The 56771-nt window shown below is 69.7% G+C and carries 52 protein-coding genes, 2 tRNA genes and 1 other RNA gene (2 of these 55 running past the window's edge); 36 read left to right on the plus strand and 19 right to left on the minus strand.

From position 1 onward, the window contains the following. Window positions 1-1993, plus strand: partial view of an ATP-dependent DNA helicase gene (locus J2Y42_RS10990; RefSeq protein ID WP_309858269.1) — the 3' portion only. It extends 1370 nt beyond the left edge of the window; the window shows 1993 of its 3363 coding nt (coding positions 1371-3363); its start codon lies off the left edge, out of view; it ends in the stop codon at window positions 1991-1993. Here the strand turns inward: J2Y42_RS10990 and J2Y42_RS10995 are convergent. Then, the gene (locus J2Y42_RS10995) at window positions 1924-3003 is read right to left on the minus strand and encodes a phosphotransferase (protein WP_309858272.1); all 1080 of its coding nucleotides are present in this window, start codon (window positions 3001-3003) and stop codon (window positions 1924-1926) included. The genes J2Y42_RS10990 and J2Y42_RS10995 overlap by 70 nt on opposite strands. Window positions 3004-3063: 60 nt before the next feature. Here J2Y42_RS10995 and nudC point away from each other — a divergent pair, with 60 nt between their 5' ends. Continuing rightward, window positions 3064-4083 carry an NAD(+) diphosphatase gene (gene nudC / locus J2Y42_RS11000; RefSeq protein ID WP_018190481.1) on the plus strand — a complete coding sequence of 340 codons (1020 nt, stop codon included), beginning with the start codon at window positions 3064-3066 and terminating at the stop codon, window positions 4081-4083. Beyond that, a complete protein-coding gene (locus tag J2Y42_RS11005) occupies window positions 4080-5843 on the plus strand; it encodes an ATP-dependent helicase (RefSeq protein WP_309858275.1) in 1764 nt (587 codons plus the stop codon). The genes nudC and J2Y42_RS11005 overlap by 4 nt, the downstream gene beginning before the upstream one ends. Here the strand turns inward: J2Y42_RS11005 and J2Y42_RS11010 are convergent. Together J2Y42_RS11010 and J2Y42_RS11015 are read right to left on the minus strand one after the other, a co-directional pair. Next, entirely contained in the window at window positions 5788-6663 is an 876-nt protein-coding gene (locus J2Y42_RS11010) for a hypothetical protein (RefSeq protein ID WP_309858278.1), read from the minus strand. The two genes, J2Y42_RS11005 and J2Y42_RS11010, sit on opposite strands and share 56 nt — an antisense overlap. A gap of 78 nt (window positions 6664-6741) precedes the next feature. Next, entirely contained in the window at window positions 6742-8091 is a 1350-nt protein-coding gene (locus J2Y42_RS11015) for a zinc-dependent metalloprotease (RefSeq protein ID WP_309858279.1), read from the minus strand. Window positions 8092-8267: 176 nt separating this feature from the next. Here J2Y42_RS11015 and J2Y42_RS11020 point away from each other — a divergent pair, with 176 nt between their 5' ends. From J2Y42_RS11020 to J2Y42_RS11035, 4 genes are all read left to right on the plus strand, one after another. Beyond that, on the plus strand, window positions 8268-9407 hold the full coding sequence (locus tag J2Y42_RS11020) for a PDZ domain-containing protein (protein ID WP_309858282.1): 1140 nt from the start codon (window positions 8268-8270) through the stop codon (window positions 9405-9407). Window positions 9408-9506: 99 nt separating this feature from the next. Continuing rightward, a complete protein-coding gene (locus J2Y42_RS11025; protein WP_309858285.1) occupies window positions 9507-12443 on the plus strand; it encodes a UPF0182 family protein in 2937 nt (978 codons plus the stop codon). A 515-nt stretch (window positions 12444-12958) separates the two neighbouring features. Then, complete coding sequence (locus J2Y42_RS11030; RefSeq protein ID WP_309858288.1) at window positions 12959-14152, plus strand: ROK family transcriptional regulator; 1194 nt, start codon at window positions 12959-12961, stop codon at window positions 14150-14152. Continuing rightward, window positions 14152-14628: a hypothetical protein gene (locus J2Y42_RS11035; RefSeq protein ID WP_309858291.1), complete on the plus strand. Its 477-nt coding sequence runs from the start codon at window positions 14152-14154 to the stop codon at window positions 14626-14628. Before J2Y42_RS11030 ends, J2Y42_RS11035 begins: the two co-directional genes overlap by 1 nt. 43 nt (window positions 14629-14671) lie before the next feature. Here the strand turns inward: J2Y42_RS11035 and J2Y42_RS11040 are convergent, their stop codons facing one another. Then, window positions 14672-15838, minus strand: coding sequence for an ROK family transcriptional regulator (locus J2Y42_RS11040; protein WP_309858293.1), 1167 nt, complete (start codon window positions 15836-15838; stop codon window positions 14672-14674). A 70-nt stretch (window positions 15839-15908) separates the two neighbouring features. Then, window positions 15909-15982 (minus strand) — tRNA-Met (locus J2Y42_RS11045). Between the two features lie 119 nt (window positions 15983-16101). On the opposite strand from J2Y42_RS11045, the gene J2Y42_RS11050 reads away from it, so the two are divergent. From J2Y42_RS11050 to J2Y42_RS11085, 8 genes are read left to right on the plus strand one after another with little or no spacing between them, the layout of a single operon-like run. Next, entirely contained in the window at window positions 16102-17184 is a 1083-nt protein-coding gene (locus J2Y42_RS11050) for a response regulator (protein WP_309858296.1), read from the plus strand. Next, on the plus strand, window positions 17181-18194 hold the full coding sequence (locus J2Y42_RS11055; RefSeq protein ID WP_309858298.1) for an ATP-grasp domain-containing protein: 1014 nt from the start codon (window positions 17181-17183) through the stop codon (window positions 18192-18194). The genes J2Y42_RS11050 and J2Y42_RS11055 overlap by 4 nt, the downstream gene beginning before the upstream one ends. Further along, window positions 18191-18994 carry a PHP domain-containing protein gene (locus J2Y42_RS11060; protein WP_309858301.1) on the plus strand — a complete coding sequence of 268 codons (804 nt, stop codon included), beginning with the start codon at window positions 18191-18193 and terminating at the stop codon, window positions 18992-18994. Before J2Y42_RS11055 ends, J2Y42_RS11060 begins: the two co-directional genes overlap by 4 nt. Continuing rightward, the gene (locus J2Y42_RS11065; RefSeq protein WP_309858304.1) at window positions 18991-19185 is read left to right on the plus strand and encodes a hypothetical protein; all 195 of its coding nucleotides are present in this window, start codon (window positions 18991-18993) and stop codon (window positions 19183-19185) included. Before J2Y42_RS11060 ends, J2Y42_RS11065 begins: the two co-directional genes overlap by 4 nt. Then, the gene (locus J2Y42_RS11070) at window positions 19178-19567 is read left to right on the plus strand and encodes a response regulator (RefSeq protein ID WP_309858308.1); all 390 of its coding nucleotides are present in this window, start codon (window positions 19178-19180) and stop codon (window positions 19565-19567) included. The genes J2Y42_RS11065 and J2Y42_RS11070 overlap by 8 nt, the downstream gene beginning before the upstream one ends. Continuing rightward, window positions 19564-21342, plus strand: a complete 1779-nt coding sequence (locus tag J2Y42_RS11075; protein ID WP_309858311.1) for an ATP-binding protein — start codon at window positions 19564-19566, stop codon at window positions 21340-21342. The genes J2Y42_RS11070 and J2Y42_RS11075 overlap by 4 nt, the downstream gene beginning before the upstream one ends. Further along, a complete protein-coding gene (locus tag J2Y42_RS11080; protein ID WP_309858313.1) occupies window positions 21339-22175 on the plus strand; it encodes a carbon-nitrogen hydrolase family protein in 837 nt (278 codons plus the stop codon). Before J2Y42_RS11075 ends, J2Y42_RS11080 begins: the two co-directional genes overlap by 4 nt. Beyond that, window positions 22175-22555, plus strand: a complete 381-nt coding sequence (locus J2Y42_RS11085; RefSeq protein WP_309858316.1) for a hypothetical protein — start codon at window positions 22175-22177, stop codon at window positions 22553-22555. Before J2Y42_RS11080 ends, J2Y42_RS11085 begins: the two co-directional genes overlap by 1 nt. A gap of 22 nt (window positions 22556-22577) precedes the next feature. Here J2Y42_RS11085 and J2Y42_RS11090 read toward each other — a convergent pair whose 3' ends face one another. Next, the gene (locus J2Y42_RS11090) at window positions 22578-23774 is read right to left on the minus strand and encodes a pyridoxal phosphate-dependent aminotransferase (RefSeq protein ID WP_309858318.1); all 1197 of its coding nucleotides are present in this window, start codon (window positions 23772-23774) and stop codon (window positions 22578-22580) included. A 145-nt stretch (window positions 23775-23919) separates the two neighbouring features. Here J2Y42_RS11090 and J2Y42_RS11095 point away from each other — a divergent pair, with 145 nt between their 5' ends. The 4 genes from J2Y42_RS11095 to J2Y42_RS11110 all read left to right on the plus strand — a co-directional run bounded on the left by J2Y42_RS11095 (window position 23920) and on the right by J2Y42_RS11110 (window position 28543). Further along, on the plus strand, window positions 23920-25677 hold the full coding sequence (locus J2Y42_RS11095) for a trypsin-like peptidase domain-containing protein (protein WP_309858321.1): 1758 nt from the start codon (window positions 23920-23922) through the stop codon (window positions 25675-25677). A gap of 124 nt (window positions 25678-25801) precedes the next feature. Further along, window positions 25802-26845 (plus strand): glycosyltransferase family 2 protein, encoded by a 1044-nt coding sequence (locus J2Y42_RS11100; RefSeq protein WP_309858322.1) that lies wholly within the window; start codon window positions 25802-25804, stop codon window positions 26843-26845. Between the two features lie 2 nt (window positions 26846-26847). Beyond that, entirely contained in the window at window positions 26848-27666 is an 819-nt protein-coding gene (locus J2Y42_RS11105; protein WP_309858325.1) for a CDP-alcohol phosphatidyltransferase family protein, read from the plus strand. Beyond that, window positions 27659-28543 (plus strand): glycosyltransferase, encoded by an 885-nt coding sequence (locus J2Y42_RS11110; RefSeq protein WP_309858328.1) that lies wholly within the window; start codon window positions 27659-27661, stop codon window positions 28541-28543. The genes J2Y42_RS11105 and J2Y42_RS11110 overlap by 8 nt, the downstream gene beginning before the upstream one ends. Before the next feature lie 26 nt (window positions 28544-28569). Here the strand turns inward: J2Y42_RS11110 and J2Y42_RS11115 are convergent, their stop codons facing one another. From J2Y42_RS11115 to J2Y42_RS11140, 6 genes are all read right to left on the minus strand, one after another. Further along, window positions 28570-29574 (minus strand): hypothetical protein, encoded by a 1005-nt coding sequence (locus J2Y42_RS11115; protein WP_309858331.1) that lies wholly within the window; start codon window positions 29572-29574, stop codon window positions 28570-28572. 27 nt (window positions 29575-29601) lie between these two features. Further along, window positions 29602-29910 carry a helix-turn-helix domain-containing protein gene (locus tag J2Y42_RS11120; protein ID WP_020075110.1) on the minus strand — a complete coding sequence of 103 codons (309 nt, stop codon included), beginning with the start codon at window positions 29908-29910 and terminating at the stop codon, window positions 29602-29604. A gap of 150 nt (window positions 29911-30060) precedes the next feature. Next, window positions 30061-30378: a hypothetical protein gene (locus J2Y42_RS11125; protein WP_309858336.1), complete on the minus strand. Its 318-nt coding sequence runs from the start codon at window positions 30376-30378 to the stop codon at window positions 30061-30063. A gap of 125 nt (window positions 30379-30503) precedes the next feature. Beyond that, a complete protein-coding gene (locus J2Y42_RS11130) occupies window positions 30504-31238 on the minus strand; it encodes an ABC transporter ATP-binding protein (RefSeq protein WP_309858339.1) in 735 nt (244 codons plus the stop codon). Beyond that, window positions 31239-32102, minus strand: coding sequence for an ABC transporter permease (locus J2Y42_RS11135; protein ID WP_309859524.1), 864 nt, complete (start codon window positions 32100-32102; stop codon window positions 31239-31241). A 73-nt stretch (window positions 32103-32175) separates the two neighbouring features. Beyond that, entirely contained in the window at window positions 32176-32868 is a 693-nt protein-coding gene (locus J2Y42_RS11140) for a phosphocholine cytidylyltransferase family protein (protein ID WP_309858344.1), read from the minus strand. A 382-nt stretch (window positions 32869-33250) separates the two neighbouring features. Between J2Y42_RS11140 and J2Y42_RS11145 the strand changes: the two genes are divergently transcribed. The 3 genes from J2Y42_RS11145 to J2Y42_RS11155 are packed head-to-tail and all read left to right on the plus strand — an operon-like array spanning window position 33251 to window position 36137. Continuing rightward, the gene (locus tag J2Y42_RS11145) at window positions 33251-34249 is read left to right on the plus strand and encodes an ABC transporter ATP-binding protein (protein WP_309858347.1); all 999 of its coding nucleotides are present in this window, start codon (window positions 33251-33253) and stop codon (window positions 34247-34249) included. Further along, window positions 34225-35802: a hypothetical protein gene (locus tag J2Y42_RS11150; RefSeq protein ID WP_309858350.1), complete on the plus strand. Its 1578-nt coding sequence runs from the start codon at window positions 34225-34227 to the stop codon at window positions 35800-35802. Before J2Y42_RS11145 ends, J2Y42_RS11150 begins: the two co-directional genes overlap by 25 nt. A 56-nt stretch (window positions 35803-35858) precedes the next feature. Continuing rightward, window positions 35859-36137 carry a DUF3039 domain-containing protein gene (locus J2Y42_RS11155; RefSeq protein ID WP_309858353.1) on the plus strand — a complete coding sequence of 93 codons (279 nt, stop codon included), beginning with the start codon at window positions 35859-35861 and terminating at the stop codon, window positions 36135-36137. A 26-nt stretch (window positions 36138-36163) separates the two neighbouring features. Here the strand turns inward: J2Y42_RS11155 and J2Y42_RS11160 are convergent, their stop codons facing one another. Continuing rightward, the gene (locus J2Y42_RS11160) at window positions 36164-37480 is read right to left on the minus strand and encodes a nicotinate phosphoribosyltransferase (RefSeq protein WP_309858356.1); all 1317 of its coding nucleotides are present in this window, start codon (window positions 37478-37480) and stop codon (window positions 36164-36166) included. Between the two features lie 55 nt (window positions 37481-37535). On the opposite strand from J2Y42_RS11160, the gene murI reads away from it, so the two are divergent. The 4 genes from murI to J2Y42_RS11180 all read left to right on the plus strand — a co-directional run bounded on the left by murI (window position 37536) and on the right by J2Y42_RS11180 (window position 40727). Then, the gene (gene murI / locus J2Y42_RS11165; protein WP_309858359.1) at window positions 37536-38354 is read left to right on the plus strand and encodes a glutamate racemase; all 819 of its coding nucleotides are present in this window, start codon (window positions 37536-37538) and stop codon (window positions 38352-38354) included. A gap of 49 nt (window positions 38355-38403) precedes the next feature. Beyond that, window positions 38404-39156, plus strand: a complete 753-nt coding sequence (rph, locus tag J2Y42_RS11170; protein ID WP_309858362.1) for a ribonuclease PH — start codon at window positions 38404-38406, stop codon at window positions 39154-39156. 2 nt (window positions 39157-39158) lie between these two features. Continuing rightward, complete coding sequence (gene rdgB / locus J2Y42_RS11175; RefSeq protein WP_309858365.1) at window positions 39159-39752, plus strand: RdgB/HAM1 family non-canonical purine NTP pyrophosphatase; 594 nt, start codon at window positions 39159-39161, stop codon at window positions 39750-39752. Window positions 39753-39824: 72 nt separating this feature from the next. Further along, window positions 39825-40727: a cation diffusion facilitator family transporter gene (locus tag J2Y42_RS11180; RefSeq protein WP_309858369.1), complete on the plus strand. Its 903-nt coding sequence runs from the start codon at window positions 39825-39827 to the stop codon at window positions 40725-40727. 613 nt (window positions 40728-41340) lie between these two features. Here the strand turns inward: J2Y42_RS11180 and J2Y42_RS11185 are convergent. The 5 genes from J2Y42_RS11185 to J2Y42_RS11205 all read right to left on the minus strand — a co-directional run bounded on the left by J2Y42_RS11185 (window position 41341) and on the right by J2Y42_RS11205 (window position 46979). Then, on the minus strand, window positions 41341-42063 hold the full coding sequence (locus J2Y42_RS11185) for a VTT domain-containing protein (RefSeq protein WP_309858372.1): 723 nt from the start codon (window positions 42061-42063) through the stop codon (window positions 41341-41343). 123 nt (window positions 42064-42186) lie between these two features. Next, window positions 42187-42266: transfer RNA gene (locus tag J2Y42_RS11190), tRNA-Leu, on the minus strand. A 16-nt stretch (window positions 42267-42282) separates the two neighbouring features. After that, on the minus strand, window positions 42283-43320 hold the full coding sequence (locus J2Y42_RS11195; protein WP_309858375.1) for an LLM class flavin-dependent oxidoreductase: 1038 nt from the start codon (window positions 43318-43320) through the stop codon (window positions 42283-42285). Between the two features lie 71 nt (window positions 43321-43391). After that, on the minus strand, window positions 43392-45524 hold the full coding sequence (locus tag J2Y42_RS11200; RefSeq protein WP_309858378.1) for a hypothetical protein: 2133 nt from the start codon (window positions 45522-45524) through the stop codon (window positions 43392-43394). Between the two features lie 189 nt (window positions 45525-45713). Then, window positions 45714-46979: an MFS transporter gene (locus J2Y42_RS11205; RefSeq protein ID WP_309858381.1), complete on the minus strand. Its 1266-nt coding sequence runs from the start codon at window positions 46977-46979 to the stop codon at window positions 45714-45716. Window positions 46980-47068: 89 nt separating this feature from the next. Here J2Y42_RS11205 and prfB point away from each other — a divergent pair, with 89 nt between their 5' ends. The 6 genes from prfB to J2Y42_RS11235 all read left to right on the plus strand — a co-directional run bounded on the left by prfB (window position 47069) and on the right by J2Y42_RS11235 (window position 52459). Further along, window positions 47069-48181, plus strand: a complete 1113-nt coding sequence (gene prfB / locus J2Y42_RS11210; RefSeq protein ID WP_309858384.1) for a peptide chain release factor 2 — start codon at window positions 47069-47071, stop codon at window positions 48179-48181. Between the two features lie 87 nt (window positions 48182-48268). Beyond that, entirely contained in the window at window positions 48269-49435 is a 1167-nt protein-coding gene (ftsE, locus tag J2Y42_RS11215; RefSeq protein ID WP_309858387.1) for a cell division ATP-binding protein FtsE, read from the plus strand. Beyond that, window positions 49432-50337: a permease-like cell division protein FtsX gene (gene ftsX, locus J2Y42_RS11220; protein WP_309858390.1), complete on the plus strand. Its 906-nt coding sequence runs from the start codon at window positions 49432-49434 to the stop codon at window positions 50335-50337. The genes ftsE and ftsX overlap by 4 nt, the downstream gene beginning before the upstream one ends. A gap of 92 nt (window positions 50338-50429) precedes the next feature. Next, on the plus strand, window positions 50430-50906 hold the full coding sequence (smpB, locus tag J2Y42_RS11225) for an SsrA-binding protein SmpB (protein WP_309858393.1): 477 nt from the start codon (window positions 50430-50432) through the stop codon (window positions 50904-50906). 29 nt (window positions 50907-50935) lie between these two features. After that, complete coding sequence (locus tag J2Y42_RS11230; protein ID WP_309858395.1) at window positions 50936-51676, plus strand: tyrosine-protein phosphatase; 741 nt, start codon at window positions 50936-50938, stop codon at window positions 51674-51676. Window positions 51677-51784: 108 nt separating this feature from the next. Further along, window positions 51785-52459 (plus strand): DUF5666 domain-containing protein, encoded by a 675-nt coding sequence (locus J2Y42_RS11235; RefSeq protein WP_309858398.1) that lies wholly within the window; start codon window positions 51785-51787, stop codon window positions 52457-52459. Window positions 52460-52480: 21 nt separating this feature from the next. Here the strand turns inward: J2Y42_RS11235 and J2Y42_RS11240 are convergent, their stop codons facing one another. Continuing rightward, complete coding sequence (locus tag J2Y42_RS11240) at window positions 52481-53149, minus strand: SIMPL domain-containing protein (RefSeq protein ID WP_309858401.1); 669 nt, start codon at window positions 53147-53149, stop codon at window positions 52481-52483. A 128-nt stretch (window positions 53150-53277) separates the two neighbouring features. On the opposite strand from J2Y42_RS11240, the gene ssrA reads away from it, so the two are divergent. The 4 genes from ssrA to J2Y42_RS11260 all read left to right on the plus strand — a co-directional run. After that, window positions 53278-53672: a transfer-messenger RNA gene (ssrA, locus tag J2Y42_RS11245) on the plus strand. A gap of 149 nt (window positions 53673-53821) precedes the next feature. Next, complete coding sequence (locus tag J2Y42_RS11250) at window positions 53822-54295, plus strand: DUF6325 family protein (RefSeq protein ID WP_309858404.1); 474 nt, start codon at window positions 53822-53824, stop codon at window positions 54293-54295. A gap of 1 nt (window position 54296) precedes the next feature. After that, window positions 54297-54452: a hypothetical protein gene (locus J2Y42_RS11255; protein ID WP_018190529.1), complete on the plus strand. Its 156-nt coding sequence runs from the start codon at window positions 54297-54299 to the stop codon at window positions 54450-54452. A gap of 9 nt (window positions 54453-54461) precedes the next feature. Beyond that, window positions 54462-56771 carry the 5' portion of an arylsulfatase gene (locus tag J2Y42_RS11260; protein WP_309858408.1) on the plus strand. Its footprint extends 57 nt past the window's final position, so 2310 of the gene's 2367 nt are visible here — the first part of the coding sequence; its start codon is at window positions 54462-54464; the stop codon falls past the right edge of the window.

The following is a 56771-nucleotide window of genomic DNA, read 5'->3' on the forward strand; positions in this document are numbered from 1 at the left end:
CGTCCCGCCGAGTGCGGCGATGCTCTGCCGGTCGCTGAAGAAGATCGACGTGTTCACGTCCGCCCTCGCCTGCCACGGCATCCCGTATCACGTGCTCGGACTGGGCGGCCTGCTGGAGCAGCCGGTCATCGCCGACCTCGTCAGCGCCCTGCGGGTCATGCACGACCCGACCGCCGGCTCCGAGCTGATCCGCCTGCTGACGGGCGCCAAGTGGCGCGTCGGCCCGAAGGACGTTGCCGCGCTGCGCGATGTCGCGTCGTGGCTCGCCGAGCGCGACCACCGGTACCAGCGGCTCGATCCCGAACTGCGCGACCGGCTGCGGCGATCCGTCGCGGGGGAGGAGTCGGCGTCCCTGGTGGATGCGCTCGACTTCGTCGTCGAGGCGCCCGACGACCACGGCCGGTTGGCGGGCTTCAGCCCGGCGGGTCTGGCACGGATGCGCGACGCCGGACGACGGCTCGACCACCTGCGGTCACGGGTGGGGCTCGACCTGCTCGACCTCGTCACGCTGGTGCAGCAGGAGCTTCTGCTCGATATCGAGGTCGCCGCGAACGAGACCGCTCAGCTCGGTCAGGCGAGCCTCGATGCGTTCGCCGAGCAGGTCGCCTCCTACCTCGCCGCGGACGACCAGGCGACCCTCGGCTCCTTCCTGTCGTGGCTCGCGGAGGCGGAGCAGCGCGACAACCTCGCCCCGCGCAGCGAGGAGCCGGAGCCGGGCACGGTGCAGATCCTCACCATCCACGGCGCGAAGGGCCTGGAGTGGGACGTCGTGGCCGTGCCGCGGCTCGTCGACGGTGAGCTCCCCGGGCCGCCGCAGAGCCGCAAGGGCTGGCTGGCGTTCGGGCAGCTGCCGAACGAGTTCCGCGGAGACTCGGCCGAGCTTCCGGTGATCGCCTGGCGCACCGCCGAGACCCAGAAGGACGTCAACGACTCGATCGCGGCGTTCGAGGAGGAGAACCTCGCCCGGCACTTGGACGAGCAGCGCCGGCTGATCTACGTCGCCGTGACCCGCGCCCGGCAGCGGCTGCTGCTGTCCGGCTCGTACTGGTCGACCCAGACCAAGCCGCGCGGCCCCGGCTCGTACCTGCTCGAGCTGCAGGATGCGGGTCTGCTGCCGCCGGACGCCTTCCCGGACTGCGACGAGCCGGAGGAGAACCCGCTCGCGCTGACCGCATCCACCGTGACCTGGCCGCTGGAGCCGCTCGGCGCCCGCCGCACACGCGTCGAGGCGGCCGCCGAAGCCGTGCGCCGTGCGCGTGAACGCGGCGCGGGCGACGGCGGTGTCTACGCGCGCGACCTCGACCTGCTGCTGGCCGAGCGCGCCCGGCGTGCAGAAGAGGCCGGTCTCGTCGAACTGCCCGCCCGCATCCCGGCCTCGCGGTTCAAGGACTACGTGACGGACCCGGCATCGGTGGCGGCGACCCTGCGCCGGCCGATGCCGGAGCGCCCGTACCGCCAGACGAGGCTGGGCACCCTGTTCCACCGCTGGGTGGAGGAGCGCTTCGGCACGGTCGCAGGCGCGACCGACGTGCTCGACGCCCACGTCGCCGAGCTGGACGACCTCGCGGGCGACGTGCTCGAGGCCGAGCGCTTCGAGGACCTGCGCGCAACCTTCGAGCGGAGCCAGTGGGCCGGGCGGCGTCCGGAGGAGGTGGAGCTGGAGATCCACATCACCCTCGCCGGGCAGGTGGTCGTCTGCAAGCTCGACGCCGTCTACCGGGCGGAGGACGGCCTCCACGACTACCAGATCGTGGACTGGAAGACCGGCAAGGCGCCGCGCGACGCGGACGACCTGGAACGCAAGCAGCTGCAGCTCGCGCTCTACCGCCTCGCGTTCGCCCGCTACGCCGGGATCGACCCGGAGCGGATCGACGCGGTCTTCTACTTCGTGGCCGACGACGCGGTCGTGCGGCCGGAGCGCCTCTACGCGGAGGAGGAGCTGACGTCGCTCTGGTCGTCGGCGACCGGCTTCATCCCGCCCGAGCGCCCGTAGCCTGCGGCGTCCGTGCGGTCTCCCGGAGTCCGGTCGAGCATGGCCTCCACATCGCCGATCGCCATGATCGGGCCGGTCGCCGTCGACAGCGGGTTCATCGAGTTGCTGCGGACGCGGTCCACGAGGCCGTCGAGCATCTCCACGGCGTCGTCCACGATCGTCTGGTCGCGCACCTCGCGGCCGTGGAGCAGCCATCGGGCCACCTCGAGCTCGGCGTACAGCATGGCGCGCTGGGTGAACTGGCGGTCGGTGGCGACCTGCCGCGTGGAGGCGTAGGCGCCCAGGGCGCCGTCGGTCGCCTCCGGGTTCATGGCGAGCAGCCAGTGCAGGTCGCGCGCCGGGTCGCCGACGCGGAGCGCCGACCAGCCGAGCACGGCCGTGACGACATCGTCCTCGACAAGGAAGGAGTCCGAGGTGAGGGAGCCGTTGATGACGGTCGGCTGGAACTGCCAGATCGAGTGGTCGGCCGCCGCGTCCCGCCACCGGTCGCGCAGCGCGACGGGCAGGAGACCGGTGGATGCGGCCGATTCGATGACCGAGTTCGCCGCCGTGAGGCACTCGGCCGACGACATCACCGGCAGGCCGGCCTCGCCGACGAAGGCGGTGGGGAGCGCGTGGATGGCCGCGATGGCGTGCCCGATCGACCCGGCCAGGCCGTCGCCCGGCGGCACGTCCTCCACCGCGATGTGCTCGCCGGGGAGGAAGTCGTAGACGACGGCGCGCGTTCCCGCGACCGGTGCCTGGCCGAGGTAGCGGGGCACCTCGAACGGGAGGCGGCTGCGGATGCCGGTGGTCAGCGCGCGCAGCGCGACCAGGTCGGCGCTCTGCTCGGTCTCCGCGATCTGGTTCGTCGGCACGCGCACGATGACGGTGGAGCCGTCCCTCGTCGACAGCAGCGCCGAGTCGAACTCGCCTGCGCCGCTCCTCGTGTAGCTGCGGGCGCCGGAGACGTCGAGGTCGGGAACGGCCGAGGTGGCCAGCGCGGCTAGAGTGAAGTGGGATCTGGCCATGCACCTAGGCTAATTGGACCTCCCTGCGACGGCCGTCCGCCACGCCCCGAAAGGACCTCGATGTCGTCCGCCCCGACTCCCGCCCTTCCCCTCGCCGCTCTTCCGCTCTCGCGGCACGCGACCGATCGCGACCATGCCGCGCGGTCGCGGCCCGCCCTGTTCGACGAGCTCTGGGAGGAGCCGACGACGCGCGTGCTCGCGCTCTGGAAGGGACGGGCGCTGCTGACCGCGGAAAGCGTCGCGGCCGCGACCCCCGCAGCCGACGGCTGGTCGGCCCCGGATGCCGGACCGGCCGAGCTGGAGCTGCTCCCGGTGGACCGCGTCACCTCCGCGCTCATCCGGGTGTACCTCGGCCGCACGACGGTCGCGTCGGCGACCGAGCCGGCCGGCACCGCCGTGGTGCTGCAGGTGCTGACCGACGCCGCCGCGCAGGAGCTGGAGCCGGACGAGGCGCGCTGGGGCAACCTGCGCACCGTCGCCACCGCGCTGAGCGATCGCGACGCGGGACTTTTCACCGAGGCGCTCGCGATGGCGAACTGGCATGCGACGCACACGCACTGCCCGCGATGCGGGTCGCCGACGGTGGTCGAGCAGGCCGGCTGGGTGCGGCGCTGCCTGGAGGACGGCTCCGAGGTGTTCCCCCGGACGGACCCGGCGGTGATCGTGACGGTGCTGGATGCGGACGACCGGCTCCTGCTCGGCTCCAATGCGATGTGGGAGAACTCCCGCTATTCGCTGCTCGCCGGGTTCGTCGAGCCGGGCGAATCGTTCGAGGCGGCCGTGGAGCGCGAGATGTTCGAGGAGGCGGGCATCCGCGTCGTCGACGCCCGCTACAAGGGCTCGCAGCCGTGGCCGTTCCCGGCATCGGTCATGGTCGGGATGACGGCGCGGCTGGCCGACGACCAGGCCGCGAGCGCGCTCGACCCGGATGGCGAGGAGATCCTCGACGTGCGCTGGTTCACCCGGGACGAGCTGTGGGCGGCGCGCGAGCAGATCATCCTCCCGGGCCGCTCGTCTATCGCGCGCGCCCTCATCGAGGACTGGTACGGCGGCCCGCTCGACGAGCCGCCGGCGCCGTGAGCACCGCGCTCTCCGGCCCGGACGCCCTGCTGGCCGGGCTGGATGCGCAGCAGCGGGTCGCGGCGGAGGCGCTGTTCGGTCCGGTGTGCATCCTCGCCGGTGCCGGAACCGGCAAGACCCGTGCGATCACGCACCGCATCGCGTATGGTGTCGCCTCCGGCGCCTATGCGCCCGGTCGTGTGATGGCGCTGACGTTCACCGCGCGCGCCGCCGCCGAGCTGCGCGGGCGGCTCCGTCAGCTGGGCGCCGGGGGAGTGTCGGCGCGGACCTTCCACTCCGCCGCCCTCGCGCAGCTGAACTACTTCTGGCCGCAGGTCGTCGGCGGGCAGCTGCCCTCCGTGCTGGACGGCAAGGGCCGCATCCTGGGGCATGCCGCCGAGCGGCTCAAGGTGAAAGTGGACACGGCCACCCTCCGCGACGTCGCCGCGGAGATCGAGTGGCGGAAGGTCTCGGGCCTGAGCATCGAGCAGTACACGGCCGCCGACCGGCCGACCCCCGGCTCGCTGACCGCGACGCAGGTCGCCGATCTGCTGCAGTCGTACGAAGACCTCAAGGACGAGCGCAAGCAGATCGACTTCGAGGATGTGCTGCTCGCCTGCGCCGGGATGATCGAGTCGGAACCGGCGGTCGCCCTGCAGGTGCGCGAGCAGTACCGCTTCTTCGTCGTGGACGAGTACCAGGACGTCTCGCCGCTCCAGCACCAGCTGCTCAGCCTGTGGCTGGGCACCCGCCGTGACCTGTGCGTCGTCGGCGACGCCAGTCAGACGATCTACTCCTTCGCCGGAGCCCGCAGCGAGTACCTGCTCGGGTTCGAGCACGAGCATCCCGGCGCGACCGTGGTGCGACTGGAGCAGAACTACCGCTCGACGCCGGCCGTGATCGACACCGCGAACCGGCTGATGCGCGGGAGGTCCGGCGCGCTGACCCTGCGCCCGGCCGAGGTCGCCGGTGGGACACCGGCAGGTGACCCCGTCACCGAGCCCGCCGCCTTCGAGGACGATCGGGCCGAGGCCCGCGCCGTCGCCGGGCGCATCGCCGCCGAGCTGGCCGCGGGCGCCCGGCCGGAGCACATCGCGGTGCTGTACCGCGTCAACGTCCAAGCCGCGGCACTCGAGCAGGCGCTCGGCGACCTCGGGATCAGCTACCAGATCCGCGGCTCGAAGCGGTTCTTCGACCTGCCGGAGGTTCGGCAGGCCGTCATGTCGCTGCGGGCGGCCAGCCTCGCGGCCACCGAGGACCCGCTGTTCAAGTCGGTCAGCGACGTGCTGCGCTCGCTGGGATGGTCGGTGCAGCCGCCCGAGGCCCGCGGCGCCGTCCGCGAGCGCTGGGAGTCGCTGAACGCCATCATGGGCCTGGTGGACGAGCAGCCGCCCGGCCAGACGCTCCGCGGCTTCACCGACGAACTTCTCGCCCGGCAGGCCGGCCAGCACGAGCCGACGATGTCGGCTGTGACCCTCGCGACCCTCCACGCGGCCAAGGGCCTCGAATGGCCCTCGGTCTACCTGATCGGCCTGAGCGAGGGCCTCGTGCCGATCAGCTACGCGAGCACCTTCGAGCAGATCGACGAAGAGCGCCGCCTGCTGTACGTGGGCATCACGCGAGCGCGTCGCAGCCTCCACCTCAGCTGGGCGGCGCGCGGCAACCAGCCCGGCCGGCCCCAACTCCGGCAGCCGTCACGCTTCCTGGCGGAGCTGCGGCCGACGGTCACGGTGGAAGGCCGAGGCACCCGCACTCCGGGTGCGGCTCCCACGCGGCGCTGACCCAGTCGGCACCGCCCCCTTCCGAGCGAGCTCGGAGCAACCGCCAGCTCGCCCCGACCGGCGGCGGCTGCACCGACCGTCCGCGCGCCGCGGCGACGCCCGCGAGCACCAGCGCGGCGGCTCGGGCACCGACGATCGCGGAAACGATCGCGTCCTCACCCGGTGGCGGCAGCGTGTGCAGCTGGGTGGCCATCACCGGCCAGGCCGGGTCGGCCGCCGTGCGGTGAAGGTCGACGCACCGGAGGCAGGGCGCCACCCCGGGCCGCACCCAGGGGCCGACCGTGACCCCGGCATCCCCGAACACGATCGGCAGGTGGGGGATGTCGCGTCGCAGCCAGCGGGCGGAACGCTGCGGCTCGATCGCGTACGAGCCGACCAGGACCGCGGCCTCCGCCCGGTCGAGCGCCCGGTCGTCCCACGCGAGTCCGCCGCGGACCTCCGCGCCAGCATCGGTCAGCATCCGCGCGAGCTGCGACGCGGTCGGTCCCGTCGCGTCGAGCACGACGAGCGGCGGCCGGCCGGGCGGTCGCTCGTCCCGGCTGCCTGAGCCGTCGGCGCGTCCGTCAACCGCGCCGTCACCGCGTGCCAGCACGGGCGCTATGCGCTTCAGCAGCGCCGCGGCCGCTCCCGGCGGCGCGCCGGCCCGGTCCGCGAGCAGCTGCAGCCCCTGCCGGGTGACTCCGCACGCGAGCGCGGCGAGCATCCGTTCGTCGGCCGCACTGACGCCGTCGAGCACGAGCACCGGCTGTTCCACACCGAACTGCAGGCAGTCGGGAGTGCGCCAGACGCGTTGGATGCGGGGGTCGAGTGCGAGGGCCATCCCCGCATCCTGCCGGATGCCGGTGCCCGGTCAGCGGTTGTCCACAGCCGCCGACCGCGGGCCCCGGTCATCCACAGGTCAGGCTTCGGTCGGCCGGTCCCGGTCGTCGCGCAGGAGGTCCTCGATGGCCTGGTCGAGCGCATCCTGCTCGGGCTCCTGACCGGTCGCGGTAGCGGTGAGGCGTGCGACCAGCGCCGACGGGTCGTCGAGGTCGGACGACTGCGGAAGAAGGTCCGGGTGCGACCACAGGTCGTCGCGCGCATCCATGCCGACCGCCTCCGTCACGGCCTGCCACATCGCCGCGGCGTCGCGCAGCCGCCGCGGGCGCAGCTCCAGTCCGACGAGGGTCGCGAACGCGGACTCCGCCGGACCGCCCGATGCACGCCGACGCCGCACCGTCTCGGCGATCGCTTCGGCGCGGGGGAGCAGACGGGTGGCGTTGGCGGTCACCACGTCGACCCAGCCCTCGACCAGCGCGAGGACGGTCTCGAGACGCGCGAGCGCCTCCTGCTGCTCCTCGGTGCGCGGCGGGATCAGGCGGCCGCTGACCATCGCCTCGCGCAGCTCGTCGGGGTTCGACGGGTCGAAGTTCTCTGCCAGCGACTCCAGGGCATCGGTATCGATCGTGATGCCCTTGGCGAAGGCGGTGATCTGCGTGATCAGCTGGAGCCGCAGCCATTTCGCGTGCCGGAACAGGCGTGCGTGAGCGAGCTCGCGGACCGCGAGGTACAGCTGGATCTGGTCGTCGGGGATGTCGAGTCCGTCGCCGAACTCCGCGATGTTCTGCGGGAGCAGCGCCGCGGTGCCGTCGGGCAGCAGCGGGATGCCGATGTCGCCCCCGGACACGACCTCCTTCGACAACTGCCCGACCACCTGGCCGAGCTGCATCGCGAACAGGGCGCCGCCGATGGAGCGCATGACCTGGCCGGCGTTCTGCAGCATGGCCTGCATCTCCTCGGGGGCCTGCTCGGCGAGGACGCGAGTGAGCGCGTCCGAGATGCTGAGCGCCACCGGCTCGGCCAGCTGCGTCCACAGCGGCATCGTCTGCCGTGCCCACTCGGCGCGGCCGATCAGCTCGGGCGTCGCGCTGAGGCCCGCGACGCCGGTCGCCTGGTCGAGCCAGAGGGCGGCCACGTGGAAGGCCTGGTCGAGCGAGGCGCGCTCGGCCGGCGTGACCGCATGGGCGCCGTCGGCGGCCAGCTGGCGCGCCTGCTGCTCGGCGATGTCCCAATTGATGCCGCCGCCCGGATTCATCAGCGCGTTCTGCAGTTGTCCGAGCAGCGCCTGGATGCTGGCGGGATCGTTCGGGAGGCCCGCGGCACCGGCGAGGCGGCTCGGGTCGATCGATGCGCCGTTCCCCGACAGGAACTGGTTCAGCATGTCGCGGAACTCGTCGTCGTCCCGCTCCTCGTTCTGGTCGTCGGCCATCGTCGTTCCCTACTCCTCGAAGTGAGCCGGCCGTCCGGTGAGCAGCCGTCGGGCTCGGCTTCAGGCTTGTCATCTACGCTAGCCGCTGGCGCCGGGATGCCGGGTGGGAATTGCCCTATGCTCGCTTCCGGACCGTGCGCCTGTGGCGAACACGACCCTGACGAGAGGACGCCCCCGTGACGCTGTTCGGCGACGAGGACCCCACGCTGCGCACCCAGGAGCGCGCGCGCATCGCGCCGCCGCGGCGCGTGATCATCGGCTGGGTCGCGATCGGCGTCGCCGTCGTCCTCGCGCTGGTGCTCGCGCTCGTCCCCGCGCCCTTCGTGATCGAGCAGCCGGGGCCCGTCTACAACACCCTCGGCACCGACCAGCAGGTCGGCGCGAAGGAGGGCGGGGACGCCAAGGAGCTCATCAGCATCTCGGGCCAGAAGACCTATCCGACCTCCGGCTCGCTCGACCTGCTCACCGTCTCGGTGGTCGGCAATCCGGAGCAGCGCCCGTCGTGGATGGAGATCGCGGGCGCGTGGTTCCAGCCGAGCAAGGCGGTCCTGCCGCTCGAGTCGGTGTTCCCGCCCGGCACCACCACCGAGCAGTCGAACGCCGAGAACGCCGCCCTGATGGTCGACTCCCAGCAGGATGCGATCGCCGCCGCCCTCAACGAGCTCGGCTACACCTTCCCCGAGAACGTGGCCGTCAAGCAGCTGATCAAGGGCACGCCGGCCGCCGACGTGCTGAAGGTCGGCGACGAGATCACCTCCGTCAACGGCACGAAGATCGCCAGCGTCGACGAGCTCCGCAGCGCGGTGAAGGAGAACGGCACCGCGAAGCCGGCCGAGCTCGGAATCGTGCGCGACGGCGCGGCGACGACCGTCTCGATCACCCCGACCGAGTCGCAGGGGCAGGTCGTCCTCGGCATCGGCGCGGGGATAGACTACACCTTCCCCTTCGACGTGAAGATCCAGCTCAACGACGTGGGCGGCCCGAGCGCCGGCCAGATGTTCGCGCTGGGCATCATCGACAAGCTGACGCCCGGCTCCCTCAACGGCGGCAAGCGCATCGCCGGGACGGGCACGATCGACAACACCGGTCAGATCGGACCGATCGGCGGCATCCGGCAGAAGATGTACGCCGCGCGCGACGACGGCAAGGCCGACTACTTCCTGGCGCCCGCCTCGAACTGCGACGAGGTGACCGGCCACATCCCCGCCGGACTCCGCGTCTTCGCCGTGAAGACCCTGGACGACTCGCTCAAGGTGCTGAAGGCGGTGGAGGACGGATCGAGCACCTCGGGCCTCGCCACCTGCCCCGCCCGCTGAGCGCACGGGTCGAGCGCACGGTCGCGTAGCAGCGTTCTCCAAGCGTCCCTTGCCTAGGATGGTTCACATCCCCGCCACGCGAGACCAAGAGGGCCATACGTGAGTTCAACAGCAGCAGCTCGACCCGCAGGCCGCCGGCGTGCGGCCATCTGGATCACTCTCGGGGTGATCGTCGCGGTGGTCATCCTGTTCTTCGTCTTCGCCGGGCTGTACGCCGACGTCCTCTGGTACGACCAGGTCGGCTACCTCCAGGTGCTGACCACCCAGTGGTTCGCCGGCATCGCCATGTTCTTCATCGGCTTCTTCGGGATGGCGCTGCCGCTCTGGCTGTCCATCCAGCTCGCGTACCGGCTGCGCCCGGTCTACGCCAAGCTCAACTCGCAGCTCGACCGCTATCAGCAGGTCATCGAGCCCCTGCGGCGCCTCGCGATGTACGGCATCCCGATCGTCTTCGGCATCTTCGCCGGCGTCTCGACCGCGAGCCGCTGGCAGACGGCGGCGCTGTGGCTCAACGGCACGGCCTACGGCAAGACCGACCCGCTCTTCCACCTCGACATCGGCTTCTACCTGTTCGCCCTGCCGTTCTACCGCAGCGCGGTCGGGTTCGCTTCCGCGGTGGTCCTCATCTCGCTGCTCGCGACCCTGGCCACCACGTACCTGTACGGCTCGATCCGGGTCAGCGGGCGCGAGGTGCGCATCTCTCGCGCCGCGCGCGTCCAGATCTCTGTGATCGCCGCGCTGTACCTCCTCCTGCAGGGCATCAGCATCTGGCTCGACCGTTATGCGACGGTCACCGACTCCAACGTCAACGACATGATCAACGGCGCCGCCTACACGGACGTCAACGCGACCATCCCCGGCCGCGCGATCCTGGCGGGCGCGACCGTCTTCGTCGCCATCCTCTTCGTGCTGACGGCGTTCATCGGCCGCTGGCGCTTCCCGATGGTGGGCACGGCGCTGCTCATCGTCGCCGCCCTGGTGGTCGGCGCGATCGTGCCGTGGGTCGTCCAGCGGTTCCAGGTCGACCCGAGCCAGAAGACGCTGGAGTCGCCCTACGTGCAGAAGGGGATCGACTACACCCGCGAGGCGTACGGGCTCAGCGACATCGAGACCATCCCGTACAACGCGAAGACGACCGCCGAGCAGGGGGCCCTGCGGCAGGATGCGCAGACCACCGCGCAGATCCGCATCCTCGACCCCGCCGTCGTCAGCCCCTCCTTCCGTCAGCTGCAGCAGTTCCGGCAGTACTACGCGTTCCCCGAGAAGCTGAACGTCGACCGCTACGAGGTCAACGGCACGCAGCAGGATGCCGTCGTCGCGGTTCGCGAGCTGCAGCAGTCCGGTCTGGGCGGCACCCGCAACTGGTTCAACGACACCATCGTCTACACCCACGGCTACGGGCTCGTCGCCGCCTACGGCAACCAGCGCTCTCCCGACGGGCAGCCGGTGTTCATGGAGTCGGGCATCCCGACCACGGGGACGCTCGGCACCTACCAGCCGCGCATCTACTTCGGCGAGCAGTCGCCGACGTACTCGATCGTCGGTGCCCCGAAGGATTCGAAGCAGGTCGAGCTCGACTATCCGGGCGGTGCGGACGGCGCGCAGCAGACGTACACGACGTTCGACGGCAACGGCGGTCCGAAGCTCGACAACATCTTCAAGCGGCTGGTGTACGCGCTGAAGTTCCAGGACGAGCAGATCGTGCTCTCCGACGCGGTCAACAGCAACTCGCAGATCCTCTACGACCGCGACCCGATCAAGCGCGTGCAGAAGGTCGCGCCGTACCTCACGCTCGACTCGCAGGCGTACCCGGCCGTCGTGGACGGACGCGTCAAGTGGATCATCGACGGCTACACGACGAGCGACCAGTTCCCGTACTCGCACGTCGGCAGCCTGAGCGACGCCACGGCGGACAAGGACACCCCGAAGCCCGCCTACGCGTTCGACGACATCAACTACATCCGCAACTCGGTGAAGGCCACGGTCGACGCATACGACGGCTCGGTGACCCTGTACGCCTGGGACACCACCGACCCCGTGCTCAAGACGTGGGAGAAGGTCTTCCCGACCACCGTCAAGCCGGTGAGCGACATGAGCGCGCAGCTGATGAGCCACGTGCGCTACCCGTCCGACCTGTTCAAGGTGCAGCGGTCGGTGCTCGGTCAGTACCACGTCGACGACGCCGGTTCGTTCTACTCGCGTGAAGACGCGTGGACCACACCGAACGACCCGACCTCGCCGTCGAGCAACCCGGCCCTCCAGCCGCCGTACTACCTGACCATGAAGATGCCCGGTCAGGACGCCCCCGCGTTCTCGCTCTACTCGACGTTCATCCCGGCGGGCACGAGCGAGTCCAGCCGGTCGGTGCTGAAGGGCTATCTGGCGGTGGATGCGGATGCCGGCGACACCAAGGGCAAGGTCGCATCCGGCTACGGCAAGCTCAGGCTCCTGCAGCTGCCGTCGAGCGACACCATCCCAGGCCCTGGCCAGATGCAGAACCAGTTCGACTCCGATCCGACCGTCTCGCAGCAGCTGAACCTGCTGCGACAGGGCAAATCGGAGGTCATCAACGGCAACCTGCTGACCCTGCCGGTGGGCGGTGGTCTGCTCTACGTGCAGCCGGTCTACGTCCGCTCCTCGGGTGAGACCAGCTACCCGCTGCTGCAGAAGGTGCTGGTGGCCTTCGGTGACAAGATCGAGTTCGAGGACACCCTGGACCAGGCGCTGGACGCCTTGTTCGGCGGCGACTCCGGTGCCACGGCCGGCGACAACAACGTTCCGACCGAGGGTGGAGGCACTGGCGGTCAGACCGGTGGCGGCACCGGCGGTGGCGAGCAGACCGGGGGAGGGACCGGCGGCTCCGCGGCCGGCAACACGGCTCTCCAGGAGGCGCTGCAGCGCGCGAACCAGGCGCTCAGCGACAGCCAGGCCGCTCTGAAGTCCGGCGACTGGACTGCGTACGGCGAGGCTCAGAAGCGCCTGCAGCAGGCGATCTCCGACGCCGTCGCGGCGGAGGGGCAGCCCGCCGCCAAGTAGTCCGCCGCCTCTACCGGCTGAAACGGCCCGCGCGTTCTCGCGCGGGCCGTTTCGCGGTTCCGCGCCCGCCGCGCCCTCGACGCGCCCCCGTCGGAGCCTCATGCGCCCTACAGGTCGAAACACGGGCGCTACCCTCGGAGATTCGCCCCGCGTCGCGCCGAATCTCCATCCAGGCCGCGGTGCGTCGGAGATTCGGGGCACTTTCTCCGACGGAAGCGCCCGCCGGTACGCCTCGGCCTAGCCGCGCCCTACGCGCTGAGATACCGGCGCGACCGTCGGAGATTCGTCCCGCTTCGCGCTGAATCTCCATTTCGGCCGCGGTGCGTCGGAGATTTGGGGCACTTTCTCCGACGGAAGCTGCGCGCAGGGATCTGCCCAGGCGCAGGCGGCGGGGCCGGTCCTGGCGGAGAAAGCGGCGCCCCGGAATGCTCAGCGCCCGTGCAAAGTGCGGATCGCGACAAGACGAAGGCCGAAAACTCTTGCGTCGACTTTGATTGTCAGCTTTACTAACAAACATGTCGATCGACCTGGCCAAGCGCACCACCGCCGCCGATCGGGGTGCGCCGTCCGACCACGGGCTCGTCCCCGGCCGGGCGCTCCGCCCGCGGACGAAGGTGCTTCCCGAGCACGCACGCGGTCACAACCGCTCGCTCGTGCTGCAGTCCCTGTACCGCTCCGGGCGCGCCAGCCGAGCGGATCTCGCCAGGACGACGGGCCTCACCCGCGTCACCATCTCGGACCTCGTGGGGGAGCTGATCGCCGAAGGCCTGGTCGTCGAGCTCGGCCAGCGCGACGACGCCCGCCCGGGAAAGCCCGCCGTGCTTCTCGACGTCAACCGGGGCGCGACGCAGATCGTCGGCGTCGACCTCAGCGAGCACGCCGTGTTCCGCGGAGCCGTCCTCGACATGGACGGCCGCATCCTGCAGACCGCGGAGGTCGAACTCGCCGGGAGCCGCGGCGAGGACGCGACGGCCAAGGTCCTCGCGCTCGTCGATCGATTGGTCGAACTGACGTCAGCGCCCGTGCTGGGCATCGGCATCGGGTCTCCCGGCATCGTCGAAGCGGATGGCGTGGTCGCCACCGCCCCGAACCTCGGCTGGGTGGATGAGCCGCTGCAGCAGCGCATCGCCGAACGCACCGGGCTCCCGGTGTTCGTCGCGAACGACGCGAACGTCGCGGTGCTGGCGGAGCACGGCTTCGCCGACGCGCAGGGCGACATGATGCTCGTCAAGGTGGGCCACGGTGTCGGCTCCGGCCTGCTGGTCGCCGGTGCGCTGGTCTTCGGCAGCCGTTTCGCAGCGGGCGAGATCGGTCAGGTGATGGTCGGAACGGATGCGGGGCCCGAGGCGCCGTACGACCGCGAGCGGTGCCTGGAGGCCTGGCTGGCGGTGCCGCGGCTGGAGTCGCGCGTGGCGGCCGCCGAGGCCGCCGGAGCATCGGCCGAGCCGGTGCTCCGTGAGGCCGGCCAGCGGCTCGGCGTCGCGCTCGCGCCGATCGTCGGCGCGCTGAACCTGTCGGAGGTCGTCCTCGCCGGTCCGGAGGAGCTGCTCGACGGCGTGCTGCTGGATGCCGTGCGCGAGACCCTCCGCAACCGCACCATGGCCGGCTTCCACTCCGGCGTCACCGTCCGGATGACCAGCCAGGGCCGCGATATCGTGCTCCGCGGGTGCGTCGTCATGGTGCTCTCCGCGCAGTTGGGGGTGTCGTGATGACCCTGCTCGCCGACGCTGTCGACCTCGGCCGGGATGCCGCGGAGGACTTCCGGTTCGCCCCCGGAGTGCGCGAGGCGCTGACCGCATTCCGTGGCCGCTGCACGGTGGTCCGGCTGGCGACGCTCGACAACGACGTGCTCGGCGTTCCGCGCTGGTACACGCTGCAGGAGGCGTGGGCCGAGCCGGGAAGCGACGCCGCTTCATCGTGGTCCGGCAACCCCGTCGTCGACGTGGGGCCGTCCGACGACCCCGAACTCGTGCTCGCGACGGCGACGCCCGTCGTGGTGGTCGGCGCCGACATCGCCGCGGCCCGCTGGACCCGCCAGGTGGTGGATGCGGTCCGTGCGACGTGCCGTTCGGTGCTGGTCGTCGACATGGGGGAGCGCCCCGATCCGTCGTACGCCGACATCGCGACCTACGGCCACGACCGCCGCCACGGCGCCGCGCTGCTCGGACTGCTGACCGGCCGCTGACCCTGACCGGCCGCTGACCCGCCGCGCACCGGCCCCTCGCGCCTCAGCGCGCCCAGGTGACGCCGAGCGCCGACTTCAGCGCGTACTGCGCCGCCCCGCGGTACGGGTGCTCCTGACTCACGCGGGCGTACCGGAAGCTCAGCGGCATGGCGGCCTTCACGGGATGCCGCGCCGCTTCGGCACGCAGGTGCCCGATGAACTCCGGGCCGAGCCGAGGGGCCGCGCCGCCGACGACGATGTTCGGCACGTCGAGGGCGGCGGCGACGAGCAGGAGGGCGCGGGCGAGCACACGTGCGCCGTCCGCGATGCGCTCGCGCGCGTCCGGAGCGGCAGCCAGCGCCGCGAGGTCGAGCGCCTCCAGGTCGGTGCCGTGGGGGAGGCCCAGCAGGCTCGTCACCGAAACGATCTCCTCGAGGCAGCCGCGGTTGCCGCAGGCGCAGAGCGGCGCATCCGGCCCGAACAGCACCGGGACATGCCCGATCTCGCCCGCGCGGTGCGCGGCGCCGCTGACCACCTCCCCGTCGATGATGACGGCCGCGCCGACACCCGTGCTCAGCGAGACGAAGAGCTGGTTCGCCCCGAAGTCGTCCGACGTGATCGAGTCGGCGATCGCCTCCGCATCGGCGTCGTTGATGAGGTGGATGGGCGCGTCGACGATACCGGCCAGCTCTCGGCCGAGGTCCACGTCCGTCCATCCCAGCTGCACCGATTCACGGATCAGCGGGCCGTCGGCGATGCCCGGCACCTGCACGCCGACAGCGACGATCCGTGCCGAGGTGGATGCGACCAGCCGCCGTACGACGGAGCGCACGTCCTCGAGCGACCCCGGCGTCGCCGCGCGCTGCGTGACGGTGGCGAGCTCGTCGCCCAGCAGGTCGACGACCGCGCCGCGGACGAGTCCGGGCTGCACGAGCAGCGCGAGCAGGACGTGGTTCTCGGCCGCCACACGCAGGGTGGTGGCGCGCTTTCCTCCGGTGCTCTCCGCCAGCTGCCCTTCGATGACGAGTCCGTCGGCGATGAGCCCGGCGAGCAGGGAGGAGACGGTCGCGCTGGTGAGGCCGGTGCGGCGGGCGATGGCCGCCCGCGTCGCCGTGCCGTTCCCCGACAGCACGAGCTGCAGCGCGGTCGTGAGGTTCCGCTCGCGGACGGCGGCCTGCGTCGCCTTGCCGTGCTCCTCAGCCACTGTTCCTCCGCCGTGTCGTTGCGTCACGACACTAGCGAATCGGGGACACAAAGAAGGCCCCCTGATCAGCGATTCCCTGATCAGGGGGCCTTATCGGTTGCGGGGGCAGGATTTGAACCTACGACCTCTGGGTTATGAGCCCAGCGAGCTACCGAGCTGCTCCACCCCGCGGCACAAGAAGAAACTCTAGCACGGGATCCGAGGGGCGTGAAATCGCGAACACCCGCCCGGGCGCGTCCGCTCGTGTGAACCGGTCGTCCTACTAGAGTCGTTCCCAGATAGGGGATGCGATGACGAGTGTCGTGACGAAGTACCGGGTGGTCGTGGTCGAGGATGACCCGGATGTCGCCTTCTTCATGAAGACCGTGCTCGAGAAGCGCGCGGACGCCGTTGCCATCGCGGTGACCGATCCGTCCATCGCCCTCGCCACGATCGCCGAGTTCGAGCCGGACCTCGTCATCACCGACATCGAGATGCCCGGCATCACCGGTCTCGACCTGCTCAAGGAGCTGCGCGCGCAGTATCCCGGGATGCCGGTCGTCGTCATGACCGCGCACGTCTCGGTCGACTACGCCGTCTCCGCTCTCCGGGCGCAGGCGGACGAGTTCCTGAGCAAGCCGGTCGCCTCGGCGGAGCTCGTCGCGATCGTGAACCGCCTTGCCGCCGAGGGCCGCATCAAGCGGGCCGCCGCCCGTCGCCAGGTCGTCCTCGCGATCGGTGCGCACCCCGACGATGTCGAGATCGGCGTGGGCGGCATCCTCGCCGCGCACCGCGAAGCGGGCAACGACGTCGTCATCCTCACCCTCTCGCGCGGCGCTCGCGGCGGGGACGCCGACGACCGCCAGCACGAGTCCCTCGCGTCGGCGGAACTCCTCGGCGCCCGGCTGTTCCTCGAAGACCTCGAGGACACCCACATCTCCGCGGCGGACCCGACGGTCGGCATCATCGAGCGCGTCGTCGCCGAGGTCCAGCCGGACATCGTCTACACGCACTCATCGCACGACCGTCACCAGGACCACCGGGCGGTCCACGCGGCGACGAACGTCGCCACCCGGTCCGTGCGCACGGTCTGCTGCTACCAGAGCCCGTCCGCCACCATCGACTTCCGGCCCACCCGCTTCGTACCCATCGACGGATTCACCGAGACCAAGCTGCAGCTGATCGACTGCTTCCGCTCGCAGACCGAACTGCGCGGGTACCTCGAGCCCGACTTCGTGCTCGCGACCGCCCGCTACTGGTCGCGCTTCGGCGGCGGCAAGAACTGCGAGCCGCTGGAGGTCATGCGCGACACCGCCGACATCTCGGTGCCCGCCTCCGCCATCCACAACGACGCCCGCGTCGCGGGAAACCGACTGAACAGGACCGCTGAATGACCGACTCCACCCGTACCCGCGTCCTGGTGACGGGCGCCGGCGGCCCCGCGGGCGTCGCGGTGATCCGCTCGCTGCTGGCCCGGGACGATGTCGAGGTGTACGCCGCCGACATGGACGGGTGGGCCAGCGGCCTCTACCTCGTGGGGGAGGGCTGCAGGCGGATCGTGCCGCCCGGACGGTCGGACGGCTTCGTCGATGCGCTCATCGCCATGAGCCGGGAGGACGGGATCGACGTCCTGTTCTCGACGGTCGACGTCGAGCTGCCGGGTCTCGCCGCGCGCCGCGACGAGCTCGAAGCGGTCGGAACGAAGCTGGCGGCCCCCTCGCGCGACACCCTGGTCACCTGCCTCGACAAGTTCGCCCTCATCCAGCGCGTCGGCGACCAGGCGCGCGTGCCCGTCACGCGGCTGCTGAACCCGCAGGGCGTCGGTGCTGATTGGACGTTCCCGGTCATCATCAAGCCGCGCAGCGGCGCCGGATCGCGCGGCGTCCGCCTCATCACGGATCGCGGCACCCTGGAGGCGCTCGGCACCGACGAGAGCATCATCATCCAGGAGAACCTGCCCGGCGAGGAGTTCTCGGTCGACGTCCTCGCGGGGCTCGACGGCAACGTCATCGCGGCCGTCCCGCGCTCCAGGGAGCGCGTCGACTCGGGCGTCTCGATCGCCGGCCGGACGGTGCGGCGGGCGGAGCTCTCCGACACCGCCGCGGCGGTGGCCCGCGCGATCGGCCTCACCGGCGTCGCGAACGTGCAGCTGCGGTACAGCACCGACGGCACGCCGGCACTGCTCGAGGTGAACCCGCGCTTCCCCGGCGCCATGCCGTTGACCATCGCGGCCGGCGTCGACATGCCGTCCCTCCTGCTCGACCTGGTCCTCGGCCGGCCGGTTCCGTCGGCCGTCGACTTCGAGGAGCTCGCCAACGTCCGGTTCCTGGAGGACGTCTTCCTGTCACCCGCCGACGTGCTCGTCTCCGAGAACGCGGCGCACGCGGAGGGTCCGGAGGAGTGAGCGGGACGGAGGCCGGCCGGCTGCCCGCGCTGCTGCACGGCGACTTCCACGTCCACTCGACGTTCTCCGACGACGCACGGAGCACTCTGGCGGAGAACATCGCGGCGGCGTCCGCGGTCGGCCTCCGGACGATCCGCCTCACCGATCACGTGCGCGCGTCGACCACCTGGGTCCCCGAGTTCCTCACCGCCGTCGCGGCGGAGCGCGTACCCGACGGACTGACCGTGCTCACCGGTGTGGAGGCGAAGCTGCTGGATGCGTCAGGCGCCGTCGACACACCGCCCGGCCTGGTCGTCGGTCCCGGTGGGGTGGATGCCGTCGTCATCGGCGATCACCAGTTCCCCGGAACGGACGGGCCGTGGTCGCCCACGGCCACGCGCGAACGGCTCGACGCCGGCCTGTCGGTCGACGACGCGCTCGACCTGTTCGTCGAGGGCAGCATCCGGGCGATGGAGCGCACGCCGCACGCGCAGCTGGCGCACTGGTTCTCCATCCTGCCGAAGGTCGGGCTCGACGAGACCCAGCTCGGCGCGGAGCGGCTCGCCGCCTGGGCGCAGGCCGCCGCGGCGACCGGGACCATCGTCGAGGTCAACGAGAAGTGGAACTGCCCCGGCCCGGACGCCATCGCGGCGCTGCTCGATGCCGGGGCGCGTATCGTCGCCTCGACAGACAGCCACGTCGCCGCCGACGTCGGGCGCTACGACCGCGTCCGGCAGCTGCTGGACGCGGCCGCCTCCCGGGTCGCGGGAGAAAGGGTGACCGTGGGAACCGAGACAGGGGAGAGGGAGGACGCACGGTGAGCCCAGCCCGACACTCGTCCGGAGAGCCGGCAGCGAACCCGGCCGAACCCTCCGCCGAGCTCCGCGAGCGCATCCAGAACGAGCTGGACCGCGACCGCCGCTGGGAGTTCCGGCTCCCGCTGTACGCCGGCGTCGCGCTGCTGATCTGCGCCGCGATCGTCGTCGTCCGGACGGTGTTCCTCCATGTCTGAGCGCAAACGCGTCGTGATCGCCGACGACGATGACGACATCCGGGGCCTGATGACCATCGCCGCGAACCGCGCGGGCGTGGACATCGTCGCGGCCGTCGACAACGGCTCGGCGGCCCTCGCCGCCGTGCAGGCGGGCGGCATCGACCTCGCCGTCCTCGACATCTCGATGCCCGGACTGAACGGCGTGGAGGTGGCCGAGGCGATCCGGGCGGATGACCTCACGCGATCGACACTCATCCTGATGGTGTCGGCGTCGGTCCAGCTGCTCACCGACCACGGCGTCGTCGCCGACCGGTCGGACAGTTTCATCGTCAAGCCGTTCAGCCCGCGTGTGCTGTCGACCCGCATCCGCGAGATGCTCGAACTGGGGGAGCCCTCATGACCCTCGACCGCTGGCTCAGCCGCATCCCGCTGGACTCGCCCTCGGCGTTCATGAAGCAGGTGCCGACGATCGTCGGCTTCGCGATCGCCGCGTCGATCGCCGCGCTGCCGAACGGCGTGCCCATCACCAACGCGCCGCTGTTCCTGGCCGGCATCGCGCTGGTGGCCGTCGCGACCGTGTTCTCCCTCATCATCCCGTGGCGGCATCTGAATCCGGAGTGGGCGGTCGTCATCCCGGTGCTTTCGCTGCTCGCCGTCGGGCTGCTGCGGCTCGGGACGGGGTCCGCCGCCTCGCCGTTCGCGGTGCTCACCCTGCTGCCCTTCGTCTGGATCGCCTCCGAGGCCGGGCGCATCAACATCCTCATCGCGGCGCTCACCACCTTCGTCGTACTGCTCGCACCGCTCGTCGTCGACGGCGTCGGCCACACCGCAGGAGACATCGTCCGCGCCTTCTTCTCGCCGGTGATCTACCTCATCGTCGCGATCGTGATCAACGAGATCGCGCACAGGATGCGCGTGCAGCTCGCCGCGGCCCGTGCGGCGGGGGAGCAGCAGCAGCAGCTCCTGGCCCAGGCCGTGCAGGCGCAGGACGAGCTGGTGCTCAACGAGGCGCGGCTGAAGACCGCGAATCGTCTCATCCAGAGCATCTGGAACGCCGTCACCGAGCAGTCCGTCATCGGCACCGACCTCGACGGTCTCATCGACGTCTGGAACCCCGGCGCCGAGAAGATGCTCGGCCTGACCGAGAAGCAGGTGCTCGACGGCAAGCACCACATCATCGACTTCCACCTCCAGTCGGAGCTCGCCGAGCGGCTTCAGGACATGGATGCGCGCTTCACCACCGTCGCCACCACCGACGAGTTCTCGGCGCTGGTGGACACCGTCCGCGCCGGGTCCGCCGACGTGCGCGACTGGACGTACGTGCGGCCCGACGGCAAGCGCGTCGTCGTGCAGGTCGCGGCGACGCCGCGCATCGACGAGAACGGCCACCGGGTCGGCTTCATCTTCGTCGCGACCGACATGACCGAGGCCCGCGAGTTCGCCCGGCTCAAGGACGAGTTCGTCGGGCTCATCTCGCACGAGCTGCGGACGCCGCTCAGTTCGATCCTCGGCTACCTGGAGCTGCTCCGGGACGACGACGAGGATCCGCTGTCGGAGGAGCAGCTGCAGTACCTGGCGGTCGCTGAGCGCAACGCGCACCGCCTGCTCCGCCTGGTCGGCGACCTGCTGTTCACCGCGCAGGTGGAGTCGGGGCGCTTCCCCCTCGACATCAAGGACGTCGGGTTGAACACCGTCGTCGCGGCCTCCGTCGAGTCCGCCCGTCCCGTCGCCGCGAATGCGGGCGTGACGCTCGTCGCCGAGGTGCCGGACCACACGGTGGAGGTGCGCGGCGACACGCTCCGCCTGGGCCAGGCCGTCGACAACCTGGTGTCGAACGCGCTCAAGTTCACGCCGTCCGGCGGCACCGTCACGGTGGCGCTGCGCCAGGAGGCAGGCGAAGCGGTGATCGCCGTCAGGGACACCGGCATCGGCATCCCTGCCGTGGAGCTGAGCCAGCTGTCACAGCGCTTCTTCCGGGCGTCGACGGCGACCCGCAACGCGGTCCCGGGCGTCGGGCTGGGGCTCACCATCACCAAAGCGATCGTGACCGCCCACGGCGGCCGCCTCGACATCGCCAGCGAAGAGGGCGTCGGCACGTCGATCAGCATCGTCCTGCCGGTGGAGACGCCCAGACCCGTGACCGAGGCCATCCCGCGCGTGGAGGTGGCGCCGTGAGCGACCGGCCGGCCGAGCTCACCATCGACGACCGCACCGTCGCGGTCGCTGTCGCCCAGTTCGCGCCGGGCGACGACCGCGTGCACAACCGGGATGTGGTCGCCGGCCTGATCGCGGTCGCCGCCTCCCGCGGTGCCCGCCTCGTGATCCTGCCCGAGTACTCGTCGTACTTCACCGATCCCCTCGGGCCGTCGTTCGCCAGGAACGCCGAGCCGCTCGACGGCGACTTCGTCGGAGCGCTCTCCGCCGCCGCCCGCGAGCACGGGCTGTTCGTGGTGGCCGGCCTCGTCGAGCGCACCGATCAGGCGCACAAGTTCTCGAACACGCTCGTCGCGGTGGGGCCGGAGGGCGACGTGCTCGCGACCTACCGCAAGCAGCACCTCTACGACGCGTTCGGGGCGACGGAGTCGGAGTGGGTCGTCCCCGGCGACCTGGACGAACCGCAGACCTTCGAGGTGGACGGCGTGACCGTCGGCCTGCAGACCTGCTACGACCTGCGCTTCCCGGAAGTGACGCGCCGCCTCGCCGACGCGGGTGCGCTGCTGGTGGCGGTTCCCGCCGAGTGGGTGCGCGGACCGCTGAAGGAGTTCCACTGGTCGACGCTCCTCGCGGCCCGCGCCATCGAGAACACCGTCTACGTCGCCGCGGCCGACCATCCGCCGTCGATCGGGGTCGGCGCGAGCGCGATCCTCGATCCGATGGGGGTCACGTTGGCGGGGCTCGCCGACACGACCGGTGTCGCCGTCGCCGACGTGTCCACCGCTCGAGCGCGCGAGGTGCGGGAGCGCAATCCTGCTCTCGCCCTCCGGCGCTATCGGGTGAGTCCGCTCTGATGGCGACGACGCACGACTTCTTCCTCACCGGCGACCACGAGCAGGGCCGCAGGATCGTCCTCGACGCCCTGCGTGGGCAGGGTTTCGCGGTGATGCCCGCGCCGAACGGCGCGTTCACCGTGCAGCGGGGGAGCACCGCCATGACGGTGCTCTTCGGCGGGCTCGCCGGGTCGCAGCTGCGGATCACGTTCCTGCTGCGGTTCCAGGTCGATCAGCAGGGGCGCCTGGTCGCCCGGCTGTCGCGCGACCAGGTGGGCGCCGCGGTGAGCGGCGGAGCGATCGGCGCGTCCAAGGCCAAGGCCGTGTTCGAGCAGTGCGTCGCCGACATCGGCGGCCGGTTGCGCGCAGCGCAGCTGTTCGCCGGCGAGGTCCGGCAGTGACCGTTCGCTCGCCCGTGGTCGCCTAACGCGGCAGCCCGGCCAGACGGCGTGCCGCCTCCTCGAGCACGTCGATGCGCTTGCAGAACGCGAACCGGACGAGGGATGCGGTGCGCGCCGCGTACTCGCCGCGGCTGAACGCGCCCAGCGGCACCGCGACGACTCCGGCCAGTTCCGGCAGCCGACGGCACAGCTCGACACCCTCCGGGAAGCCGAGCGGGGCGGCGTCCGCGACCACGAAGTAGGTCCCGTCCGAAGGGAAGACGCCGAAACCGGCGGCCGCAAGGCCGGCGGAGAGCACATCCCGCTTGTGGGCGAGAGCCTCGGCGATGCCGGTGAAGTAGGCGTCCGGGAGCCGAAGCCCCGTCGCGATCGCCGGCTGGAACGGCGCGCCGTTGACGTAGGTGAGGAACTGCTTCACGGCGAGCACCGCGGTGACGAGCTCCGGAGGGGCCGTCAGCCAGCCGACCTTCCATCCCGTCGTGTTGAAGGTCTTGCCGCCGGACGAGATCGCGACCGTGCGCTCCCGGGCCCCCGGCAGCGTCTCGATCGGGATGTGCTCCGGCCCGAACGTCAGGTGCTCGTAGACGGAGTCGGTGATGATCACGGCGTCGTGGCGTTCCGCCAGTTCCACGATCGCCGTGAGCGTCTCACGATCGAGCACGCTGCCCGTGGGATTGTGCGGCGTGTTCACCAGGATGGCGCGCGTACGGTCGGTCACCGTGTCGCGCAGCCGGTCGAGGTCCGGGCGGAAGGTCGGCGGCTCCAGCGGCACGGTGCGGTGCACGCCGCCCGCCAGCGCGATCACGGCGCCGTACTCGTCGTAGTACGGCTCGAAGGTCACCACCTCGTCGCCGGGTTCGAGCAGCGCGAGCAGCGTCGCAGCGATCGCCTCGGTCGCGCCGGCGGTGATGAGAACCTCGCGGTCAGGGTCGAGCTCTATGCCGTAGAACCGCTTCTGGTGCTCGGCGACGGCCAGGCGCAGGTCGGGGATGCCCATCCCGGGCGGGTACTGGTTCTCGCCGTCGCGGATGGCCGCCACCGCCGCTTCGAGCACCGCGGCGGGTCCGTCCTCGTCCGGGAACCCCTGTCCGAGGTTGATCGCGCCCGTCCGCGACGCCAGCGCGCTCATCTCGGCGAAGATCGTCGGCCGCACGGAGCCGTCGGCTCCGAGCAGTCCTGCACCCGTGGCGGCGCGCCGCCACCCTCCCGTGATCGTCATAGGACAACGCTACGGCCTTACTCGCATCCAACCCATTGGGTACGTTGGGGAGAGTCATCGATACGCAGAAGGTCGCCCACAGCAACGGCAAATAGAACGCCCAGGTTCGCATCCCAAGCTGTCTGTGCTTGGAAGGAGCAACACCATGACCGACACCCCGAACACCCCGGAGCCCGCGAAGCCCCAGCACGACGCCGACACCGACGCGGTCGTGGATGCTGCCGGCACTGAGCGCACCCCCGCCGCCCCGGCGGAGCAGACCCTGGCGGAGCAGACTCCCGCAGACCAGACCCCCGCGGACCAGACTCCCGCAGCCCAGACCCCCGCAGCCGGCGCCGGATGGACCGCACCGGCCGCGCACAGCGGAGGCGACGCCGGAGCGCAGCCGACCGTCCCACAGCCGACCGCCGCGCAGCCGACCCAGCCGCAGCCCACCGCTGCGCAGCCGACGGTTCCGCAGCCCACCGGCGCGCCCTACCAGGCGCAGCAGCACCAGCAGCAGACGTACGGCCAGCCCTACGGCCAGCAGCAGCAGCAGCAGCCCCAGCAGTCCCACTACGGCAACGGCGCCTTCGGCCAGCCCGCGGGATACGGCCAGCAGCCGCAGCAGCCCTACGCTCCGAACGCCCACCAGCAGGGCTACGCCGGCGCACCGGGCGCCGCGACCGCCACGGCTCCGGCGAAGCCCGCCAAGAACCGCAGCACCGGCCTCATCATCGCGACGCTCGCCATCGGCGCGCTCGTCGGCGGCATCGCCGGCGCCGGAGCGGGAGTCGGCATCTACGCCGCCACCGACGGCGGCAGCGCGACGATCAAGACCGTCTCCGGCCCCCAGAACATCACGGTGAACGACTCCAACGATGCGAGCACCATCACCGCGGTCGCCGCCAAGGCGTCCCCGAGCGTCGTCACCATCTCGGTGAGCGCGTCGAGCTCCGGCGGCACCGGCTCCGGCATCATTCTGACCTCCGACGGCTACGTGCTCACCAACACGCACGTGGTGACGCTCGACGGTCAGGCCGCCAACGTCAACGTGACGGTCACCGACAACGACGGCAAGATCTACACCGCCAAGATCGTCGGAACCGACCCGACCACCGACCTCGCCGTCATCAAGCTGGACAAGGCCTCCGGCCTCACCCCGATCAGCTGGGGCGACTCGAGCAAGCTCAACGTGGGCAACACCACGGTCGCCATCGGTGCGCCGCTCGGCCTCTCCGGCACCGTCACCGACGGCATCGTCAGCGCGCTCAACCGCAGCATCAGCATCGCCTCCTCGGCCGCTCCGAAGGACGACTCGAACAGCGACGGTGGCAGCCAGAACCCGTTCAACTTCGACTTCCCCGACCAGGGCGGCCAGCAGCAGCAACAGCAGCAGAGCTCCGGAACGATCTCGCTCCCGGTCATCCAGACCGACGCGTCCATCAACCCCGGCAACTCCGGTGGTGCGCTGCTCAACAGCAAGGGTGAGCTGATCGGCGTCAACGTGGCCATCGCCAGCGCGGGCGGCTCCAGCTCCGACGGCTCGCAGTCCGGCAGCATCGGCGTCGGCTTCGCCATCCCGTCGAACCTCGCGAAGCGCATCTCCGACGAGATCATCAAGAGCGGATCCGCCACGCACGGCCTGCTGGGCGCGTCGGTCGCCGACGCGAGCACCGACAGCAAGGCCACCACGGTCGGCGCGCTCATCAAGAGCGTCACCAGCGGCGGCGCCGCGGCCGGCGCGGGCCTCAAGGCCGGCGACATCGTGGTGAACCTCGACGACACCCCGATCACCGACGCCACCGATCTGACCGCCCAGGTGCGCGCGCAGGCAGCCGGCTCGAAGGTCGACGTGACGTACATCCGCGACGGTCAGACCAAGACCGCGACCGTGACGCTGGGAACCCTCCCGGCGGAGTGATCGCGCAGCTCGAGCACACCCAGAAGGGCCGTCCCGCAGGCGCGGGGCGGCCCTTCCCCGTTCCCGGCTGCGCCGCAGACCCGGCTGATAGGCTCGACGCCGACCCGCTACAGCGAAGGACCAGATGCCGGACGACATCGTGAACACCCTCCCCGGTGTCTCGTACGTGATGCCCGTGCTCAACGAGGTGACGCACGTGCGGGCCGCCGTCGACAGCCTTCTGGCGCAGGACTACGCCGGGCCGTTCGAGGTCACCATCGCCCTCGGCCCGAGCATGGACGGCACGACCCAGCTGGTCGAGGAGCTCGCCGCCGTCGACAGCCGCATCCGGGTCGTCGACAACGTGGTCGGCTCGACGCCCGCAGGGCTCAACCTCGCCATCCGCGAGTCGCAGTACCCGATCGTGATCCGGGTGGACGCGCACAGCGTCCTGCCGCCCGACTACGCGCGCGTCGCCGTGGAGACCATCCTGGAGACCGGCGCAGACAACGTGGGTGGACTGATGGATGCGCAGGGCACCACCGACTTCGAGCGCGCCGTCGCGCGCGCGTACGGCAGCCGCGTAGGGCTGGGCGGCACGAAGCTGCACGTCGGCGGCGAGGCCGGTCCAGCCGAGACGGTCTACCTCGGCGTGTTCCGCCGCGATCGCCTGATCGAGGTCGGCCTCTTCGACGAGGAGATCAAGCGCGGCCAGGACTGGGAGCTCAACCGGCGCCTCCGCACCACCGGCGGCACGGTCTGGTTCACACCGCGGCTCAAGGTCACCTACCGCCCGCGCCCGAACCTGTACCGGCTCGCCCGGCAGTTCTTCTCCACCGGAATCTGGCGCGGCGAGCTCGCACGGCGGTTCCCGGCCTCCAACGGCCTGCGCTACTTCGCGCCTCCGGTGATGGTGCTGGGCGTCGCGGTGGGGACGCTGCTCGGCATCGTCGGCATCGTCCAGGCCCTCCTCGGCGCCGCGCCGTGGCTGCTCTGGGGCTTCGCCATCCCGGCGCTCTACATCGTCATCGTCGTGGTCTCCGCGCTGGTCTGGGGGCGGCGCGACGGTTTTCGCCCGTTCCTGTGGTTTCTCGTAGTCTTGCCGTGCATCCACTTCAGCTGGGGGATCGGCTTCGTCCTCGGATACCTGTCGCTCACCCGCAACATCACGGCCCACACGGGAAGGTAGGCATGACCGCACCCGGACCTGCGGCGCACGGCGCCCGTCCGTCCTCGATCGCCGAGCTGAAGGCCGTCGCGCAGCCCCCCGAGGTGCGCGGACGCCGCAACGCGGAGCACTGGACGGCCTCGCTGTACCTCCGCAACCTGTCGCCGTATCTGACGTGGGTGCTGCTCAAGACCTCGATCTCGGCGAACGGTGTGACCGGCCTGATGATCCTGACGGGATGGGCGACGGCCGCGGCCCTGCTCATCCCGGGTATCGCCGGCGCGGCTGTCGCGCTGGTGCTCGGCCAGCTGCAGATGCTGGTCGACTGCTGCGACGGCGAGGTGGCGCGCTGGCGCCGGACGTCGTCGCCCGCGGGCATCTTCCTCGACAACGTCGGCCACTACTCGACCGAGACGCTGATCGCGATCGTCCTCGGCATCCGTGCCGCCGGCTATCCGCTGGAGACGCCGGAGGACTTGCTCTGGACGAACCTCGGCACCCTGCTCGCCCTGGTGATCGTGCTGAACAAGGCGCTCAACGACATGGTGCGGGTGGCGCGCGCCAACGCGGGACTGCCGAAGCTCGCCGACACGCAGTCGGAGTACGCGCCGACCCACGGGCTCATCGCGACGCTGCGGCGCGCGGCGAAGTTCCTGCCGTTCCACCGGCTGTACCACTCGGTGGAGCTCACCATCCTGATCTTCGTGTTCTCGATCGTCGGCCTGTTCATCGGCGCGACGCTCGCCGACCGCATCCTGCTCTGCGCGCTCGTCCCGTTGTCGATCCTGGCGCTGATCGGGCACTTCGTGACCATCATGGCGTCTCGGCGGGTCCGTGGCTGAGCTGCCCGCGATCGCGGTCGTGGTGCTCACGCAGGGCTCCCGGCCGGTCGAGCTGCGCCGCGGCGTGGAGTCGGTGCTCGCCCAGGAGGGCGTGACCACCGACATCGTCGTGGTCGGCAATGGATGGGATCCGGCCACCGCAGACCCGGCGCTTCCCGCCGGCGTGCACGTGCTCGCCCTGCCCGAGAACGTGGGCATCCCCGCCGGACGCAATGCCGGGGTGCCGCTGGTGCGCGGCGAGTGGCTGTTCTTCCTCGACGACGACGCGGACATCCCCTCGCGCACGTTCCTGGCGGACGCCGTGGCCAAGCTCCGTGACGACCCCGGCATCGGGATGCTGCAGCCCCGGCTTCGCGTGCCCGACGGCACCCCGGCGCCCCGGCGCTGGATCCCGCGCATCCGCAAGGGCGACCCGGAACGCTCCAGCAACGTGTTCGCCGTGCTCGAGGCCGCCGTGGTCCTCCCGCGTGCCGTCTTCGAGCGGGCCGGCGGCTGGGCCGATCCCTTCTTCTACGCGCACGAGGGCATCGACCTCGCCTGGAAGGTCTGGGACCAGGGAAGGCGCGTCTGGTACGCGGGCGACCTCGTGGCGGAGCATCCGTCCGTGTCGCCGACCCGGCACTCCTACTACTACCGGCTCAACGCGCGGAACCGCGTCTGGCTGGCCCGCCGCAACCTGCCGGCCGTGCTCATCCCGCTCTACGTCGGATCGTGGACGGGCATTCAGCTGCTGCGCTGGTTCCGCAAGCCCGCTGTCTTACGCGCGTGGTTCGGCGGTTGGGCCGAGGGCTGGCGCACCGATCCGGGCGAGCGACGCCCGCTGCGGTGGAGGACCGTGGCGCGGATGACGGCCGCAGGACGGCCACCGATCGTCTGAACGCCCGGTGGGCCGTGTGGATGCGGTCAGCCGACCTGGCGCCGGCTTCCGGCCTCGCCATCGTCAGTTGAGCCGTCAGCAGCCGCCCCACCGTCTGCAGGCGCCTCGGCCTGAGCACCGGACGAACCGGGCTCGATGACGTACGGACCCCGCGGCAGCTCGGACTCAAAGGCCTCCGTCGGCGCATCCTTCCGCCGCCCGCGACGGGGGAGTGCGCCCCGGAGCACAGTGCCCACCCGGACCACGCGCGTACCGGTCGCCGTTCCGAGGCGACGCACGGCTCCCGGGCCTTCGTTCGGGGTGAGGACCTCGGGTATGACGAGCGGTGCCGGTCCGAAGGCGAGACGCGCGTTCTGCACGACGCGCCGGCCGAGGATGTTGTTGCCTGTACCGCCGATGACGGCGCCGACGCCGAACGGGATGGCGCGGGCCAGGATGCTCGCCCCGCCGCGCACGGCGAACTGGCGGATGAACGCGTTCTTCAGCCGGTCGACCAGCGGGCCGACGACCATGCTCGGAAGTGTCGAGGTGACGAGCTCTCCCCAGTACGCGGTGCGCGTCACACCGCCTCCGCCGAACTGGCCGGCCAACTGGCGCACGAGGTCGGATCCCTCTTTGCCGAGCATCATCGTGAGCACGAGAGCCCTGGCGCGCTCGGGGTCGTCGACGGCGATGCCGTGCAGCTCGCTCATCGACTGCGCGTACAGCGCGGTCGCCTCCAGGAACCCGGCCGTCTCGAGTCCCGAGAGGGCCAGCGTGATGCCGGTGCCGATCGCCGGGATGACGGCGGTGGCTCCGACCGCGGCGCCGCCGCTGGTCACGGCGGCGAGATACCGGCGTTCGAGGATGCGGGCCAGTTCGTCCGCCGAGGCGTCCGGGTGTCGGCGGCGGATGCTGCGCAGGTGCGCCACCACGACCGGCCGTTGGATGCCGAGAAAGCGGTCCAGGGTCGTGTTCACCGCGCGGGGCGTGTCTCCGCCGCGGGCGAGTCCTCCGGTGACGGAGATGATCGGTTGCTGCTTCTTAGCCATCTCCTCAGAGTGTAGGCCGGTTCCCGATCAAGACGACCGGCGGCGCCGTTCCCGGGCGCTGAGGTATTCGCGCGCCGACAGGACGCGGACGTCGCTCGGCAGGTGCTCCGTCGAGATGTCCTGCGTGAGCGTCGAGACGTCGGTCCCGAGCACTGCCGCGATGCGCATCATGGTCAGCAGGCTCGGGTTGGCCCCTCCACGCTCGATCTTGCCGAAGTTGGTCACATGCATGGCGGCGAGACTCGCGATCGCCTCTTGGCTGAGGCCCAGGCGGACACGGGCACGACGGATGCGTTCGCCGAGCAGGAGGGCGGCGGTCCCTGCGGGGTTCTTCATAGTTCATCAGTGAAGAGCCGAACGCCCCTTCTGCTCCAGAGCACGAGCACCCTGAACCTCGAACCTCACGCGTTGGTCGCCGAAAATGCCGGTGATGCCCGTATTCGGTGGGAGCCCTCCGGGCAGCGCGCGCGACCCGGAGGGCTCTCGTCAGAAGCTGATCTGCCAGAGGTACTCGCGGCCGTCGGGCGGGAACCAGCGAACGACGAGCACCGTGTCGCGGGCGGGCTCCGGGCCGGAGAGGCTCGCCCGGACCGCCTCGCCAGGCGACACGGAGGTGGGCGCGCTGACCCGCAACCGGGCGCTTCCGGAGACGCTCAGGGTGACACCGCTCAGCGTCTCCTTGCCCGTGTTGACCAGGCGGTAGTGGGGCGCCGCGGAGCGGTCGACCCGCCACGGGACGCGGTACGCCAGGCGGCGCGGACGAGGGGCGGAGGAGGGACTGCGAAGAAACCGGAGACGATTCATGCGACGACGCTAACCAGCCCCTCCGACGCTCGACGCCCCGAAATCGGGCACGAACACCACTTCCGGGGAGAACCCGCCGAAATCTTTTCTGGGGACGGTTTCACGCCCTGGGGAGAAGTTCGCGCTCAGGTGCCGTAATCGGAGTTGTACAGCTCCAGCACATCCCCGATCGGGCCGTCGAGCACGAGCGCGCCCTTGTCGAGGTAGAGCCCGCGTTCGCAGAAGCGCCGCAGATCCTTCTCGTTGTGCGAGACGAAGAACAGGGTCCGCCCGCCCGCGAGAAGCTCTTCGATGCGCCGGTAGCACTTCTCCCGGAACCCCCGGTCGCCGACGGCCAGCACCTCGTCGACGAGCAGGACCGGCTCCTCGAGCTGCGAGATGACGGAGAAGGCGATGCGCACCTTCATGCCGCTCGACAGGTGCTTGTACGGGGTGTCGACGAAGTCGCCGATCTCGGCGAAGTCGATGATCTCGCCGAAACGTTCGTCGATCTGGGAGCGCGTCATGCCGTGCAGGCCGGCCGTCAGGTAGACGTTGTCGCGCACCGTCAGGTCGTCGACGAATCCACCCGTGATCTCGATCAGCGGGGCGACGCCGTCACGTACGGTCACGGTTCCCTCGTCCGGCAGCATGACGCCGGCGACGAGCTTCAGCAGCGTCGACTTGCCCTGGCCGTTGCGGCCGACGACGCCGATCGCCTCACCCGGCTGCACGTCGAAGCTGACGTTGCGGAGTGCCCAGAAGTCGTCAGGGCGCACCCGGCGCTCCCGGGTGGAGAAGAGGTCCTTGAACGAGCGGCGGGCGCCGCGGTTGCGGCGGAAGCGCACGCCGAGACCGTCGACGGCGATGACGGGGGGCACTCAGATCTCCTTCAGGACGTCGCGCTCGAAGTGCTTGAAGACGAGCCAGCCGATTCCCAGCAGCACCAGCGACATCGCCGCGCTGACGCCGACCAGGAACCAGTCGAGCTCCTCGGCGAAGAACGCGGAGCGGTAGAGGCTGAAGATGCCGGTGAGCGGGTTGAACGCCGACCAGAAGTGCAGCGAGAACAGCACGTCCGTCTGGGCGCCGGGGTGGGCGGTCAAGTAGGCGGCGCAGTGCCGCGCGGCGACGCCGGCCCCGCACCCGCCGGGCAGGTCACGGGCGCTGTAGATGATGGGGGAGGCGTAGAAGAGGAAGCGGAGGGCCAACTTCACGGCGCGCTCCAGGTCGCGGAAGAACACGACGAGCGGCGCCACGATCAGCCCGACGCCGATGGTCAGCACCGTCTGGATGAGGATCGCGACCGGGAAGAGCAGCACGTCGACATTGAGGCGCGCGCCCGTGAGCACGGCGAAGAACGCCAGCACCGGCAGGGACAGCAGGAACTCGATGCCCTTGGACGCCACGATCCGGTTCACCCAGATGGTCCGCGGGATCATCGTCGAACGGATCAGCTTCGCCTCGCGGATGAACGCGCGTGTGCTGTCCGAGACGGCGCCGTTGAACCACATCCACGGCAGTAGGGCGGCGAGCAGGAAGACGATGTAGGGGTTCTCGCCGACATCGCGCTTGAAGATGACCGTGAAGACGAACCAGTAGATCGCGCTCATCACGAGCGGATCGAGGATCGACCACAGGTAGCCGAGGACGCTCGTCGAGTAGCGGACGCGGAGGTCGCGCTTGGTCAGCAGCCAGAGCGAGTGCCGGTAGCGCGAGAAGCGCGAACGCTGCGCAGGGCGCACTTCAGTCGGGATACTGGTCACGAGAACCCATCGTATTGATCGAAGCCGCGTGAAAGCTCACGCCGACATCCGACTATACGAAAAGATTCGCGCGCTCCAGGTCCTCCTGGAAGTCGACCTCGACGGCGTACAGGTCGGAGATGTCCACCGGCTCGACCAGCATGCGGTCCTGCTCGATCGCCAGCTCGATGCCGCGCTCGAAGTAGTCCTGGTCGCCGACGCGCTGCAGCTGACGCAGCAGGGCGGCTTTGTCGCCGGAGGACACGTAGTTGATGCCGACGGCCTCGCCGAGACCGCCCTTGACGGTCTTGGACAGCTCGTGGATGTAGCCCTCCGGGCCGGTCGTGTACTTGACCTCCTCGTCCGCGACGGACGAGGTGTTCACGGTCACGAAGGTCTGGTCGCGGGCCACCATGGCGGCACCGCGCACGAGGACGGCCGGGTCGAAGACCACGTCGCCGTTCATCCAGAGCACCCCGCCGGGGCCGGATGCCTGCAGGGCGCGCATGAGGCTCTTGGAGGTGTTGGTCTGGTCGTACTGCTCGTTGTAGACGAACTGGGCGTCGGGGAAGGCCTCGATGATGTGCTCCAGCTTGTAGCCGACGACGATCGTCACCTGGGCGTCCTTGCCGAAGGCTGCATGGATGTTGTCGAACTGCTGCTGCATGATGGTGCGGCCGTCGTTCAGCTCGGTCAGCGGCTTCGGAAGGCTCCGTCCGAGTCGGCTTCCCATGCCGGCCGCGAGAATCACTACCTGGGTCGTCACAATCATCTCCTTGTCCTACGCGGCCCGGCCGTGTGCAGCGACTTCGTTCGTCGCCGCCGGCCTCGCCCGGGAGAGGCTCACCCAGGAATTCATCCGCGCTTACGCGTTTAGACACCCCTTCATGCCTCCCACAGACTACCGGGGGGCATACTCGGGGGGCAGGGGTTGACGGATGTCGTTGTTGGGTCGTTATGTTCCTCACAGGACATTCGGAGCAGACCGATCGCGTCACGCTCGTGCGGGGGGTACGCAGGCACGCGGGTATTGGTACGTTAGCGGGGTGAGTTCCGAGCACGCGCGTCCCCAGAGCACCGAGCCCGAGGAGGATCGGGCGCCGGAAGCGGCGGAGACGGCGAAACGGCATTCACAGAGGGGGGACACCATGGCGGAGGCTGCAGAGCCGACGACCGCGCAGGGCGGGGCCGACACCGGCCCGGCACCACGGGCGAAGCGCGCCCCGGCGAAGACGGCTGCGGCCGCCGCCGGAACGAGCACGCGCGCCCCGCGGACGAGAACGACCGCGGCGAAGCCGCGACAGAGTGCACGCACGAAGACCGAGACGGCCGCGGCGGGCGCCGCCCCGACGGTCGTCCTGGAGGCGCCGACGCCGGCGGACACCCGGCCGACGGTGCTGGCCATCAGCGGCGTGCAGAAGCGCTACGGCGACACGGTCGCCGTCGACGGGGTGACCCTCGACATCAGGGAAGGCTCCTTCTACGGGATCGTCGGCCCGAACGGCGCGGGCAAGACGACGACGCTCTCGATCGTCACCGGCCTGCTCCGGCCGGACGCCGGTCGTGTCGTCGTCCACGGCGTCGATGTCTGGGCCGAGCCCGTCCGTGCGAAGCACATCATCGGCGTGCTGCCCGACAAGCTCCGACTGTTCGACCGCCTCACCGGCGCCCAGTTCCTCCGTTACGCGGGCACACTGCGCGGGTTGAGCGCCAAGACCGTCCGGGCTCGGACCGGCGACCTCGCTGCCGCGTTCGGCATCGAGGACGCGCTCGACCGCCTCGTCGCCGACTATTCGGCCGGCATGACCAAGAAGATCGCCCTGGCCGCCGCCATGATCCACTCGCCGCGGCTTCTCGTGCTCGACGAGCCGTTCGAGTCGGTCGACCCGGTGTCGGCAGCGAACATCATCGACATCCTGCAGCGCTACACCGCCGCAGGCGGAACGGTCGTCGTCTCGAGCCACGGCATGGACATGATCCAGCGCGTGTGCGACAGCGTGGCCATCATCGTCCGCGGGCAGGTGCTGGCCTCCGGGACCATCGACGAGGTGCGCGGCGAGCAGACGCTGGAAGAGCGCTTCGTCGACCTGGCCGGCGGTCGTAAGGCAGCGGAAGGCATGGAGTGGTTGCACAGTTTCTCGGACTGAAGCTGCGGATCATGGGCAACGCCTTCCGGCGGAGCCCGTGGCAGATCTTCGGCCTGGTGATCGGGCTGCTCTACGGAGGGTTCATCACCGTCCTCGTCGTCGGCTCGCTGGTCGCCGCACGGCTCGTCCCGGATGTCGCGGCGACGCACAGCGTGCTCGTCGTCATCGGCTCGGTGGTGCTCGCCGGGTTCGCCCTGCTCCCGCTGCTCTTCGGCGTCGACGACACGCTCGACCCGCGGGAGTTCGCGCTGTTCGGCCTCCCGAACCGGACGCTCGCCACCGGCCTGCTCCTCGCCGGGCTCCTCGGCATCCCGTCGCTCGTGCTCATCATCTGCGCGGCGACCACCGTCGTCACCTGGTCGCAGAACCCCGGAACAGTGCTCGTCGCGCTGATCTGCGCGGTCGTCGTGGTGCTCACCTGTGTGCTGGCCTCGCGCGTCACGACCGCGATCGCCCACTCGATGCTGTCGACGCGCCGCTCCCGCGAGGCGGGCGGCGTCATCGGCATCCTGCTGCTCGTGCTCATCGGCCCCGTGCTGCTCCTGCTCGTCACGGTCGACTGGGGCCGCGACGGCCTCGGAGCCCTCGGCGGCGCGGCCGGCTGGCTGGCGTGGACGCCCCTCGGCGCCATGTGGTCGGCGCCGGGCGCCGCCGCGCAGGGCGACTGGGGCGTTGCCGTGCTGCAGCTGATCATCGCGCTCGTCACGCTCGGCCTGCTCTGGCTGGGCTGGACGGCGCTCGTCGCCTATGTCGTCGCGTCGCCCGAACGCGAGCAGCGGTCGAAGGACTACCACGGCCTCGGCTGGTTCGACCGGCTGCCCGGCGGCCCGACCGCCGCGATCGCCGCGCGCTCGATGACCTACTGGGGCAGGGATGCGCGCTACTGGGTGTCGATCGTCCTCATCCCGGTGATCCCGGTCGCTGTGGTGGTCGCCCTCGCCCTCGCCGGGCTCCCGTGGCACTTCATCGCGCTCGTGCCGCTGCCGCTGGTGTGCCTGTTCCTCGGCTGGAGCATCCACAACGACCTGGCGTACGACAGCACCGCGATCTGGCTGCACCTCGTGTCAGGGACGCGCGGCATGGCGGACCGCGCCGGGCGGATGTTCCCGCCGGTCGTGGTGGGCATCCCGGTGCTCGTGGTCGGCTCCATCGCCACGACGATCGTCTTCGGCGACTGGGCCGTGCTGCCGTCGGTCGCCGCACTGAGCGGGGCGATCCTCGTCATCGGCCTGGGCCTCTCCAGCATCTCGTCCGCGCTGTTCCCGTACCCGGCGACCAAGCCGGGCGACAGCGCGTTCACCCAGCCGCAGACCTCGGGCGCCTCCGCAGCGCTGGTCCAGTCGCTGAGCTTCTTCGCCATCCTGATCCTCGCCTCGCCGGTGCTGGTCTTCCTCGTGCTCGGGATCACCGTCAACGCGTTCTGGCTGGCCGTCGCACCGGTCGCGGCGGTGCTGATCGGCTTCGCCACCCTGTTCTTCGGGATCTGGCTGGGCGGCCGGGTGTTCGACCGCCGCGGGCCCGAGATCATGGCCTTCGCGAACCGCAACGACTGAGCGGGTGCCCGTCGGGGGCCCGACGCATCCATCCGTACGGCGTCTAAACTGGTGGCATGAACGAAGCGAGCATCTCCGAGCCGGGCGGCCAGCCGAGCGGCGGCGGAGCGACGACGCTCGACCGCGAGCTCGAAGAGCTCCTGCAGAGCCAGGAGCCGGGCGACCACGAGCGGTTCTCGCACTACGTAAAGAAGGAGCAGATCCTCGAGTCGGCTCTCACGGGCAAGCCGGTCAAGGCGCTGTGCGGCAAGATGTGGACGCCGAACCGCGACCCCGAGAAGTTCCCGGTGTGCCCGACCTGCCGCGAGATCTACGAGGGCCTGCAGGGCGAGTAGCCTCGGGCCACGTCGCCCGGCCGGGCTCAGCCGAAGAGCGTGGGCAGCACGGGGTCGCCGCGGCCCAGACGGAACGCCTCGTCCGGCAGCTCCGCCATGGCGAGCGCGCGGTGCTCGCGCGCCCGGCGCGTCCCCTCGACGCCCAGGTGCTCGCGGTGCACCTCGCCGTCCGTGATCAGCGGCACCAGGAGGTCGCGCCCGCTGTCGTCCGGCGTGTCTCCCTTCTCGACGATGTGCACCACCTCGGCGACCGCCGTCCCGCGCGCGTCGAGCCGGCGGATCGGGTGCTTGCGGCCGCCGATGCTGGCCTTGCCGTCCGACTTCTTCGCCACGGAGATCCACTCGCCTCCGTCGCCGCCGCGGTGCGCGACGAGCTTGTAGACCATGCCGGAGGCGGGATGCCCGGAGCCGGTCACGACGGATGTGCCGACCCCGTAGGAGTCGACGGGGGAGGCGGCGAGAGCGGCGATCGTGAACTCGTCGAGGTCGTTGGTGACGGTGATGCGGGTCTTCGTGGCGCCGAGGGAGTCGAGCTGCTCGCGCACCTGCTTCACCAGCTTGGGCAGGTCGCCCGAATCGAGCCGCACGGCGCCGAGCTCGGGACCGGCCACCTTCACGGCGGTCTCGATCGCTTTCTCGACGTCGAAGGTGTCGACCAGGAGCGTGGTGCCGGGGCCGAGCGCATCCACCTGGGCCCGGAAGGCGTCTTCCTCGGAGTCGTGCAGCAGTGTGAAGGCGTGCGCAGCCGTCCCCATCGTCGGCACGCCCCAGGTGCGGCCGGCTTCGAGGTTGGACGTCGCCGAGAATCCGGCGATGAAGGCGGCGCGGGCGGCGGCGACCGCCGAGCGCTCGTTCGCGCGGCGTGAACCCATCTCGGCCAGCGGGCGGGCGCCCGCCGCGGCCACCATGCGGGCTGCCGCTGAGGCCACGGCCGAGTCGTAGTTGAAGACGCTCAGTAAGAGGGTCTCGAGGATGACGCCCTCGGCGAAAGGCGCGTCCACGATGAAGAACGGCGATCCGGGGAAGAACAGCTCGCCCTCGCGGTAGCCGCGGATCGTGCCGGAGAAGCGGTAGTCGGCGAGCCAGTCGATGGTCTCGTCGCGCACGACGTGGTTGTCGCGCAGGTACTGGAGCTCCGCATCCTGGAACCGGAACTGCTCGATCAGCTCCAGAAGCCGTCCCGTCCCGGCGAGCACCCCGTAACGGCGGCCGGCGGGAAGTCTGCGCGTGAACGCCTCGAAGACGCATTCGCGGTCGTGCGTGCCGGCGAGCAGCGCGGCGTCGAGCATCGTGAGCTCGTAGCGGTCGGTCAGCAGGGCGGAGGACGCGGCTCTCTCGGTCACGCCGCCCAGCCTACTCACGCCCTCCGGCGGGGATGGACCGGTAGGCTGGAGTGCTGTGACGGATGCGCCGATTGGGATCTTCGACTCGGGTGTGGGCGGGCTGACCGTCGCCCGGGCGATCCGCGATCAGCTGCCCAACGAGTCCATCCTCTACGTCGGCGACACCGCGCACTCCCCGTACGGGCCGAAGTCGATCGCGGATGTGCGGCGCTACTCGCTCGAAGTGCTCGACTTCCTCGTCGACCAGGGCGTCAAGATGCTCGTCATCGCGTGCAACACCGCGTCCTCCGCCATGCTGCGGGATGCGCGCGAGCGGTACGACGTGCCGGTGATCGAGGTCATCCAGCCGGCTGTCCGGCGTGCCGTCTCGGCGACGCGCACCGGCCGGGTCGGGGTGATCGGCACGGTCGGCACCATCGCCTCGCGCGCCTACGAGGACGCCTTCGCGGCCGCACCGACCCTCCGGCTGTTCACGCAGGCGTGCCCGCGGTTCGTCGAGTTCGTGGAGGCGGGGGTCACCAGCGGCGAGGAGGTGCTGCGCGTCACCGCCGAGTACCTTCAGCCGCTCCGCGACGCCGACGTCGACACGCTGGTGCTCGGCTGCACGCACTACCCGTTCCTGAAGGGCGCGATCTCATACGTGATGGGGGAGGGCGTCTCGCTCGTATCCAGCGACACCGAGACGGCCAAGGACGTCTACCGCACCCTCGTCGGCCAGGGGCTCGAGCGCCGCTCGCCGCTGCCGCCGACCATCCACTACGAAGCCACCGGCTCGGACGCCGACACCTTCCTGCGCCTGGCGCACCGGTTCATCGGCCCCGAGGTCTCGCAGGTCGACCTGGTGCACACCGGCGTCATCGACCTCCCGCTCTGACCATCCCATCCACCCCCACCGAGCGATCGATCCCACCGAGGAGACCTGAGTGACCGACATCACCCGCGCCGACGGGCGCACCCCGGACCAGCTGCGTCCCGTGACCATCGAGCGGGGCTGGAGCCGCCAGGCCGAGGGCTCGGCGCTCATCTCCTTCGGCAACACCCGCGTGCTCTGCACCGCCTCCTTCACCAACGGCGTCCCGCGCTGGATGTCGGGCAAGGGCCGCGGCTGGGTCACGGCCGAGTACGCCATGCTTCCGCGCTCGACGAACGAGCGCATGGACCGGGAGTCGGTGAAGGGACGGGTCGGGGGCCGCACGCACGAGATCAGCCGCCTGGTGGGCCGCAGCCTCCGGGCCGTCGTCGACATGAAGGCGCTCGGCGAGAACACGATCGTCCTCGACTGCGACGTGCTGCAGGCCGACGGCGGCACACGCACCGCCGCGATCACCGGCGCGTACGTCGCGCTGGCGGAAGCGCTCGAGTGGGGTCGCGAGCACCGCTTCATCGGTCAGAAGGCGACGCCTCTGATCGACTCGGTCTCCGCCGTCTCCGTCGGCATCATCGACGGGACGCCGATGCTCGACCTCGCCTACGTCGAAGATGTGCGGGCGGAGACCGACATGAACGTCGTCGTGACCGGCCGCGGCCTCTTCGTCGAGGTGCAGGGCACCGCCGAGGGCGCGCCGTTCGACCGCGGCGAGTTGAACTCGCTCCTCGACCTCGCCCTCGCCGGCACGACCGAGCTCGCGGACATCCAGACGGCGGCCCTCGCCCCGGCGGCGACCGCGGAGGCCTGAGCGTGGTCCGCGTCGTCCTCGCAACGCACAACCAGCACAAGGCGCGCGAGTTCCAGCAGATCCTCGGCCGGGAGGTTCCTGGCCTCGAGATCGTCGCCTACGACGGTCCCGAGCCGGTGGAGGGCGGCGTCAGCTTCGAGGAGAACGCGCTGGTCAAGGCGCGCGCTGCCGTCGCGCACACGGGGCTCCCCGCACTCGCCGACGACTCGGGCATCTGCGTGGATGTGATGGGCGGCGCCCCAGGGATCTTCTCCGCCCGCTGGGCGGGCTCGCACGGCGACGCGGCCGCCAACCTGCGGCTGCTGCTCGATCAGCTGGCCGACATCCCGGACCCCGACCGCGGCGCGCATTTCACCGCGACGCTCGCGCTCGTCACGCCGGGCGGCGAGCCCACCGTGGTCCAGGGCATCTGGCCGGGAAGCATCGCCCGCGAGCCGCGGGGGGAGAACGGGCACGGCTACGATCCGATCTTCCTGCCCGACGGCCACGACGTGACGGCGGCGGAGCTGGAGCCCGCGGAGAAGAACGCGGAGAGCCACCGCGCCCGGGCGCTGTCGGCGATCGTCCCGGCGCTGCGCGAGCTCGGCGAGAGCTGAGAACGGCACTCATTCCCATCTAGGTCCGGGCCCTGGCGGTGGAGCGAACTTCTCCCTAGCGTAGAAGCTGAGATGAGTCACGACCACGGCCACACCGCCAACCGCAACCGCCTGCTGATCGCCATCGGCATCGTGGCGGTCGTGCTCGTCGTCGAGGTCGTCGGCGCGTGGGTGAGCGGCTCCCTGTCGCTGCTGGCGGACGCCGGCCACATGCTCAGCGACCTGGCCGGCCTCATCATCGCGCTGATGGCGACGATCGTGGCCGCGCGTCCGGCGACGGACCGGCAGACCTTCGGTTTCCGTCGGGCCGAGGTGTTCGGTGCGCTCATCAACGGCCTCATCCTGGTCGTCGTCGCGGTGACGGTCACCGTCGGCGCGATCGGGCGGCTGCTGGGCGGCGAGACCGAGGTGCACAGCATCCCGATGCTCGTCGTCGCCTCGATCGGCCTGGTCGCGAACTTCGGCGCCCTGCTGGTGCTCCGGCCCTCCGCCGGCCACTCCATCAACATGCGCGGGGCGTACCTGGAGGTGTTCGGCGATCTGGTCGGGTCGGCCACCGTCATCGTCGCGGCCGTCGTCATCCTGCTCACCGGCTTCACCCCGGCCGACGCGATCGCGTCGCTGCTGATCGCCGCCCTCATCGTGCCGCGGGCGTTCGTGCTGCTGCGCGACGTCGTGCGGGTGCTGAGCGAGGCCGCGCCGGCGGACACGGATGTGGCAGAGATCCGGGACCACATCCTCGGCACACCGGGCGTGGTGGCCGTGCACGACGTGCATGTCTGGGCGATCACGTCGGGAGCCCCGGTGTTCAGCGCGCACGTCGTCTGCGAGCCCGCGGTGTTCCGCGAGGGACGGACGGGCACCCTTCTCGACGAGCTCTCCGGCTGCCTGTCGAAGCACTTCGACGTGGAGCACTCCACCTTCCAGCTGGAGCCGGCGGAGCACGCGGCGCACGAGGACGAGTTCCACCGCTGACCCGCCCGGCGGCCTGTCGGCCCGCCACGATCGGAGCGCGCGCTGCTTCCGTCGGCGATGCGGCCCTGCGTGCCGCGTATCTCCATCCGCACCGCGGCCGGTCGGAGATTTGGGGCCCTTTTACCAACGCTGGGCCGGGTCGGAGTTTGCGCTGCTTGCGTCGGTGATGCGGCCCTGCCGCCCGCGCATCTCCGTCCGTACCGCGGTCGGTCGGAGATTTGGGACCCTTTCACCGACGCTGGGCCGGGTCGGAGTTTGCGCTGCTTGCGTCGTTTCTCCATCCGCACCGCGGTGCGTCGGAGATTTGGGGCTGTTTTACCGACGCTGAGCTGGGTCGGAGTTGGGGCTGCTTGCGTCGGCGATGCGGCCCTGCGGGCCGCGCGTCTCCATCCGCACCGCCGTCGGTCGGAGATTTGAGGCGGTTTTACCGACGCTGGGTTCGGTCGGAGGTTGCGCTGCTCGCGTCGGTGATGCGGCCCTGCGGGCCGCGTGTCTCCATCCGCACCGCGGTGCGTCGGAGATTTGGGGCTGTTTTACCGACGTTGGGCTCGGTCGGAGTTCTCGCCGCTTCCGTCGGAGGCGACGCGGCAGCCGTTGAGGCTGCCGCGTCGGCTCAGGCCTCCGGGTGCGTGGGCGCGGGTGCCGGCTGCTCGACGGCGGGGGCGGCGGCCGCGTTCTCGGCGGCCTTGCGCTTGGACTTGCGCACCGACTGGAAGTAGTGGAACAGGGTCGGCACCAGCGTGATGACGACCGCGCCGATCAGGATGACGTCGATGTAGCTCGAGACGAAGTTCGCCACCGGCGGGATGTAGCCGATCAGGTACCCGAAGAACGTCAGGCCGGCGCCCCAGAGCAGCGCGCCCAGGGCGTTGTAAAGCGAGTACTTCTTGTAGCTCATGTGACCGACGCCCGCGGCGACCGGCGCGAAGGTGCGCACGATCGGCACGAACCGGGCCACGATGACCGCGAGGGCGCCGAAGCGCTCGAAGAACTGGTTGGTGCGCCGCACGTTCTCCATCGAGAACAGTCCGGTCTCTTTGCGTTCGAAGATCCGTGGGCCGGCCTTGTGGCCGATGAGGTACCCCGCCTCACCGCCGAGGAACGCGGCGAACGCGATGGCGAGGCAGACCCACCAGATGTCGACCCCGAACACCAGTGAGGTGTGCGTCAGCAACCCCGAGATGATCAGCAGGGTGTCACCGGGCAGCAGGAAGCCGACCAGCAGACCGGTCTCGGCGAAGACGATTCCGCAGACCACCAGGAGCGCCCACGGACCCGCCGAGTGGATGATGGTGTTCGGGTCGAGCCACGGGATGAGGCCGGCGTGATGGATCACGGTTCTCCAGGAGGGATCGGTGGGAAAGCTGAGCCCGAGTTTAGCGTCGGCCGTGGGCTGGAAGCTGCACGAAGCGTGCGAATTCGGATCCGCCCGGGAAGATCATCCTGGGGTCGTACACGGTGCGGGAGAAGGGACTCGAACCCTCACGCCGAAGCACAGGAACCTAAATCCTGCGTGTCTGCCAGTTTCACCACTCCCGCAGTGCGCTGGGCGCGGCTACGACATTAGCTCATGGACGCGCGGAGCGACCTCCGTGCCGTACAGCTCGATCGAGCGCATGAGGTCGTCGTGGGGCAGCGTCCCGTTGCTCATCTTGATGTCGAAGCGGGAGGCGCCGAGCCCCTTCGCGGCGTAGGCGATCTTCTGCGCGACCGTCTCTGGCGAGCCGACGACGAGCGCGCCGTCCGGCCCCGCCTCGTGCTCGAAACGAGCGCGGGAGGCCGGCGGCCAGCCGCGCTCGCGGCCGATCCGGTTCGTCATCACCTCGTAGTGCGGCCACAGGATGTCCTTGGCCTCCTGGTCCGTCTCGGCGATGAAGCCGGGGGAGTGCACGCCGATCGGCAGGCTGGTGTCCTGCCCGAACTGCTCCAGCGCCTTGCGGTACAGCTCGGCGAGCGGCTGGAACCGCATCGGGCCGCCGCCGATGATGGCGAGCACGAGCGGGAAGCCGTAGTGCGCCGCGCGCACCACCGACTCCGGGCTGCCGCCGACACCGATCCACGTCTTCAGCAGGCCGTGCTCGACGTGCGGGTACACCGACTGCCCGTCCAGGGATGGACGTAGCTCGCCCGTCCAGGTGACCGGCTCCTGCTTGCGCACTTCGGCGAACAGGTTCAGCTTCTCCTCGAACAGCTCCTCGTACTTCGCGAGGTCGTACCCGAACAGCGGGAAGGACTCGATGAACGAGCCGCGCCCGAGGATGACCTCCGCGCGGCCTCCCGAGATGCCGTCGAGCGTCGCGAACCGCTGGAACACGCGCACCGGGTCGTCCGAGCTCAGCACCGTCACGGCGGACCCGAGGTGGATGCGCTCGGTCTGGCCCGCGATCGCCGCGAGCACGACCTCGGGCGCGGACACGGCGAAGTCCTCGCGGTGGTGCTCGCCGACACCGAAGAAGTCGAGGCCGACGCGGTCGGCCTGCACCCCTTCGGCCACGACGTTGCGCAGTGTCTGCGCCTGCGACAGCGGCTTCCCGTCGGCGTCCAGCGTCACGTCGCCGAACGTGTCGATCCCGAGTTCCAGCTTCCCGGCCATGTCATCCCTCGATTCATGCGTCTGCATGGAGAAGCGTATCCGGCCGCTCCTAAAATTTGGGCTTGAGCTGACTAGACGTTCGTGGCCTGCCGGATGAGGCGAGCTTTTATTTCGGCTGTGAGGCCTGACTCGCCGGCCTTCGCTCTCGTACCCAGCAGGACTCTCGCCTCATCCAGCGTGTCACGGATCTTGCGACGCACTACGTGGGGCGGCAATGAGACCAGCTCTCGTCGCAGAGCGTCGGACAACTCAATCAATTCCGCCGGCACCGCGTCGAGAATCGACATGTTCATCATCAGGGGTAGTACCTCTTCGGTGCTTCGGGAGAGCCGGGCGCGTACGGGCCCGACTGACAGGTAATGGATCATGAAGTCTGGGCTTATTGCGGGGCTCGAAGGCGGCCGCTCATCGAGCCGGTCGACTAGTTCGCGGCTCATTCTTAGTGCCGTGCTGTCCAAGGTGAGCCACCAGGTCTTGTAGCCGAATGTAGAGGTACGTTCGTTTCGACGCTCTCTTCGCATAACCGCGCCTAGGTAGTTTTCGACATCGTGGTTCACGAGCAGGGTGCGGGTGGTCAGGTCTAAAGGTTGGCCGCCATGGGCCGCGAGTCGTTTGTCTCGTTCGTCTCTGCGCTCCTGCCATACCTCGGCAACCATCGCGCGCAAGAGAGGGCTGGCTAGTTCGGCATACTCCTCAAGGCTTCCACGGCTGATGCCATGAAACTCGTTTAGGTAGTCTGCAATGTCGTCCTCCGGCCGCGACGTCCCGCAGAAGTTCTCGAGCCAGCTGTCGAAGCCGCTAATGGGTCTCCCGGAAAGGCGATAACAGCCGAGAAGAAAAGGCTCCTGGCCATAGAGGGCCCCGTTCTGCAAGCTCGACCTGGCGTACGCCTGGCACTTCGCGACGTGAGTGGCCAGCTCTTGCAATACCCCGCCTGTAACGTAAAGATCGAGTCCAGCCTCTCGTGCGGCGCTCAACAGGATGGTGTGCGACCGATCATCGTCCGCGAGAAGCGTCTCACCGAGCAGCGGCAATACGACATTTGTGTCCAGCCAAATATCGCCGTCTGAGAACATCTTGACGACAGCTGCTTGGACGTCGGGAGTTTCTCGGAGAAAGGCGAACAGCGTATAGGTGTCCGAAAGGTTACGGAGGTAGGCGCGAACCGAGTCAGGCGGTTCTACGAGCAGAGACTGGACAATCGAGATAATCAGCCGCGGATCGACGTCTTCGCTGTGCGTCGGTGGGCGCGACGATAGATCTGCGAATACAAGAGCCTCGATGTCCTCGAATCTGACGCTCGCCCCCTGCTCTTGCACCACAGCCTCGGCAAAGGTGGCGCCTCGACTTAGCAGGACACGCTCAAGGACGCTCCTACAACGCCCGACCACTTCGGACCTACTCACTCTTGGCTCTGAAGACGGTTCGTTTTCTACGATTCGTGACAGCATCAGGTCCAGCTGATTATTAAGTTCAACATCCATTATCTGAAACTCAGCAAGACGGTCTCTCAAACGGGTTCGCTCGTCCCACGTCAGGCAGAATTCGTCCTGCTTTGTCCAGTGCCGAACATGGACCTTTGTTAGTTTCGCCAGGGCCGAGTCGACCTCTGCCGTCAAGACAGCAATTGGGTGGGCTGGGAGGATCTCTTCAACTGCTTTGTGAATCTGCGCCCGAGGCATTCTCTGCTCGGAAGTTGTGTCCCGCAACACTGCACGGACGATGGCCTCGAAGCTGAGCCGCGTTAGCCCCTTGTCTCGAGCGTCGTCTTCCCATTGCAATCCGAGGTAGACGAACGCTGCCTTGGCCTCCAGATCATCCAGAGCCTGCCCCTGTCGATCAATCGAGGAGTCTGAGCCGATGTATGGGTCGGCAGCGAATTCACAAAACTCTTCGGCTTCTGCCTCACACATCGCGTCCCGGTTGCGGTTGGCTAAAAACCACTCCCGATCCCTGACGTCGAGGTAAATGTCCCACCGTTGGCGACAGGTACGGGCCAGATCGCGTGCGGCGGGTCCGATCTCCAGATTCGTCATGAAGATCAGCAGCCGAGTCTCGGGAGAAGTGGCCTGAAGCCTCTCGCAGGTTTGCTTGACCTTCGTCTCCCAATCTCGGCGCAGAGAAAACTGGCACGCGACATCAGGGTCGTCGGTCGGGACATACAGAGTTGCGTCGACTCCTCCGTCGCCGCTAGTGGCCGCCATGGGGCGGAGCGTTCGGTGCTCGGATGCAAGAAAGACCGTGGACAAGCGTTCGAATCGTCGCCAGTCGGCGCCTTCCAGATTCGAAAGTGCAAGCTTGAATCGCTCATATGTAGGCATCGCAAGTCCTCACAACTAGTGTGTCGGGACTATACAGAGTCCTCAGGACGGAGGTACACCCTCATCCGGGTGTCAGGCGGGGCGGGGTCTGCGCGGGACGTAGCGCGGGATGTAGCGGGCCAGCATCCCCGCGCCGACCAGTCCGAGCACGCCCATGACCCCGCTCGCGAACGAGATGGAGACGAGCGCGGTCAGCAGCGACACGAACAGGGGAGCGGCGGCCTGCCCGGCGTCGGCGGAGAACCGCCACGCGCCGAGGAACGGTGCGGGCCGGTCCTTCGGCGCCAGGTCTGCGCCGAGCGTCATCACGATGCCGGAGCCGATGCCGTTCGCCACCGAGAGGAACAGTGAGACGCCGATGTACCAGGCGACCGCCGAGCTCAGGTCGTGCGAGAAGGCGAGCACCAGGAAGCCGAGACCGAGGCCGAGCATCGACGGGATGGCGCTCCACATCCGCCCGAACCGGTCCATGATCTGCCCGCTGGCGTAGAACAGCGCGAAGTCGACGGCCCCGGCGAGACCGATGATCAGCGCCGTGTTCGACTCGCTCAGCCCGATGGATACGGCCCAGAGCGGCATCAGGACCGTGCGGGCGGAGCGGATCGCCGCCACGAGGGAGACGCCGGCGCCCATCCGGATGAGCACCTCGCGGAACGACCAGATGGTGCGGAACAGCCCGTGGGTGCGCTCCTCGGCGTCCTCCTCGCCGGTGGTCACCTGAGCACCCGATCCGTCGGTCACCCGCGCCGACGGCCCGAACATCTTCTCCGGGTCGGGGAGCGCCAAGAGCACGACGACCGAGCCGAGGCAGCTGATGATGAAGATCCAGAAGACGGACTGCGTCGACCCCGTCACGGCGATGACGGCCGACGCGATGAGCGGGCCGATGAACCATCCCGCGCGGAAGATGCCGCCGAGCGTCGACAGCGCCCGGGCGCGGTAGCGGGCGGGAACGTACGAAGTCATGAAGGCGTGGCGCGCGAGCGCGAAGACGGCGGTCGCGATGCCGACGAGGAAGATGCCGGCCATCAGCACCCAGTAGTTCGGCGCAAGAAGACAGATGACGACGCCGACGATCGCCACGACGGCCGCGCCGATCATGGAGGTGCGCTCGCCGACACGCGACACGACCCATCCACTCGGGATGTCTCCGGCGAGCTCGCCCAGCATCACCATGGAGGCGATGAAGCCGGCCATCGCGAGGCTCGCACCGAGGTTGCCGGCGGCGATGGGGATGATCGGGATGATCGCTCCCTCTCCGACGGAGAACAGCAGCGTCGGGAGGAAGGCGGCGAGCGCGACGGAGCGGAAGCTGAAGGGGCGCTCTTCGGAAGTCATTTCGTTAACACCGTACAACTTCCGCTCGCGGGCGCTCGATCCGGATGCAGGGTCGGCGTCGGGGGCGGCCCGGTAGGCTGGAGGACGACATGATCGAACTCGACCTCTCCTCCCAGATCGCCGACCTGCGGTCCACCTTCTCCGATATCACCGCGGTGGTCGACGTGGACCGTCTGCGCGCCGACATCGCCGACCTCAGCGAGAAGGCGGGAGCCCCCGACCTCTGGGACGACACCGCGAACGCCCAGAAGGTGACGAGCGCGCTCAGCCACCGCCAGTCGGAGCTGGCCCGCATCACCGCCATCGAGCGGCGCCTCGACGACCTTGAAGTTCTCGTCGAGCTGGCCAACGAGGCGGAGGACGAGGAGTCGGCGGCCGAGGCCCGCGCCGAGCTCCAGTCGCTGCAGACCGCGCTCGGCGACCTCGAGGTGCAGACGCTGCTGAGCGGCGAGTACGACGACCGCTCGGCCATCGTCACCATCCGCTCCGGCGCGGGCGGCGACGACGCCACCGACTTCGCCGAGATGCTCATGCGCATGTACCTGCGCTGGGCGGAGCAGCACAAGTACCCGGTCAAGGTCATGGACACGTCCTACGCCGAGGGCGCCGGCATCAAGTCGGCGACCTTCGAGGTGGATGCGCCCTACGCGTTCGGGACCCTGTCGGTCGAGGCCGGCACGCACCGCCTCGCCCGCATCAGCCCGTTCGGTTCGGCCGACAAGCGCCAGACGTCGTTCGCGGCCGTCGAGGTCATCCCGCTGATGGAGGAGGCGACCGAGGTCGAGATCCCGGAGGGCGACATCCGAGTGGATGTGTTCCGCTCGTCCGGCCCCGGCGGCCAGTCGGTCAACACCACCGACTCCGCTGTGCGCATCACCCACCTCCCGACCGGCCTCGTCGTCTCGATGCAGAACGAGAAGTCGCAGATCCAGAACCGCGCGGCCGCCATGCGCGTGCTGCAGACCCGCCTCCTGCTGTTGCAGAAGGAGGAGGAGGCCGCGAAGAAGAAGGAGCTCGCCGGCACCATCACGGCGAGCTGGGGCGACCAGATGCGCTCGTACTTCCTCTACGGCCAGCAGTTGGTGAAGGACCTCCGCACGGGATACGAGTCCGGCAACCCGAGCGCCGTGTTCGACGGCGACCTCGACGGCTTCATCGCCGCGGGCATCCGGTGGCGCGCGGGGAACAAGTCGGGGGACTAACTCCCGGGGAGCAAAGCCCGGGCGGTTGTCGCGCACGGGCATGTCGCTACTGCGGATCGGAGCGGGACTGCTTAGTCTCAAGGGGTCATGATCCGGTTCGAACACGTATCCAAGCAGTACCCGGGCACAGCGCGCCCGGCACTCAACGGCATCAACCTGGAAGTGCTGCGCGGAGAGTTCGTCTTCCTCGTCGGCGCCTCGGGTTCCGGCAAGTCCAGCTGCCTGCGCCTCATCCTCAAAGAGGAGAAGCCGACCAAGGGCAAGATCCACGTGCTGGGGCAGGACCTCGGCACGATCTCGTCGCGCAAGGTGCCGTACTTCCGCCGCAACATCGGTGTCGTCTTCCAGGACTTCCGGCTCCTGCCGAACAAGAACGTCTTCCAGAACGTCGCCTTCACCCTGCAGGTGATCGGCAAGTCGCGCGGCTTCATCCAGGAGGCCGTACCCGACGTTCTGAAGATGGTCGGCCTCGACGGCAAGGCGCAGCGCCTGCCGCACGAGCTCTCGGGCGGTGAGCAGCAGCGTGTGGCGATCGCCCGAGCGGTGGTCAACAAGCCGCAGGTGCTCCTCGCCGACGAGCCGACCGGAAACCTCGACCCCGCGACGAGTGCCGGCATCATGGCCGTGCTCGAGCGCATCAACGCCGGAGGCACGACCGTCGTCATGGCGACGCACGAGGCCGCGATCGTCGACCAGATGAAGCGCCGCGTGATCGAGCTGGTCGGCGGCCAGATCGTCCGCGACGAGCGCCACGGTGGATACGGCTTCACGGCCGCGATCCCCATCGCGCAGCCGCTCGAGCGCGACGAACCGGTCTCCGCCGCGACGCCCGTCTTCGCGGGAGCCGCCGCCGCGTCGGCGCCGGCATCCGCCGCCCCGATGACCCGGCCGAACGCGCCGACCTCCACGCCGACCGCCCCGGTGGCGGTGCCGCAGACCGCTCCGCCGCAGACCGCACCCCAGCAGGCGGTGCCTCAGCAGGCGGCGCCCCAGCAACCCGCGCACGAGCCGCATCCCGCCCACCAGCCGCAGCACGCGCAGCCTGCGCACCAGCCGCAGCACGCGCAGCCCGCCGAGCAGCCGCAGCCCGCCGCCTACCCGGCGCCCGTGCAGTTCGCGACAGCGCCCGTCCCTCCCGCGCCCGCGTCGGAGGAGCTCCCCGAACACCTGAACTTCACGGCGAACCTCGACCTCAGCGGCCTCCGCGAGGACTCCGACCGTGACGGCGACCAGAATGTGGGGCCGACGAAATGAGATTCGGACTCATCTGGTCGGAGGTCGGCAACGGCCTCCGCCGCAACCTGTCGATGGTCGTCTCGGTCATCCTCGTCACGTTCATCTCGCTGACCTTCGTCGGCACGGCCGTCCTGCTGCAGATGCAGATCGGCCAGATGAAGACCTACTGGTACGACCGCGCGCAGGTCGCCGTGTACATGTGCACGACGACCGACAACTGCGCGAGCGGGCCGGCCACCGACCAGACCATCGAGGCGGTCAAGAAGCAGCTCGAGTCGCCCGAACTCGCCCCCTACATCCAGAAGTTCTACTTCCAGGATCAGAAGCAGGGTTACGAGCAGTTCAAAGAGCAGTTCAAGGGCAACCAGATCGCCGACTTCGTCACGCCGGACATGATCCCGCAGACCTTCTGGGTGAACCTGAAGGACCCGAACCAGTCGGCGGTGCTGACCGAGACGCTCTCCGGTTCGGCCGGCGTGCAGAGCGTTGTCGACCAGCGGAGCTACCTGGATCAGATCTTCAGCATCCTGAACGCCGCGAGCTACACCGCGATCGGCATCGCCGCGCTCATGCTCGTGGCTGCCGTGCTGCTGATCGCCACGACCATCCGGCTCTCCGCCTTCTCGCGACGGCGGGAGATCGGGATCATGCGGCTTGTCGGCGCGTCCAACCGCTTCATCCAGACGCCGTTCATCATCGAGGGCGTGATCGCGGCCCTGATCGGCTCGATCCTCGCCTCGGTCGTGATCGCGCTGGGCGTGCAGTTCTTCGTCCGCGGTTACCTCAGCCAGCGCATCCAGTCGATCAACTTCGTCGGGATGGAGCAGGCCTGGCTGGTGATCCCCATCCTGGTGGTGATCGGCGTGGTGCTGGCCGCCGCATCCGCGAACTTCGCGATCAAGCGCTACCTGAAGGTCTGACGCCCGCCCCGGAGACCGGCGGAGGGCGATAGACTGGTCCGCTGCCCGACACAGTGCCGGGCGTTGACCATCGCCGACGTGAGGAGCGAGCTGTGCCGAAGGAACGTGGCCAGAAGGTCGTGGCCACCAATCGCCGGGCGCGCCACGACTACACGATCGAGGACACCTTCGAGGCGGGCCTCGTGCTCACCGGGACCGAGGTGAAGTCGCTGCGGATGGGACGGGCGTCCCTCGTCGACGGCTACGCGTTCGTCGACGGCGGCGAGGCCTGGCTCGACGCCGTGCACATCCCGGAGTACGCGGACGGCACGTGGAACAACCACGCCCCGCGGCGCAAGCGGAAGCTGCTGCTGCACAAGGCGCAGATCCTGAAGATCGAGAACAAGGTCAAGCAGGGCGGCTACACGATCGTGCCGCTCTCGATCTACTTCAACGACGGCCGGGCGAAGGTCGAGATCGCGGTGGCCAAGGGCAAGCGCGAGTACGACAAGCGCCAGGCCCTGCGCGAGCGTCAGGACCAGCGCGAGGCGCAGCGGGCGATGTCCACGCGTGGGCACATGGGCGAGTGACCGCCCGGGCCGAGTGACAGACTGAGGGTATGGACTCGACCGCTCAGCGCATCCCGATCGAAGGCACGTACAACTTCCGGGATGTCGGCGGCTACCCGGTCGATGGCGGAACGACCCGCCGAGGCAAGCTGTTCCGGGCCGACGCCCTCGGCCGTCTCAGCCCGGCCGGACGCGAGGCACTGCGCGAGCTGGGCATCCGCATCGTGATCGACCTGCGCGACGACTTCGAGGTCGCGGCGCTGCCCGACGCCCTGGACGGGCTCGACGTCGAGGTGCTGCACCTCCCGGTGTTCGAGGGGTCCGGTGCGTCCGCATCCACCGTGGGGGCGACCATCGTGCACCTGTACGACAAGATCGTCTTCCAGCACACCGATGTGATCGTGCGCGCGCTCCGCGAGATCGCGGACACCGGGGAGGAGCCCGTCGTCGTCCACTGCACGGCCGGCAAGGACCGCACCGGCATCGTCGTCGCCCTCGCCCTCTTGGCGGTCGGCGTCGACCGGGAGACCGTCGTCTCCGATTACGCCGTCACCGAGGACAACCTCCGCGGGCCGTGGCTGGAGGGGATGCTGGAGCTCGTCCGCGGCTATGGCGTAGAGGTCACACCAGACCTGCGCATCATCCTGGGCGGAAGCCCGCGGGAGGCGCTGGAGACGACGATCGACCGCATCGAGGAGCGCGCGGGAAGCGTGCGGCAGTACCTGCTCGACGCCGGGCTCGACGAGCTGGAGCTCGCCAAGCTGCGATCCGTGCTGGTGGAGCCCGCCTGACCGACCGGATGCCCGCGCTCTGACGCTCTCAGGGTGCGTTGCGGATTCTCATCGGACCCATAACCGCCTCCCAGCGCCAACAACGCTCGCGGCTGCTTTCATGTGAGCATGAGCAACACGCAGCCCACCGATCCCACCGAGCCGCTGCCGCCCTATCAGGGCCACACGCCTCCGCCCGGCCCTGCTGCGCCTGGTGTACCGGCCGCACCGGCCGCGGGCGTCGCGGCGCCGGTCGTGCCGGAGCCGTTCTACAAGCGGCACGGTCTGGCGTTCGCGATCTCCACCCTCGTGCTCTCGATCGTCGTGCTGCTCGGCCTCGTCACCGCCGGCTCCTTCGCGGTCGCCAATGTCGTGTCGCACCTCGGCGAGCGTGCGATCTCGCGGGTCGTGCCCGGACAGGGTCATGGGCAGCCGGGAGTTCCCGGGATGCCCGGGCGGCCCGGGGACGGCGGCGGGAACGGAAAAGGCGACGGCCAGCAGGGCGGAGGAGAGGACCAGAAGGGTCGGGTCCTGCTCCGCGGCACCATCGCATCCATCTCGGGGGACACCTGGACGATCGACCGGGACAGCGGCTCGTCGGTCGACGTGCGGGTGACCTCGTCGACCGTGTTCGGCACGCCGAAGCAGTCGGCGTCGAAGTCCGACTTCGCGACAGGGGACGAGGTGATCGTCATCGCCAAGCGCGCCGACGACAGCGTGACCGCGACGCGTGTGCTCAAGCTGGATGCGTTCCCGACCCGTCCGCCGTCGACGCCGGGGACGCCGCAGACCCCCGGTTCCTGACGCTGCGGGCGCGACCGCGCCTCAGCTGGCGGAGAACCGGGCGTGCACCTGCACGGCGATCGTCAGCTCCTCGGGCTTGAGCGAGAGCGTGGCACCGCCGGAGTCGGCGGAGACCGCCCGCGCGAACAACGGCTGCGGCGGCTGACCGGGGGCGGAACCGTCGCCGAGCATGCCCGGGTCGCTGAGGGCGAGCGGCTTCACCGTCGTGAGTCCGAGGCTCGTCGCGTAGACGGTGGCCTTCGCGACCGCGTTCTCGACCGCTCGTCGCCGCGCCTCCTGCGTCAGGCTCTGCCGACGCGCTTCCGTCAGCGACCACGTCACGCCGTCCACAGCGACGCCGTCGAGCAGCGACACCACGCCGACCCAGTCGGACAGCGCGGCGAGGTCGCTGAACCGGGCGTCGATCCCCACCTCTGCGTGATGCACGACGTCCAGCCGGCGGCCGTCGTTGCTCCACGGGCGGTCGCCCCAGACGCGCAGCTGGTCGGAGGACCATTGAGTGACGGGTCCGCTCTGCGGGTTGTGGAGTTCGCGCAGTTCGCTGCTGAGCTGGAGCTGGCGCTGCGTCGTGAGGGCGAGCACGTCATCCCGCGACGGGCCCTCGTAGGAGACCCGAAGCCGCACCGCTCCGCGCTCGGCCGGGTGCCGCAGCTCGTACTCTCCCTGGACGGTGATGATCGTGTCGGCCATTCCCCGATGGTGGCATAAACGGCCGCGCGACGATGTTGTACTATGAGTAGCTGCCCGCCCTGGCGGCGGCACCCGTAACTGGACAACTCAACAGCGCGTGACAGCGACCCGGCCACTCGGCCGCGCATGGGGATGATCGGTTTCGACATTGTCTGCGTGACTGTGAGAAGCGGGTCGAGGATGCATGGTTATCTCGTTAACGATCCATGCGAAAAAATAAGTGCCAATAACAAGAGCACTGTCTCGGCCAAGGCCGACTTCGCCCTCGCGGCGTAAGTTCACCTCCGCCATTTGAGAGACCGTCAGACCGGGAATCGTCCTCTACCCGGATCCTGGCGTCAGCTAGAGGACTTGCTTCTGCATTGAGCATCAGGGTGCAGAGGGACTTCCACTGATACTGGGCCCGTCGGAGCAGGTGCCAGCGACAAGCTCCGGGGCCGAGAAAGCGATTTCACTGGCTACGCCCGTAGAAGGCACATGACCACAGCAGTGGACGGGGGTTCGATTCCCCCCATCTCCACCATCAGGTCGCTGTCACGTGTTGTTGTCGAAAGTCCCCCGGAAATCCGGGGGACTTTCGTGTTTCTGACGCGTCGCAAACACTGCCTGTCCGCGAGTGGACCCTCCCTGCGACACTGAGCCGGAAATGACCGGACCAGTGGGAGGTACACCATGACCGATGACGTTGAATCCGTCGCCCCGATCGACTTCGTGATCATCGAATTCCCGGCGGGGCAGCAGAACTTCTCGGGGGAGGTGATCGACGAACTGCTCGCTCTGGTCGACGCGGGCATCATCCGCCTGGTGGATGCGATCGTCCTCGTCAAGGACGAGGACGGCTCGGTCGAGGCCGTCGAGCTGTCGGAGCTGGAGGGCCTGTCGGCCCTCGCCACGCTCGCGGAGCAGCTGGCCGACTTCCTCGCGGAGGCCGACATCGCGACCCTGTCCGAGGCGATGGAGCCGGGCAGCGTCGCCGGTGCGATTGTCTACGAGAACCTGTGGGCGGCACCCTTCGCGGCCGCCGCACGCCGGGCCGGAGGCAGGCTCATCGCCGATGGCCGCATCCACAGCCAGGACATCGCCGACGCCCTCGAGGCGGAGGCCGAACTCGAAGCAGCAGAAGCGCACGAAGAGCAGGGAGCCTGAGATGTTGAGAGCAGCACGAGTCGGACGGGTCGGCGTGGTCCGCGCGCCCGTCGCCAAGGCGGCCGTGGTCACCCGCGCCGTCACACCGGGCCCCGCGCCCGTGGCCAAGGCGGCCGTCGTCGGCGCCGCCGTGACCCCGCGCCGCCGGCGCATCTGAGGGGGCGACATGGCCATCGACCGCGCAGCCCGCAGCGTCCTGCCGATCCCGGACCGACCGTCGCCTGGACTCACCACGTATGACGCGAAGGACCCGGACACGTCGTATCCGCCGATCACCCCGCTGCGGCCACCGGAGGGTGCGCCGAACGTCCTGGTGATCCTCATCGACGACGTCGGATTCGGCGCATCCAGCGCCTTCGGTGGCCCCTGCGCCACCCCGAACGCGGAGCGGCTCGCCGCGAACGGGCTGACCTACAACCGCTTCCACACGACGGCGCTGTGCGCCCCGACCCGCGCGGCGCTGCTCTCCGGGCGCAACCACCACTCGGTGGGCATGGGCAGCATCACCGAGACGGCGACTTCGGCCCCCGGCAACAGCTCGCTGCGGCCGAACACCAAGGCGCCCCTCGCGATGACCCTCAAGCTGAACGGGTACTCGACGGCGCAGTTCGGCAAGTGCCACGAGGTCCCGGTCTGGCAGTCGTCGCCGATGGGGCCGTTCGACGCCTGGCCGTCCGCGGGTGGAGGCTTCGAGACCTTCTACGGGTTCATCGGGGGAGAGGACAACCAGTGGGATCCGGCCCTCTACGACGGGACGACCCCCGTCGAGCCGCCGGCGACCCCGGAGGAGGGGTACCACCTGACGGAGGACCTCGCCGACCACGCCTCCACCTGGATCCGGACGCAGAAGGCGCTCATGCCGGACAAGCCGTTCTTCGTATACTTCGCGCCCGGGGCGACACATGCGCCGCACCACGTGCCCAAGGAATGGGCCGACAAGTACGCCGGGAAGTTCGCCGGCGGGTGGGATGCGCTCCGCGAGCAGACCTTCGCGCGCCAGAAGGAGCTCGGGGTGATCCCGGCGGACGCCGAGCTGACCCCGCGGAACCCCGAGATCCCGGCCTGGGACGACATGCCCGACGAGCTGAAGCCGGTGCTGGAGCGCGAGATGGAGGTCTACGCCGGATTCCTCGAGCACACCGACCACCATGTCGGACGGGTGCTCGACACGATCGACGACCTCGGCATCCTCGACAACACGCTGATCTACTACATCATCGGCGACAACGGGGCGTCGGCCGAGGGGACGCTGAACGGCGCCTTCAACGAGATGGCCAACTTCAACGGCATGGCCGCGCTCGAGACGCCGGAGTTCCTGCTCTCGAAGCTGGACGAGCTCGGCAGCCCGAGCTCGTACAACCACTATGCGGTGGGCTGGGCCTGGGCGATGGACACGCCCTTCCAGTGGACCAAGCAGGTCGCCTCCCACTGGGGCGGCACCCGCAACGGCACCATCGTGCACTGGCCGGACCGCATCACCGACAAGGGCGGTCTGCGGTCGCAGTTCACCCACTGCATCGACATCGCGCCGACGGTGCTGGAGGCCGCAGGGCTTCCGGAGCCCACGTTCGTGAACGGAGTCCAGCAGTCGCCGATCGAAGGCACCAGCATGGTCTACACGTTCGACGGCGCGGACGAGCCGGAGCGGCACGATCTCCAGTACTTCGAGATGTTCGGCAACCGCGGAATCTACTTCAAGGGGTGGAGCGCCGTCACGAAGCACCGCACCCCGTGGAACCTGGTGGGCGGCACCGTCCCGGCGTTCGACGACGACGTGTGGGAGCTGTACGACGGGAACGTCGACTACAGCCAGGCGCGCGACCTCTCGGCCGAGCAACCGGACCGCCTCCACGCGCTGCAGAGACTGTGGCTGATCGAGGCGGTGAAGTACAACGTGGTCCCGCTCGACGATCGAACCGCCGAACGGCTCAGCCCGCAGATGGCCGGGCGGCCGGTGCTCGTCCAGGGCAACAGCCAGCTCCTGTATCCGGGCATGGGCCGGCTCTCGGAGAACAGCGTCATCAGCCTGAAGAACCGCTCCTTCTCGGTCACCGCCGAGCTGGAGATCCCGGACGGCGGAGCGTCGGGCGTCGTGGTCGCGCAGGGCGGCCGGTTCGGTGGATGGGCCCTCTACCTGGTCGACGGCGTCGCGCGCTTCACGTACAACGTCCTGGGCATCCAGCTGTTCACGACCGAAGCCGGGGAACCGGTGCCGGCGGGCACGCGGCAGGTGCGCGCCGAGTTCGCCTACGACGGCGGCGGCCTGGCGAAGGGCGGCGACGTCACGCTCTACTACGACGGCCGGGAGGTCGGCTCCGGGCGGATCGGGGTCACCCAGCCCATGATCTTCTCCGCCGACGAAACGACCGATGTGGGCTACGAGTCGGGGACTCCCGTTTCGCCCGACTACACGACCGCCACGAGCCGGTTCACCGGGCGCATCCGCTGGGTGCAGCTCGATGCCGGGCTGGACGAC

The sequence above is a fragment of the Leifsonia sp. 1010 genome (assembly GCF_031455295.1).
Classification (GTDB): Bacteria; Actinomycetota; Actinomycetes; order Actinomycetales; family Microbacteriaceae; genus Leifsonia.

Coding starts and splice junctions, on each gene's coding strand:
- J2Y42_RS10995 (WP_309858272.1), bottom strand. CDS start 3,003: ATGGCCAGATCCCACTTCACTCTAGCCGCGCTGGCCACCTCGGCCGTT.
- nudC (WP_018190481.1), top strand. CDS start 3,064: ATGTCGTCCGCCCCGACTCCCGCCCTTCCCCTCGCCGCTCTTCCGCTC.
- J2Y42_RS11010 (WP_309858278.1), bottom strand. CDS start 6,663: ATGGCCCTCGCACTCGACCCCCGCATCCAACGCGTCTGGCGCACTCCC.
- J2Y42_RS11015 (WP_309858279.1), bottom strand. CDS start 8,091: ATGGCCGACGACCAGAACGAGGAGCGGGACGACGACGAGTTCCGCGAC.
- J2Y42_RS11030 (WP_309858288.1), top strand. CDS start 12,959: ATGTCGATCGACCTGGCCAAGCGCACCACCGCCGCCGATCGGGGTGCG.
- J2Y42_RS11035 (WP_309858291.1), top strand. CDS start 14,152: ATGACCCTGCTCGCCGACGCTGTCGACCTCGGCCGGGATGCCGCGGAG.
- J2Y42_RS11050 (WP_309858296.1), top strand. CDS start 16,102: ATGACGAGTGTCGTGACGAAGTACCGGGTGGTCGTGGTCGAGGATGAC.
- J2Y42_RS11055 (WP_309858298.1), top strand. CDS start 17,181: ATGACCGACTCCACCCGTACCCGCGTCCTGGTGACGGGCGCCGGCGGC.
- J2Y42_RS11070 (WP_309858308.1), top strand. CDS start 19,178: ATGTCTGAGCGCAAACGCGTCGTGATCGCCGACGACGATGACGACATC.
- J2Y42_RS11075 (WP_309858311.1), top strand. CDS start 19,564: ATGACCCTCGACCGCTGGCTCAGCCGCATCCCGCTGGACTCGCCCTCG.
- J2Y42_RS11085 (WP_309858316.1), top strand. CDS start 22,175: ATGGCGACGACGCACGACTTCTTCCTCACCGGCGACCACGAGCAGGGC.
- J2Y42_RS11090 (WP_309858318.1), bottom strand. CDS start 23,774: ATGACGATCACGGGAGGGTGGCGGCGCGCCGCCACGGGTGCAGGACTG.
- J2Y42_RS11095 (WP_309858321.1), top strand. CDS start 23,920: ATGACCGACACCCCGAACACCCCGGAGCCCGCGAAGCCCCAGCACGAC.
- J2Y42_RS11100 (WP_309858322.1), top strand. CDS start 25,802: ATGCCGGACGACATCGTGAACACCCTCCCCGGTGTCTCGTACGTGATG.
- J2Y42_RS11105 (WP_309858325.1), top strand. CDS start 26,848: ATGACCGCACCCGGACCTGCGGCGCACGGCGCCCGTCCGTCCTCGATC.
- J2Y42_RS11115 (WP_309858331.1), bottom strand. CDS start 29,574: ATGGCTAAGAAGCAGCAACCGATCATCTCCGTCACCGGAGGACTCGCC.
- J2Y42_RS11120 (WP_020075110.1), bottom strand. CDS start 29,910: ATGAAGAACCCCGCAGGGACCGCCGCCCTCCTGCTCGGCGAACGCATC.
- J2Y42_RS11125 (WP_309858336.1), bottom strand. CDS start 30,378: ATGAATCGTCTCCGGTTTCTTCGCAGTCCCTCCTCCGCCCCTCGTCCG.
- J2Y42_RS11145 (WP_309858347.1), top strand. CDS start 33,251: ATGGCGGAGGCTGCAGAGCCGACGACCGCGCAGGGCGGGGCCGACACC.
- J2Y42_RS11155 (WP_309858353.1), top strand. CDS start 35,859: ATGAACGAAGCGAGCATCTCCGAGCCGGGCGGCCAGCCGAGCGGCGGC.
- J2Y42_RS11180 (WP_309858369.1), top strand. CDS start 39,825: ATGAGTCACGACCACGGCCACACCGCCAACCGCAACCGCCTGCTGATC.
- J2Y42_RS11195 (WP_309858375.1), bottom strand. CDS start 43,320: ATGGCCGGGAAGCTGGAACTCGGGATCGACACGTTCGGCGACGTGACG.
- J2Y42_RS11200 (WP_309858378.1), bottom strand. CDS start 45,524: ATGGCGGCCACTAGCGGCGACGGAGGAGTCGACGCAACTCTGTATGTC.
- J2Y42_RS11205 (WP_309858381.1), bottom strand. CDS start 46,979: ATGACTTCCGAAGAGCGCCCCTTCAGCTTCCGCTCCGTCGCGCTCGCC.
- prfB (WP_309858384.1), top strand. CDS start 47,069: ATGATCGAACTCGACCTCTCCTCCCAGATCGCCGACCTGCGGTCCACC.
- ftsE (WP_309858387.1), top strand. CDS start 48,269: ATGATCCGGTTCGAACACGTATCCAAGCAGTACCCGGGCACAGCGCGC.
- ftsX (WP_309858390.1), top strand. CDS start 49,432: ATGAGATTCGGACTCATCTGGTCGGAGGTCGGCAACGGCCTCCGCCGC.
- J2Y42_RS11230 (WP_309858395.1), top strand. CDS start 50,936: ATGGACTCGACCGCTCAGCGCATCCCGATCGAAGGCACGTACAACTTC.
- J2Y42_RS11235 (WP_309858398.1), top strand. CDS start 51,785: ATGAGCAACACGCAGCCCACCGATCCCACCGAGCCGCTGCCGCCCTAT.
- J2Y42_RS11240 (WP_309858401.1), bottom strand. CDS start 53,149: ATGGCCGACACGATCATCACCGTCCAGGGAGAGTACGAGCTGCGGCAC.
- J2Y42_RS11250 (WP_309858404.1), top strand. CDS start 53,822: ATGACCGATGACGTTGAATCCGTCGCCCCGATCGACTTCGTGATCATC.
- J2Y42_RS11255 (WP_018190529.1), top strand. CDS start 54,297: ATGTTGAGAGCAGCACGAGTCGGACGGGTCGGCGTGGTCCGCGCGCCC.